The organism is Streptomyces sp. NPDC048389, assembly GCF_040706335.1.
Lineage (GTDB): Bacteria > Actinomycetota > Actinomycetes > Streptomycetales > Streptomycetaceae > Streptomyces.
In genome coordinates, this window is sequence record NZ_JBEZKP010000024.1 from 57,672 (window position 1) to 98,096 (window position 40,425).

The following is a 40,425-nucleotide window of genomic DNA, read 5'->3' on the forward strand; positions in this document are numbered from 1 at the left end:
TTGCTCGAGCCCGCCGAATGGGCGGCAGCGGGCATCCCGCTGCTGCGCAACCCCCGCGAGGTGGTCGGCGGGCTGCATGCCCGGCACCGCCCCGCACCCGCGACGGCGGTCGTCGCCGTGCTCGATCACGAGGAACGGCTCGCGGCCAGCGCGTCGTTCTCCCGGCGCGCCGTACCGGCGGACGGCTGGGAGTTCCGCAACGCGCTGCTGGCCCACCTGCGCCGGGTGATCCCGCACGACCTCCGCCGGCGGACGCCCGTGCGCACCGCCGTGCTGCTCTACTGCCGTGAGGGCGACGAGCGGTGGACGGAGGAGGACGGAGCCTGGATGTGGGGCCTGCGGGACGCGTGCACCCTGCACGGGCTGCGCTGCGGTGCGTACATCACGCTGACGCGCGGCGGTTGGCAAGTGCTGGGCGAGGGGCGCGGCGGCCGTCACCCCAACTTGTCGTCGTCGCCCGGTCGTTTGGAGGACGCGGGGACCGACGCCGAGCCGGTGCCCCTGCGTACGGCGGGCGGCACCGTGGACGCGCTCCGGCGCACGGCAGCCCGCTGAACGGCCGACGGCAGCCCGCTGGACCGTCCGCCGGCAGCCTGTCGACCCGTCCACCGGCTGCCCTGACCGGGCAGCCGGAGCACGACGGGACGTACGGCCCGTTCAGGCGGTCCGGTTCAGACGCCTGCGCCGAGCACGGCGTTGATGCGCTGCGGGTCGCCGCAGACGATGAGCAGCGCCGAAGCCTTCTTCAAAGCGGCCGGCAGCGCACGTGCGGCGGTGCTGTCCGTGCCGCCGTTGACGGCGACCACCACCACCGGCCGGGGCGCAGCCCGGTCCACCGATGCGGCGTCGGCGTAGAAGACGTCGTCACGGGCGTCGTGTTGAGCCCAGTAGGCGCTGTCGCCGAACGACTGCTCGTGTGCTGCCCACGGGTGCTGGTCACCCATGGTGAACACCAGCACATCGCCCGGGGCGCGGCCGGAGTCGAGCAGCAGGTCGACCGCTTCGTCGGCGGCGTCCAACGCGCCGTCGGCCGGTACGGGGACCACCTGGATCTGCGGCACGGAACGGTTCTCCGGCCGGGGCGGCTTCGGTTTCCCGGCCGCACCGGACGCGCGCTGCGCGGGCGGGGCGGGCTTGGACGGGCCGGGTCCCGGGTGACCGGGACGCGGCGAGGCCGCGGAACGCGGACCGGGGACGGGACGGGGGGTCGGCGCGGTGCGGCCGGTGGCCGGAGTGACGCGGGGACCCTGGGCGCTCTCGTGAATCTGAGGCTCCTCGGGAATGAGAGGCATGGGTGGTTGTCTATCAAACGCCGGTGCGGATGGCATCGGCGGGTGGGCACAGAACAGTGCGACCGGGCTGACGGCAGGGGCGAGTTCAGAAGTCGAAGCCGAGCTGGCCCCCGCTTTCCAGTTCGGCCGCCTCCGGGGAGATGCGGACCTTCTTGAGGTGCCGCCACCGGGGCAGGGCATCGAGAAAGGCCCAGGAAAGCCGGTGGTACGGCGTGGGCCCCAGTTCCCGGAGGGCGGCCTTGTGCACGGGCGAGGGGTAGCCGGCGTTCTCTGCGAAGCCGAAGGCAGCGAAGTCTTCCGGCAGTTGGGCCATCATCGCGTCCCTGCGCACCTTGGCGATCACCGACGCGGCGGCGACGGCCACGCACGACTGGTCCCCCTTGATCACCGTACGCACCTGCCAGGGCACTCCCAGGTAGTCGTGCTTGCCGTCGAGGATGACGGCATCAGGACGGACCGGCAGAGCTTCGAGAGCCCGTCCGGCAGCCAGCCTGAGGGCCGCCGTCATCCCGAGATCGTCGATCTCCTCGGGCGAGGCATGGCCGAGGGCGTGAGCCGTGACCCACCCCTCCAGCAGACCTGCCAGTTCCTCGCGACGCCTGGGGGTGATCAGCTTGGAGTCGGTCAGGCCGGCGGGCGGCCTGCGCAGGCCGGTGACCGCAGCACACACCGTCACCGGGCCGGCCCACGCCCCACGCCCGACTTCGTCGATACCTGCGACGATCTTGGCGCCGGTGGTGGCCCGGATCGAGCGCTCGACTGCGTGGGTGGGTGGTTCGTAGGGCATGGCGCCAGCAAGGGTACGCCGCCCGGGTGGCCCGATGACAACCGGATACGGGTCACGATCCGCTAGCGGTCGGACAGACAGCTGTCCGGTCGGAGCAGCGGGACCACGACCTGATCGATCACCTTGGCGGTGTTCTGGTCGGGCAATTCACTCCCGCACACCTTCGAGCGGTACATCAGCAGACCGGCGACCACGTCGAGGACCGGCTCACGGACCGCGTCCGACCGGACGTCACCACGGGCCGCACCGGCCTGCACCACCGTACGGAAGCGCTCGACAGCCGGCTCGACGACCTCGGCGGACGGCTCGACGGCCCGGCTCGCCATCGCGCTTCGGAAGCGTTCGGCCGCCGCGGCATCGCATGTGTGAAGCACCCATCGCAGCGCGATCCCCGTGCGGGACGGAGCGGCGGAGCCCGGCGGCCACGCCGCCTGACGTGCCACGCCCATTGAGCCGCCGGGCAGGCCGGCACGAGACGGACGGCCTGTGCCCACCCGCCGCAACGGGCCCGTCTGCGGCTGCCCCGCACGCCGTCCGGTGCCGGACCGTCACCTGGGCAACCGACGCCGCCACCCGCACGCTGCCGGCATCCGGGCCGAAACCACCGCGCGCGTCCGGCTGCCCGGGCCGGTGTCACCCCGCGCACTTCCGGCGTCCCGGCCGACGCCCCCCGCCCGCGCCCGGTCTCAGCTCTCCCGGCCCGCGCCGGGTGTCACGGGCAGCCAGTCGGGAAGCGCCTCGGTCCGCCCCAGCCAGTGGGCCGGTGGCTGTCCGGCCTTGGTCGCGGCGACGACACCGCAGGCGATGGCGCAGGTGGTGTCGACATCACCGCCGACCTGGGCGGTCGTCCAGAACGCCTGCTCGAAGTCCCCGAGCGACCGGGCCGCGGACCACAGTGCGAACGGCACCGTGTCATGGGCGCTGGTACGCCGGCCGCTTCCCAGTACGGCGGCGACGGTTCCGGCGTCGTTGTAGTCGAGCATGTCCCGGGCCCTGCGCAGACCGGCGCCCACCGCGCTGCGGGGCACCAGGGCGATGACGCCGTCCAGCAGCTCCGCCGGTGCGGGCGGGCCCGCGGGGTCCGCGGCCAGCGCGGCCGCCGCGGCCACGGCCATGGCACCGACCACGGCCTCCCGGTGCTGGTGTGTGGGGTACGAGGAGATCTCGGCCTGGTGCGTGGCCTGTTCCGGGTCGTCCGCGTACCAGGCGCCGAGGGGCGCGATCCGCATGGAGGAGCCGTTGCCCCAGGAGCCCTGCCCCTGGAACAGCTCCGCCGACAGCTCCCGCCAGTCACCGCCCTCCCTGACCAGCCTGAGGAGCCGGTTGACCGCGGGGCCGTAGCCACGGTCGAAGTCGTGATGCTCGGCGAAGGACCGGGCGAGGGCGTCCTGGTCCACGCGGTGGTGGTCGGCGAGCACGGCGAGGACCGAGCAGGCCATCTCGGTGTCGTCGGTCCACTGCCAGACGGAGGGCGGCAGCTCGCGCCGTTTCAGCAGCGGGTAGTTGGAGGGAACGAAGAACTGGGAGCCCAGGGCGTCTCCCACGGACAGGCCGCGCAGGCTGTCCAGAGCGCGTGCGAAGCGCCGGTCGGATGCGGAATCAGCGGTCATCTTCCTGCCACTCTAACCGGTGGTGCCATACGGTTCCGGGGTGCGCCAGCGCTCGAAGGGCCGGTCGAGGCGGTAGCGCCCGTCCTCGCAGAGCCGCAGTGTGCGGGTCTCGCCGTTGCCCGGATTGGACAGCGACTCGAACTCCGCCACCGACCAGTGGAACCAGCGCATGCAGAACAGCCTCATGGTCAGCCCGTGGGTGACCAGCAGCACGTTCGGCGGATGGTCGGGGGCCTCGAAGCTCCGGTGAAGGCTCTCCAGGAACGCGCCGACCCGGTCGTACACGTCGGCGCCGGACTCTCCTTGGGCGAAGCGGTAGAAGAAGTGGCCGTACGCGTCGCGGTACGACTTCTGAAGCCGTACGTCGTCCCCGTCCTGCCAGTTCCCCCAGTCCTGCTCCCGCAGCCTCGGCTCCTCGCGGACCCGTACGAGCGCCGGGTCCAGCCGGAACGCCCTGAGCGTCTCATGGGTGCGGCGGTAGGGGCTGACGTAGACGCTCACCCGTTCGCCTCCGAAGAGCTCCCGCAGCCGTGTCCCCGTCTCCGCGGCCTGCGCCAGCCCGGCGGCGGTCAGCCCGAGGGCGTGGTCGGGCTCGCGTTCGTACACCGTGTCGTCGGCATTGCCCACCGACTCTCCGTGCCGGACGAGGACGATACGTCGCGGTCGTGCCATACGACGACCCTAGGTCCATTCCGTCGAGGAGCGGCAATCGAGGTCCGCGGAGTCCCCGCCGGGGACGCTCCAGCCCGGCGGACGCGCCGCCCGCGCCGCGGTTCTCACGGGACTGGGCGAGCACGGACACCCCGGCCTCACCATGGAATACGTCGCGATCACTCCGGCGTGCACAAGACGGCCCGCTACCGGTGCCGGGGCGGTACCGAGGGCTCGTCGCCGACGCGCCGGGGCGATATCGAGCGCTCTCCGCCGACGTGCTCGAGCTTGCCGGTGGGAACGACCGGAGCCCCGGTCAGCGGCGCAGCCCGGAAGGGGCTCTGCGGGCGCTCGCACGCGAGGCGACCGATTCGCCCGCCGGCCAGGGCCCAGGCCGCCGCGCCCACCGCGATCACCACCGCGGTCCTCCTCTCGCAGCACGCGGCCGAGGCGCTGCGCGCCTTCCCCTGCGAGCGGTCCTCCCGCCGCGAGACCATCGTGCGCCGTGCGGTCGAGCGCGGACAGGCCCCTCCCGGGACGGACGCGGACGCCGTGGTCGGAGCCGTCTCGGCGCCGCTTCACGTCAGGCTGTTCGTCACCCGGGAGCCGGCAGGCCACGCGCCGGCGGACGAAGCGGCCGCGACCGCCGTCGCGGGAGCACGGGCCGGCGCCCCCACCGCGCCGGAGGACCGGTCACACCGACCAGGACGGCTCCAGGGCCACGACGTCACCGGCCAGGGCGGCGACGTCCGCCTCGGTCTGCGCGCGCAGCAGCAACCGCTCGACGCGCTCGGCTCGGTACTTCCCGTGCTCCGCCGCCGACAGCCACATGGACATCACCAGGAACTCGTTGCCCGGCGCCTCCCCGAACACACCTCGCACCATGCCCGGCGAGCCCGCCATGGCCGGGTTCCACACCTTCTCCTGCATCAGGCAGAAGTGCTCGACCCTGTCCTCACGGACCCGGCAGTGTGCCACCCTGACCACGTCGGATTCCGTGAATCGCGGCTGGAAACCGGTCTTGACGTCGAACCGGTGGTCGAACAGCTTCGCCTGCATGTCCTTGTACGTGCCCGCCTGCCCGGACGCGAGCCGGTCGTGGGAGCGCGCCATGAACGAGTCGTAGAAGGCCCGGGTCTCCCAGAAGGCGAAGACATGAGCCACGTTCGGTCGTAGCCTGCTCCATCCTCCGCCCTGCCCCCGGAATCCCGGCTCACCCGGCAGCCCCGCCCATTTCCGCTGCCCGCGCTCGAACCCTCGGCGGTCCACGACCGTGCAGCGAATCCACTTGACAAGCACCGCGCCATCGTACGGCCCGGAATGTGGCCCGGGTCGCTCCCGGCGTCACAACGCCCGCCCGCGACACGCAGACCCGTGTGCAGGACGCGCACGGGACGGGCGCCTTCGAGCACAGTCGGCCGATCTGCCAGGTCAGCGGTGGGGTCGGCCCGTTCCGCGACGAGGCGGTACGCCGGCTGCCTGTTCCCCGCATCCCGCACGGAACGGATACGGTCAACGCACGAAGCGTTTCCGGCAGTTACGGGGAAGGATGTGCTGTGAGCAGCCTCAACAAGGGCGTCCGGAGGGCAGAGGTGGCCCTCAAGTGGGATCCCAGCCCCCTCGGCGAGTCGCCCCACGACCTCGACCTGGTGGCCGCGACGTATACGACGGAGGCTCCTTTCGGCGAGCCGGCGTACGTCGTCCACTTCGACAGCCGTTCGCCCGACGGCACGATCATCCTGGCCAGGCAGAGTGGGACGGGGCAGGGTTTCGGGGCGGACGAGGTCATGACCCTCGAGTTCGACCGGCTGGCCCCGGCCTACGGCCGGGTCGTGGTCGGTGTCGTGATTCAGCAGAGCAACGGCCGCACGGTGTTCGGTGATGTCGCGAACGCCTCTGTGCGGTTCCTCGAAGGACACACGGAGATCGGGGGGAACGACTTCGCCGCCGTCCCGGACGCCACGGCCGCGACGGTCGGCGAGTTCGTCCGCGGCGAGACGGGGGGGTGGACGTTCAGCGCCTCGCTCAACGGCTTCGACTCGGACCCGCAGACGTTTCTCACGGTGATGGGCCGCCCCACCGCCTGAACACTCGGTGACCGCGGAGAGACCGGCACCGCAGGGAGAGACCCCTGCGGAGAGAAGACGAAGGGGCGGGGAGAGACCGGCACCGGGGAGAGAAACCAAAGGGCGGGAGAGCCTCATCGGCTCCCCCGCCCTCACCGGTTCACCCCGTGGTGTCGGTCATCAGCTGCAACCGCTGGTCGAGCCGCAGCCCTCGCAGATGTAGCAGGAACCGGCACGCTGCATCTTGGTCCCGCAGGAGAAGCACAGCGGGGCGTCGGCGCTGATGCCCAGCTGCATCTCCACCAGCTCGGCGGAGGTGTGCGCCTGCTTCGGTGCCGGGATCTCCGACTGCGGGGCGGTGACGGCCTGCAGTTCCTGCCGCACCGGAGCCGACTGGGCCAGGCTCTCGACGTCCAGCTCGTCGTCCGCCGGCTCGTAGGAACCTGTCTCCAGGTGCCGCTGGCGCTCCTCGGCGGAGTGGATGCCGAGCGCGGAACGGGTCTCGAAGGGCAGGAAGTCCAGCGCCAGACGGCGGAAGATGTAGTCGACGATCGACTGTGCCATCCGCACGTCGGGGTCGTCCGTCATACCGGCCGGCTCGAAGCGCATGTTGGTGAACTTCGAGACGTACGTCTCCAGCGGAACGCCGTACTGCAGGCCGACCGAGACGGCGATGGAGAAGGCGTCCATCATGCCCGCGAGCGTGGAGCCCTGCTTCGACATCTTCAGGAAGACCTCGCCGAGCCCGTCGTCCGGGTAGGAGTTGGCGGTCATGTAGCCCTCGGCACCGCCGACCGTGAAGGAGGTGGTGATCCCCGGGCGGCCCTTGGGGAGCCGCTTGCGAACCGGGCGGTACTCGACGACCTTCTCGACCGCGGCCCGGATCGTCTCCTCGGCCTTCTCGGTGACCTCGGCCTTCTCCTGCTCCTTCTTCTTCGCGGAGAGGGGCTGGCCGACCTTGCAGTTGTCGCGGTAGATCGCGAGCGCCTTGACGCCCATCTTCCACGCCTTGAAGTAGACCTCTTCGACGTCCTCGACCGTCGCCGTCTCCGGCAGGTTGACCGTCTTGGACAGCGCACCGGAGATCCACGGCTGGATCGCGGCCATCATGCGGACGTGGCCCATCGCGGAGATGGAGCGCTCGCCCATGGCGCAGTCGAAGACCTCGTAGTGCTCGGGCTTCAGGCCGGGCGCGTCGATCACGTTGCCGTGGTCGGCGATGTGGGCGACGATCGCCTCGATCTGCTCCGGCTGGTAGCCGAGACGGCGCAGCGCCTGCGGGACCGTGCCGTTGACGATCTGCATCGAGCCGCCGCCGACCAGCTTCTTGAACTTGACCAGGGCCAGGTCGGGCTCGAGGCCGGTGGTGTCGCAGGACATCGCGAGACCGATGGTGCCGGTCGGGGCGATGACCGACGCCTGGGCGTTGCGGAAACCGTTCTTCTCCCCGAGGCGGATCACGTCCTGCCAGGCTTCGGTGGCGGCGGCCCAGACCGGGCTGTCCAGGTCGTCCGTCCGGACGGCCACGGTGTTGGCGTCGGCATGCTGCTTCATGACGCGCTTGTGGGGCTCGGCGTTGCGGGCGTAGCCGTCGTACGGGCCGACGATGGCGGCGAGCTCGGCGGAGCGCTTGTACGAGGTGCCGGTCATCAGGGAGGTGATGGCGCCGGCGAGCGCGCGTCCGCCGTCGGAGTCGTACGCGTGCCCGGTCGCCATCAGGAGCGCGCCGAGGTTGGCGTAGCCGATGCCGAGCTGGCGGTAGGCGCGGGTGTTCTCGCCGATCTTCCGGGTCGGGAAGTCCGCGAAGCAGATGGAGATGTCCATCGCCGTGATGACCAGCTCGACGACCTTCGAGAAGCGCTCGATGTCGAACGACTGGTTGCCCTTGCCGTCGTCCTTGAGGAACTTCATCAGGTTCAACGAGGCGAGGTTGCACGAGGTGTTGTCCAGGTGCATGTACTCGCTGCACGGGTTCGAGCCGTTGATCCGGCCGGACTCCGGGCAGGTGTGCCAGTGGTTGATGGTGTCGTCGTACTGGATGCCCGGGTCGGCACAGGCCCAGGCCGCCTCGGCCATCTTGCGGAAGAGCGTCTTGGCGTCGACCTCCTCGATGACGTCACCGGTCATCCGGGCACGCAGCCCGAACTTGTCGCCGGCCTCGACCGCCTTCATGAACTCGTCGTTGACGCGCACCGAGTTGTTGGCGTTCTGGTACTGGACGGACGTGATGTCGTCGCCGCCCAGGTCCATGTCGAAGCCCGCGTCCCGCAGCGCGCGGATCTTCTCCTCTTCCTTCACCTTGGTCTCGATGAAGTTCTCGATGTCGGGGTGGTCGACGTCGAGGATGACCATCTTGGCCGCGCGGCGGGTGGCGCCGCCGGACTTGATCGTTCCTGCGGAGGCGTCGGCGCCGCGCATGAAGGAGACCGGGCCGGAGGCGTTGCCGCCAGAGGACAGCAGTTCCTTGGAGGAGCGGATACGGGAGAGGTTCAGGCCGGCCCCGGAGCCGCCCTTGAAGATCATGCCCTCTTCCTTGTACCAGTCGAGGATCGACTCCATCGAGTCGTCGACGGCCAGGATGAAGCAGGCCGAGACCTGCTGCGGCTGGGGCGTGCCGACGTTGAACCAGACCGGGGAGTTGAAGCTGAAGATCTGGTGCAGCAGGGCGTACGCGAGCTCGTGCTCGAAGATCTCCGCGTCGGCGGGCGAGGCGAAGTAGCCGTTGTCCTCGCCGGCCTTGCGGTACGTCTTCACGATCCGGTCGATGAGCTGCTTGAGACCGGTCTCGCGCTGCGGGGTGCCGACCGCCCCGCGGAAGTACTTGCTGGTGACGATGTTGACCGCGTTCACCGACCAGAAGTCGGGGAACTCGACGCCACGCTGCTCGAAGTTGACCGAGCCGTCACGCCAGTTGGTCATGACGACGTCACGGCGCTCCCAGACCACCTCGTCGTACGGATGCACGCCGGGGGTGGTGTGGACGCGCTCGATACGCAGGCCCCTGCTCGCCTTGGATCCCTTGGCTCGGGACCCTCGTGCCGGGCCGCTCGTCGTCTCGGTCATGCCGCCTCCCATATACGGGCAAAAACGCCCTGAAGTGCCCAGATCTTCCCGGGGCACGGTTTCTGTCTGTCGCTCCGGCCGCCACGCACGACGTCCGCGAGCAGGTTCTTTGCCGCCCTGAGCCGGCCGGCGGGCCCTTCACCGGGCGCCGGCTGCCCGGCCGCTCCGCTCAGTCGGCGGCGGTGGCGGGCACGGGGACCTCGACGGTCCCGCCGCCCCCGTCTCCCTCGGCAGGAGGCCGTCCGGCGCGGAGTTCCGCGATGGCGGCCTCGAAGTCTTCGAGCGAGTCGAACGCCCGGTACACGGACGCGAAGCGCAGGTACGCGACGAGGTCGAGTTCCCGCAATGGGCCGAGTATGGCGAGTCCCACGTCGTGAGTGGTCAGCTCGGCGCTGCCGGTGGCGCGCACCGCCTCCTCGACCCGCTGACCGAGCTGCGCGAGAGCGTCCTCGGTGACCGGTCGCCCCTGGCACGCCTTCCGTACACCGGAAATGACCTTGGTACGACTGAAGGGCTCGGTCACTCCGCTGCGCTTGATCACCATCAGAGAGGCGGTCTCGACCGTCGTGAAGCGTCGGGCGCAGTCCGGGCACTGCCGGCGGCGGCGGATCGCCGTCCCGTCGTCGGTGGTGCGGCTGTCGACGACACGACTGTCGGGATGCCTGCAGAAGGGACAGTGCATGGCTCCCAACCCCTCCTTCGTGAGCACGACCGATGAGCTTCTGCGGGCCGGAACCGACCCCCGAAGCAGCCACAAGCATAGGCGATCCCTTCGACCGCGAAGCACCAGGGACACAACTTCTGGGTGGCGAACCCAATCCAACCACTAGATCTGGGGGTTTGGCGCACTCCAGCTCGCCACGCGTGTCGTCCCGCGCGGCAGCACAGAGGGGTCCGCGGGGCGCCCGGACACACCCCGTTCCGGGCGGCTGCGCTCCGCACCCGGACAGGATGCCCGTAACGACACAGGGGCCCGCGTCCCCACTCCGGAAGGGCCCTGGTGCGAGACTGAGGGACGGCACGAAGAGGCGGTCCCGGAAGACGCCGGAACGCCCCCGCTCCGTCGGCGCCGCCGGCGAAGGCTACCGTAGCCGGTACGCGGCCCGGATCGATCGTTCGCACATACACCCAGCAGAATGCCCACGTCAGGCAATCTGGAATTTTTCACTCGAACGTGTGTTTGGCGCAACCTTTCGAAACCAACTACCGTTGTCCAGTTAGGGAGACCATTCGAGAGGGGCCGACGTGACCACCACCGCAGACAGTGCCACCATCACTGCCCAGGACCGCTCACAGAGCCGATTCGAGCCGGTGCATGCCATGAATGACGCAGCCACGAACCCGGAGGGGCCGAAGCCCGGCCGCTCGTTGCCCGGTCGACCTCCCGGCATCCGGGCGGACAGTTCCGGCCTCACGGACCGGCAGCGGCGCGTCATCGAGGTCATCCGCGACTCCGTGCAGCGAAGGGGATACCCGCCGTCGATGCGCGAGATCGGCCAGGCGGTCGGCCTGTCGAGTACGTCGTCCGTTGCCCACCAGCTCATGGCCCTGGAGCGCAAGGGATTCCTGCGCAGGGACCCGCACCGTCCCCGGGCGTACGAGGTCCGCGGCTCCGACCAGCCCAGCACCCAGCCCACGGACACCACCGGCAAGCCCGCCGCCTCGTACGTTCCCCTCGTCGGCCGGATCGCGGCCGGTGGCCCCATCCTCGCCGAGGAGTCCGTCGAGGACGTCTTCCCCCTCCCCCGCCAGCTGGTCGGCGACGGTGAGCTTTTCGTGCTGAAGGTCGTCGGAGACTCGATGATCGAGGCCGCGATCTGCGACGGCGACTGGGTGACCGTCCGCCGTCAGCCCGTCGCCGAGAACGGGGACATCGTGGCGGCCATGCTCGACGGCGAGGCCACGGTGAAGCGCTTCAAGCGGGAGGACGGCCATGTCTGGCTGCTCCCGCACAATGCCGCGTACCAGCCCATCCCCGGCGACGAGGCGACCATCCTCGGCAAGGTGGTGGCGGTGTTGCGGCGGGTGTGAACCACCCGCCGGCCCAGACCGGACCCCGGGATCCACTGCGCCGGTCCCGGGGTCCTGCCCTGCCCGCACCTCGCGAGCAGGGACGCTTCCAGCGGGAGTGCTACTTGCCCTCGGCCTTGGCCACCGCGTCGATGGCCGCCAGGGACCGGCGCACCTGATTGCGGTCCGTCGTGTACCAGAAGTCGGGCAGCGAGGCGCGCAGATAGCTGCCGTAGCGGGCGTTGGCGAGCCTCGGATCAAGCACCGCAACCACACCGCGGTCGCCGGTCGCGCGCACCAGCCGCCCCGCTCCCTGCGCCATCAACAACGCCGCGTGCGTCGCCGCCACGGCCATGAACCCATTGCCGCCCGCCTCCTCGACGGCCTTCTGTCGTGCGCTCATCAGCGGGTCGTCGGGGCGCGGGAACGGAATCCGGTCCATCACGACCAGCTGGCAGCCGGGACCGGGCACATCGACGCCCTGCCAGAGCGACAGGGTGCCGAACAGACACGTCTGCGGATCCGCGGCGAACGACTTGATCAATTCGCCCAGGGTCTCCTCGCCCTGCAGCAGAATCGGATTGCCGATGCGGCCGCGCAGTTCCTCCGCCGCCGCCTTCGCGGCCCGCATCGAGGAGAAGAGCCCGAGCGTACGCCCGCCGGCGGCCTCCACCAGTTCGGCCAGCTCGTCCATCATGTCGCCCCGGGAACCCTCGCGCCCGGGCGTGGCCAGATGCCGGGCGACATAGAGGATGCCCTGCTTGGGATAGTCGAAGGGCGAGCCGACGTCGAGGCCCTTCCACCGCGGTACGTCCTCGCCCCCGCTGCCTTCCGGCGCGAGACCCAGCGAGGCGCCCACACCGTTGAAGTCACCGCCGAGTTTGAGCGTGGCCGAGGTGAGGACCACCGACCGCTCGGCGAAGAGCTTCTCGCGCAGCAGCCCCGAGACGGAGAGCGGCGCCACCCGCAGCGACGCCCCGAACCGGTCGTGACGCTCGAACCAGACCACGTCGTACTCGGAGCCCTGGGTGATCCGCTCGGCGACGGAGTGCACGTTCTCGACGGCGGCGAGCGCCTGCTTGCGGACGGCGTCCTCGTCCTGGACGGACTTGTCCCTGGTGGAACCGATCGCGCCGATCACCGTACGGGCCGCGTCCCGCAGCGCCATCAAGGCGTACCCGAGCTCCTCGGGGATTTCCTCGAGACGGCCGGGGAGGGCCAGCTCCATGAGCCGCTCGAAGGACTCGGCGGCCGTCTGGAGAGCGTCGGCCGCCTTCTCGTTCACGAGCTTGGCGGCGCGGCGGACGGCCCGGTTGACCTGCCCTGGAGTGAGCTCGCCCGTGGCGACGCCGGTCACCCGGGAGACCAGCTCATGCGCCTCGTCGACGATCAGCACCTCGTGCTGCGGGAGCACCGGGGCGCCCTCGATGGCGTCGATCGCGAGCAGGGCGTGATTGGTGACGACGACATCGGCGAGCTTCGCCCGCTCACGCGCCATCTCGGCGAAGCACTCCGCTCCATAGGCGCACTTGGAAGCACCCAGGCATTCACGGGAGGAGACGGAGACCTGGTGCCAGGCGCGGTCGGAGACGCCCGGCGTGAGATCGTCCCGGTCACCGGTCTCGGTCTCGTCCGCCCAGTCCCGCATGCGCAGCAGGTCCTTGCCGAGCTTGCTCGTCGGCGCCGCGGCCTCGAACTGGTCGAAGAGGCCGTCCTCGTCGTCCTGCGGCACACCCTCGTGGAGGCGGTGGAGGCACAGGTAGTTCGACCGGCCCTTGAGCATCGCGAAGTCGGGCCGGCGCCGCAGCAGCGGATGCAGGGCCTCGACCGTACGCGGCAGATCCCGCTCCACGAGCTGGCGCTGCAGCGCCAGGGTCGCCGTGGCCACCACCACGCGTTCGCCGTGGGCGAGGGCCGGGACGAGGTAGCCGAGCGACTTGCCCGTACCGGTCCCCGCCTGGACCAGCAGGTGGGAATCGTCGTCGATGGCCTCGGCAACGGCCTCGGCCATGGTGACCTGACCTGGCCGCTCCACACCGCCGACGGCGGTCACGGCGGAGTGGAGGAGCTCGGGGAGGGATGGCTTCGTCATAGCCCGACCACCCTACGGGGCGCCACCGACAACAGGCTCACGCAGCGGGCCGTCAGGCCGGTGCCAGAGGGTTCGGAACGGTGCCGTGTACGGCCGCGTGAGGGCGCTCCGGCCGGTCGCGGTAGCCGTCGAGATGGAGCCGGTTCCGGTTGAGGCACAGTCGCGCGATACGGGGAGTGAGCAGGTCGAACGTCTCGTAGCGCTCTTTGAGCTCCGGGAAGCGGGCCTGGTGGCGCAGGATCTCCGCCCGTACGAGCGAGTAGAACTGCTCCTCGGGGATGTCCAGTTGCTCCTCGCAGAGCGGGGCGAGATAGCGGAACACCCCCACGAAGAGACCTGCGTGGATGAACTGGGTGAGGAAGCCGGGGTCCTCCGTCAGGAGGATCCGCCGCACCTCGTCCGGCATCGACGCGTGCTCGGGAAGTGGCTGTGCGCTCACGTTCACGTCGTCGACGAAGTCCTTGATCGCGAGACGGACCGGGACGTCGTGGTCGTCGTACACCACGATGGCGTTCTCGCCGTGCGGAGAGAAGACCGTGCCGTAGCGGTAGAGGAAATGCAGCAGGGGCGGCAGCAGGGCCGCGAAGAGCCGCTGGAGCCAGACGGCCGGGGCGAGGCCGGAGCGGCTGACGAGTTCGGCGGTGAACGCCCGGCCGTGCGGATCGGTGTGGAGGAGCGAAGCGAGAGTGCGGGCCCGCTCCCCGGCGTCCAGCCGCGGCTGGAGCGGCTCGCGCCAGATCGCGCCGAGCAGCTCCTTGTACTGGTAGGGCACCTCGGGGAGATGGTCGTACAGCGGATGCTCGACCGTCACGGACGCGACCTCGCCGAGCAGGACGACCCGGCACTCGTCGCGCAGGAACGGGTCCGCTTCGCGCAGACCCTGTACCCACGAGGTGACGGCGGGCGCCGCGAGGGTCCGCTCGGTGGGCAGTCCCCGCCACACCAGCGTGTTCAGGATGGACAGCGGCAGCTTGACGGTGTGGCGGTCGGGCCGGTCGGTGTTCGTGAAGGTCCTGATGGACTGCTGGGGCAGCCGCCGGTCGCCGTCACTGGGCAGCGGAACGATCTCACCGCGCGCCACCGAGGGCGCGTAGAGGGGTAGCAGCACTTCCTCCCACTGCCAGGGGTGCACCGGGAGGAACAGGTACGCGGAGGGATCGAGGCCCTGGTCGCGCAGCGCGGCGGCGAACGACTCACGGGTCGGTGCGTCGAGCTCGCGGGCGTACAGGTCCTCGGCGCGGTCGAGCCCCGGGACCCCTCGGTAGGCCGCGAGCCCGGCTTTGACCGCTATCCAGGGAAGGCGTGCGGAGCAGCGCGCTTCGGGTGCCCATTGGGCGGCGTCGGTGGCGGAGAAGCCGATGCGCCCCTTGTTGAGGACCAGCCAGGGGTGGCCGGTCTGGTGGCCTTCGAGTTCCGCGTAGCCGAGGTCCGCGAGTTCGGCGGCGCTCAGCGCGGTGCCGTCGAGCCGGGTGTCACCGGTCAGGGTGATCGACATTTCGCGCAGCAGATGGCCGAGGGTGGCTCCGTCGAGGCCGAGCAGGACCCGCGCCCGTGCGAGGAAGGCCAGCGGATCGGAGAAGAGGCGGCCGTCGCATTCCACGGAGCCGGGGGCGACGCGCCAGCTTCCGTAGGCCCCGCGCCGGGCCCGGAACGTCAGCACGCCGGTCCCTTCTACGGGGAGGGCGTAGAGGTCGCCGCCCGCCGTCGGTCCGGCGTCGTCCGGCCGGGCCGGGACCGTGACCGAGTCGTCCGTCGGGGCCCGGAGCGCGGCCGGGAGCAGGGCGTCGGGCTGGGCCGGGAAAGAGGACGGGAGCGGGGCGTCGGGCTGGACCCGGACCGGCTCGATGATCTCTTCGTACGCGAATTCACCGAGCATCTTGGCGAGCAGGCGGGCGGCCGCCCGGTCCCAGTTCCGGCGGGTCAGGCCCGGCGGGACGAAGGGGACGTGGCCGTGGCTGGCAGCGGACTTCGGCACGGGAACTCCTCAGATGGAACCGATGCGGATGGAACCGATGCGGATCGAGCGGTGTGGATCAGTCGGCGGGTGGTTCACAGCAGGTCCCGCAGCGCACGGTCGCGGACCATGAGGGCGGCTCGTTTGTCCGGCAGGTCGATTTCCGCGGAGAGACGGAAGCCGGAGCTGAGAAAGGCCGACACGGAGGGGGTGTTGCGCAGGTCCGGTTCAGCGATGACGCGCGTGCACAGGGGCCGGTTGTCGAGCACGAGATCGGACACGGCTCGAAGAAGGGCGGACCCGACGCCGCGGCCGCGGTCGGCCACGCCACCGATGAGCAGGTGGACACCGGTGTCGTGGGGACGCGCGGCATAGTGGCGGGCGAGCGGGTCGAGGTCGGCGCGGTAGATCTCGAAGTAGGCCATGGGTGTGCCGTCGAGGACGCCGAGGCAGGGGACACTGCGGCCGTCGCCCTCGAGTTGCGTGTGCAGATGCGTGGCGGTGATCGAGCCGGGTCCCGCCAGGTCCCAGTACGCGGCGACGGCGGGATCGTTCATCCATCGGACGATGAGCACGAGATCACGATCGAGCACCACCGGAACGAGCCGAAAGGCGCCGGCGGGTGTGGCGACCGGGCGCCACCCGCCGGGGTCTCCGAGCAGGTCCCCGGCCGGCGGCCAGGGGACGGCGCGCTCCCCTGCCGGCGAGATGGCGCGGGCGTCTTCGCCGGGCAGGGCGGGGAACGAGTCCGGCACCCCGAGGCCGGGGGTGGCCTCGGCGCCTCCCCCCGGCCGCGAGGGGAGCGCGTCCTCGGCGGTTCCTCCCGACGTGGAGGCGAGACCCGACCGGAGAGCGGGCCCGGGCCCGGGCCCGCCGGCAGTGTGCGCATCGGTGTGAGTCAATGCGGCGTGCTCCTCTCCCGGTTCGGTGCCGGGGTGTCGTGCCTCAGGAGGATCGGAGAGGGTTGGCGATGGTGACGTAGACGGACTGGGTGTCCACGGGGCCGACGAGTTCGTCGAGTCCGTGGAGGCGGGTGAGCAGATTGGCCTTGCAGCGGAGCGTGGGGTTTTCGAGCAACTGACCGGGCAGGGGCGAGCCCATACCGGCCGTGGAGGCGAGGAACTGCCGGAAGGCGGCGAGCAGGACGCGCTCGTCGGCGAGGCGCTGCGCCCCGAAGGCGCCGATCAGGCCCAGCACGTTGTTGATGCCGAGGTAGTAGGCGAAGCGCTCGTCGGTGACGTCGTCGGCGACGAAGGTGTCGCTGTCCACGCCGATGCCCGGGAGGAGGGCGTCGAGCCGCTCGCGGCGGGACTCGCGGAAGTAGTAGCCCTGGTTGTCCCGGTAGCGGCCGCCGGTCGGCCAGCCGTCGGGGTCCAGCAGCACGATCGTGTTCTGCTGGTGCGCCTCGAGGGCGATGCCCGCTGCGGCGTCCAGCCACAGCACGGGGCGTACGACATGGTCGAGGTAGCGCAGGAACCACTCGGCCGCGACCGCGGCGACGGGCCGGCCGGTGCGGGCGGCGAGCCGTTCCACGGTGACGGCGAGGCGTGAGCGCATGCCCGCCCGTCCCGGCCATGGCCGGGGAGTGGTCAGGGCCGCGATGCAGACCGCGTCGTCGCCGGGGCCGAAGGGGTTGTGCCGGATCATGACGTCGAGTCCGTGCAGGGGTTCGCCGTCAGGGGTGTCGACGGCGAGCCAGGCCGGGTCGCGCACGATGTCGAAGCGGGGGTGGGCGGCCCGCCACTGCTCGGCCAGGCCGGCGCGGAGCAGTCGGTGGACCTCGACCCCGCGGTGCAGTTCCTTGCGGAGGTTCTCCCGGCGGGAGTTGGTGATGCGCAGTCCGAGGGAGAGTTTGAGCATGGCCGGGGCGCCGGGCCGGTGCACCGTGCGGACGGAGGAGGTGGGGTACCAGAGGTCGCCCCGGGGGCCGAGGTCGTGCAGGAGCCCCGCGTCCAGCAGCGCGGACACGGCCGCGCGCTGCCTGATGTCCTGCGCCTGCCAGGGGTGCAGGGGAAGGGCGGCGCTGTTGTCGGGAAGCCGGAGGTCCCCCGCGAGACGGGACGTGAGCTGTTCGGCCGCGACGGCGCGGCCCTGTTCGGTCCAGGCCGACTCGGCGGCCAGGACCGATGTGTCGACAGCCATCCAGTGCAGCGGGAAGGAGCCGTACAACTCGGGCGAGTAGCTCCGTGCTTCGGCCTCGGAGATCCCTTCTCGGCTCTTGGGCGTCGGATGGAGCGGGTGGCCGAGCAGCAGCGACTGCTCGGCCGTGAGGAACAGGTCCGCCTCGGGAGGGGCGGTGGGACGTTCGCGCCGGTCCGCGATGAAGTCGGCCGTGCGCCGTGCCGAGTCGGCGACCCGAACCACGAGATCCGTTCCCTCGCCGTGCCCGGCCTCGCGGCCGAGGAGCGCGGCGACGGTCACGGCGTCCGCCCGGGCGGCCCCGGGCGGGCTTCCCTCCAACGCGGGAGGTCCGAAGCGGTGCCATCCGGTGGCCGACCAGTAGTGGACGGGGACCAGCAGGGCGGTGCCGCTGGCGCCGAGGGGAATGCGCAGGGTGGGGCCGTCGGGGCGGGCCAGGTCGTTCTCCCGTACCCAGCAGCGCAGCAGATTCTCCACGGTGGCCGTGTCCCCGGCGCGGCGTTCGTCGGGGTCGTCGAGAGGATCGGGGCGCACGCCGTGGCCGGGGTCGTCGAGGGCGTCCGGGCCCTCCGGCCGGCCGAGGCCGTCGAGACGGTCCGCGGCAGCGCCGGGGCGGTCCGCGGCAGCGCCGGGACGGCCGGGGTCGTCGGGGTGCCGGGAGGCAGCGGTGCAGGCCGGCGCGCCCACGGCGGCGCCGCGCTGTTCGTCGAGGCGTCCGCCCTGACGTGGCACCGTCGCGGGCTCCATCGTGAGCGGGCCGCTCGCGCCGCCCTGGTCGCGGGGGTGGCAGGCGGTGCCGTCGTAGGACTCGGGCGCATCGGGTGCGGGAGTGGGGTTCACGGAGGGCTTCCTTGTGACGTGGTCCGGGGTCGGTGCGACTGCCTGTGGCCGGTGCGGCCCTGCGTGGAACGCTCTGCGGCGGCCAGGGCGTCGGCGAACCGTTCGAGGACGGCCGCCGCTTGTTCGTCGGTCAGGGTGAGCGGAGGGAGCAGACGCACGACACCGGCCCGGCGTCCGCCCAGTTCGACGATGAGACCGCGGCGCAGACACTCCTGCTGGACGGCCGCCGCGAGCCGGGGTGCCGGAGGCGGGACGGCCGCGTCCGGTGCCATGGCGTCGGGGTCGACCAGTTCGACGCCGATCATCAGGCCCCGGCCGCGTACGTCTCCGACGCAGGGGTGGCCGGCGGCAAGCCCTTGGAGACTGGCCAGCATGCGGGCGCCGAGGGTCGCGGCGCGCTCGGCGAGGCGGTTCTCCCGGACGTGGGCGAGGGTGGCGGCACCCGCCGCCATGGCGAGCTGGTTGCCCCTGAAGGTGCCCGCGTGCGCTCCGGGCTGCCAGACGTCGAGTGCCGAGCGGTAGACGACGACGGCGAGCGGCAGGGATCCGCCGATGGCCTTGGACATCACCATGACGTCCGGTACGACTCCGCTGTGCTCGACGCCCCAGAAGGTCCCGGTGCGCCCCACTCCGGTCTGGACCTCGTCGGCGATCAGCGGGATGGAGCGGGAGGCGGTGACGTCGCGCATCCGGCGCAGCCAGTCGTCGGGTGCGGGAATCACACCGCCTTCGCCCTGCACGGGTTCGAGGATCATGCCGGCCGGCTTGGGAACCCCGCTCTTGCCGTCGTCGAGGAGGCTCTCGGTCCAGCGGGCGGCGATCTCCGCGCCCCGCTCGCCGCCGATTCCGAAGGGGCAGCGGTAGTCGTGCGGGAACGGCAGGCGGGTGACGCGTACGTCAGTGGCACCGCCGGAGGCTTCGAGGGCCCCGGCCGTCATGCCGTGATAGGCGCCCGTGAAGGCGAACAGGCCGCTGCGGCCGGTGGCGGTCCTGACGAGTTTGAGAGCCGCCTCCACGGCGTCCGTGCCCGCGGGGCCGCAGAACTGGATGCGCGCGTCCTCTGCCAGTGGCCGCGGGAGCGTGGCGAACAGCTCGGTGACGAAGGCGTCCTTGACGGGTGTGGCGAGGTCGAGAACGTGCAGCGGGGCGCCCGAGTCGAGCACCTTCTTGATCGCTTCGAGGACCACCGGGTGGTTGTGCCCGAGCGCCAGCGTGCCCGCACCGGAAAGGCAGTCGAGATACCGGCGGCCGTCGGCGCCTTCGATCGTCAGCCCCCTGGCCCGCACCGGCACGATGGGCAGTGAGCGCGCATAGGTCCGGGCGGCCGATTCGCGAAGCGACTGTCTCCGCAGAATCCCCTCGTGTGCTGCGGTCGGCGCCACCGGAGCAGGTTCGGTCACGGCCACGGCTGTTCGTCCTCCGGCTGTCACAGTTGTGTTGCACATCGGTACGGCACCCCTGCGGGGCGCACCGGCGCTGAAGGCTGTTCCTGCGTTCCCCGCACATACCAACGACGCGGGGAGCCTGGGATCACGGCCGATCGGAAGATCCTTACGGCTCCGGAACCATGGACCTGCCGCACACCGTCCCCACCGGCACCGGCATAGTGGGGGCCGCACTCCGCTCGACGAGCTCTGCCGGAGCGGCCGGGAACGCCCGCCTTTCGGAAGCTCCCGGGCAAATGCCGACAACTCAACAGTTCAACTCAACTGCCCAACTCAACAGCTCAGCCCAACCGCGCAGTTCACCGGCTGGGTTCAAACCGCTGAGTCCGACGACTCAGTTCCGTGGATCAGCAGCACCGAAGTCCCAGGGGGATCAAGAGATGCGACGCATTCGCCCGACGCTGGCAGTGGCCTCGATAGCCGCCGTGCTGGCGCTTGCCGCCACCGGGTGCGGCCCGAGCGAGGACAACGCCGGCGGCGAGCCGAGCGCGCCGGCCAGTCTGCCCGCCGACGGCAAGATCACGATTCCGGACGATCTCAAGGACCGCCTCAAAGAGCGCGGGATCGACCTGGACAATTGGAAGAACGGCGAGTGGAAGAACTGGGACAGGGACAAGTGGCTGCGTGAGGCGCAGGACTTCGTCAACCCGATCATCGAGGACCTCTGGGACCCGGACCGGATGCGGGACGCCGAGAAGCCCCCGGAGCAGCCCGTCGACAACGACATCTCGGGCGACGAAGGCGTCACCGACCCCGCTCCGGCCCCGGTCGACGCCCAGGCAGTGGCGGCCCCGTACCGCACGAGCACCGCGGAGGCCGGCAAGGTCTTCTTCGACGGCCCGCAGGGGTCGATGGTCTGTTCCGCGACCGTGGTGAAGGACCCGGCCCGCCCCGGCAAGTCCAACATGGTGTGGACCGCCGGCCACTGCGTGCACGCCGGTAAGAGCGGCGGCTGGTACCGCAACATCGCCTTCGTCCCGTCCTACAACGACGGGGCCAAGGAGACCGCGGAGCTGGAGAAGGCGCCCAAGGAGGAGATCGCTCCCTACGGTGTCTGGTGGGGCGACTGGGCCCAGACCTCCGACCAGTGGATCTCCCAGGGTGCCGCGACCGGCGGCCAGGGCGCGGCGTACGACTACGCCGTCATCCATGTGACCCCGGAGAAGGGCAGCACCGGCAAGTCCCTTGAGGAGACGGTCGGTTCGGCCCTGCCGGTCGACTTCGGCGCCCCCGCGGTGCCGAAGATCCAGAGCATGACCGCCACCGGCTACCCGGCGGCTCCGCCGTACGACGGCCAGAAGATGTTCCAGTGCGCCGACAAGCCCGGCAGGCTGTCGCTGAAGGCCGAGGAGCCGACGATGTACCGCATCGGCTGCACCATGACCGGTGGTTCCTCCGGCGGTGGCTGGGTCGCGCAGGGCCGGGACGGCAAGCCGGCCCTGGTCTCCAACACCTCCATCGGCCCGGTGACGGCCGGCTGGCTGGCCGGTCCGCGCCTCGGCAAGGAGGCCGAGGGCATCTACAAGGCGGTCAGCGACAAGTTCGCGGGCCAGTAGGGACGTTCGCGCGCGAGGGTGTCTCGTGAACCGATCCGGACAGGGGTCCCGACCGTACGGCCGGGGCCCCTGTTCCTCGCCCTCCCGCCCGCACACCCGGCGTCGGCCTTTCCCAGCTTCCGGCCTTTGCACATCCGGCCGGCCGGCGGGGCCGCGACTGGACGCGGATGCCCGGCGGATCTGCACGATGACGAGCGACAAGTTCGCCGGACGGTAGTCCCGACGACGACACAGCCGAAAGGCCCGCCGAGGCGGGCCTTTCGTCATGCCAGGAAGCCGGTGGCCGCCGTCAGTGCGCCGCGGGCACGTACGGAGACAGGGCCGCGGCCAGTTCCTCGTGCACCCGTGCCTTCAGCAACGTGCCCTCCGTGGTGTGCTCCTCGGAGATCACCTCGCCGTCGGCGTGCACCCGCGAGACCAGTCCGCCCTCGGTGTAGGGCACGACCGCCTCGATCTGGATCTTCGGCCTGGGCAGCTCGGCGTCGATCAGCCGCATCAGCTCACCGATGCCCGCACCGGTCCGCGCGGACACCGCGATCGCATGCCGCTCGATACGCAGCAGGCGCTGCAGCACCAGCGGATCGGCCGCGTCCGCCTTGTTGATCACGACGATCTCGGGCACGTCCGCCGCGCCCACATCGCGGATCACCTCGCGCACGGCCGCCAGCTGCTCCTCCGGTGCCGGGTGCGCTCCGTCGACCACGTGCAGGATCAGGTCGGCGTCCCCGACCTCCTCCATGGTGGAACGGAACGCCTCGACCAGGTGGTGCGGCAGATGCCGTACGAAGCCGACGGTGTCGGCCAGGGTGTACCCGCGGCCGCTCGGGGTCTCGGCCCGCCGGACGGTCGGGTCCAAGGTGGCGAACAGCGCGTTCTCCACCAGGACACCCGCGCCGGTGAGGCGGTTGAGCAAGGAGGACTTGCCCGCGTTGGTGTAACCGGCGATGGCGACGGAGGGCACCTTGTTGCGGCGGCGCTCCTGGCGCTTGATGTCGCGCCCGGTCTTCATCTCCGCGATCTCACGGCGCATCTTCGCCATCTTCTCGCGGATCCGCCGACGGTCCGTCTCGATCTTGGTCTCACCGGGACCGCGCGTGGCCATGCCGCCGCTGCCGCCGCCACCCATCTGACGGGACAGCGACTGACCCCAGCCTCGGAGCCTGGGCAGCATGTACTGCATCTGTGCCAGTGCCACCTGCGCCTTGCCCTCTCGGGACTTGGCGTGCTGGGCGAAGATGTCGAGGATCAGGGCGGTCCGGTCGACCACCTTGACCTTGACGACGTCCTCGAGCTGGATGAGCTGGCCGGGGCTGAGTTCACCGTCGCAGACGACGGTGTCGGCACCGGTCTCGAGCACGATGTCGCGCAGTTCCTGTGCCTTGCCGGAGCCGATGTACGTGGCCGGGTCCGGCTTGTCGCGGCGCTGGATGACGCCGTCGAGCACCAGCGCACCGGCCGTCTCGGCCAGTGCCGCCAGCTCCGCGAGGGAGTTCTCAGCGTCCTGCACGGTCCCCGAGGTCCATACGCCGACGAGCACGACACGCTCGAGGCGCAGCTGCCGGTACTCGACCTCGGTGACGTCCTCGAGTTCGGTGGAGAGGCCCACCACCCGCCGCAGCGCGGCACGCTCGGAGCGGTCGAGCTGGTCGCCGTCCCGTTCGGTGTCGATCTCGTGGCTCCAGGCGACGTCCTCTTCCATCAGGGCATCGGCCCGAAGGCTCTCGGCGCGCGTCTCCGCGAAGCTCTGCTGTTCCTGGGAAGGGGATGAAGAGGAGGTCATTGGGTCCTTACGTCGATATGGAGAGCGGATGTGCCGACGGAGTGCCGGACTGCTCCGGTACCGATGACAACGCGTGAGGGCCCCGGAAGATTCCCCCCTGGGGTCCGGTCCCGGCAGCGGCGCCGCCCTGCCGAATGGTCGCACGGGCCTGCCGCTGCCGTCACCCCGATTTCGGCGCCTCTCAGCGGCGGGTGTCCTTCGCGGCGCCGCCCTTGCCGTCCTCGACGGCCTGACTGCGCCAGTCGGGATGTCCCGGCATCGGAGGCGTCTGATTGCCGTACAGCCACGCCTGGAAGAACATCGAGAGGTCACGCTCCGCGATGCTCGATGCCAGCTGCGTGAAGTCCTCCGTGGTGGCCGTGGCGTCCTGGTGCTCCTGGACCCAGGTGCGCTGCAGGCGCTCGAAGGCGCTCTCGCCGATCTCCTGACGCAGGGCGTACAGGACCAGCGCGCTGCCGTCGTAGACGACCGGACGGAAGATGCTGAGCTTCTTGCCGGGCGCGGCCGCGGCGGGAGCCGCCGGCGGTCCGCCCGCGGCCCGCCACGCGTCGGAGTACTCGTATGCCCGGCGCATCCGGGTCTCGAGCGGCTGGTTCGCCTTCTCCTCGGCGTACAGCGCCTCGTACCAGGTGGCGTGGCCCTCGTTCAGCCACAGGTCGGACCAGGTGCGCGGCGAGACGCTGTTGCCGAACCACTGGTGGGCCAGCTCGTGCACCATGATCGAGTCGACGTACCACTCGGGGAAGGCACCCGAGGTGAACAGGGCGCGCTCGAAGAGCGACAGCGTCTGCGTCTCCAGCTCGAAGCCGGTCTCCGCGTCGGCGATCAGTACACCGTAGGTCTCGAAGGGATAGCGGCCGACCTTCTCCTCCATCCAGATCAGCTGGCCGGGCGTCTTCTTCAGCCAGGGCTCCAGCAGCTCGCGGTCTGCGGCGGGGACGACGTCGCGCAGGGGCAGCCCGTGCGGGCCCTGCCGCTCGATGACCGCCGATCGGCCGATGGAGACCTGGGCCAGCTCGGTGGCCATGGGGTGGCCGGTGCGGTAGACCCAGGACGCCTGCTTGTCGGTCCAGGCCCGGGCGACCCGTCGCCCGTTGGCGACCACGGTGATGTCCGGCGGCGCGGTGACGCGGAAGGTGAAGTACGCCTTGTCGGACGGATGGTCGTTGGAGGGGAAGACCCGGTGCGCGGCGTCCGCCTGGTTGGCCATCACCAGACCGTCGCCGGTGCGTACCCAGCCGCCGGCGTCCTTGGATCCGCGCGGGTCGCTCGTGTGCGCGACGGTGATCTGCATCCGCGAGCCGGCGGGGATGTTCGCGGGCGGGTCGATGACGAGGTCCTCACCGGCGGTGGCGAAGTCGGCCGGGGTGTCGTTCACCGTGACCGAGCGGACCGTGCCGTGGGTGAAGTCGAGGTTGACGCGGTCGAGCCCTCGTGTCGACCAGGCGTCGATCTTCGTGACGGCTTCGAGGGGCCGGTCGTTGCGGCCTTCGTAGGCGAGGGAGATGTCGTACTCGAGAACGTCGTAGCCGGGGTTGCCCAGTTGGGGGAAGAGCCGGTCGCCGATACCGAGCGGCTCCGGCGAGGGCAGCGTCGCGGCGATGAGGGCGGCCGACGCGGCGGCCAGCAGGGCGGCACGCATACGGCGCCGGGAGGTGTGCAGCATGGACTACCGCTACCAGCGCCCGGCCGTACGGCCCGCGACGGCGCGCGACGGGCGCCTCAGCGCCCACCCGAACGAGGTCAGGCGGTGGCCGCCGGATGCTGGGTCCGGCTCACGTCGTACACCCCGGGCACGTCGCGCATGGCTCTCATGAGAGCCGGGAGCCCGGCCGCGTCGGGCAGTTGGAGGGTGTACGTGTGCCGGACCCGCTGCTGGGTCGGGGGCTCCACGGTGGCCGAGACGACCGCGGCTCCCCGCCCGGCGATCGCTTCCGTGAGATCGGCCAGCAGACGGGGACGGCCGAACGACTCGGCGACCAGTGTGACCCGGCATTCGGCCGCGTCACCCCAGCGGACGGGCACCGGCTCGCGGCCCACGCCGGTCATCCGCGCCACCGCGGGGCACTCCTGTCGGTGAACGGTCACGGCCCCGCCTCGTACGGGGAAGCCGGTGACCGCGTCCGGCGGTACGGGGGTGCAGCAGCCGGCGAGCCGTACCGTCGCCTTCGGGATGTCCACCACGGCGTTCGCCGAGATTGGCCGGCCGGCGGGAAGCGGGGCGGGCCGGCGGGGAGCGGCGGAGGGGACCGCGGCACCCTGGGGGTGCGTGTCGAGCCAGCTGGTGATGGCGATCCGGGCAGCCGGGGTACGGGCGTGGTCGAGCCACTGGGGGGACGGCCCGGAGGCGCTGTCCTGGGCCAGCAGGACATGCACGGTGTCCCCGTCGCCGAGGACCGTGCTGAGGGTGGCGAGGCGGCCGTTGACGCGTGCGCCGATGCAGGTGTGCGCCGCTTCGCCGTACTGCGCGTAGGCGGCGTCCACGCAGGTCGCTCCGGCCGGCAGGCCGAGTGCGCGGCCGTCGGCGCGGAAGACGGTGATCTCCCTGTCCTGCGCCAGGTCCGCCCGCAGGGACGTCCAGAAGGTGTCGGGGTCCGGCGTGGACTCCTGCCACTCCAGCAGGCGCGACAGCCAGCCGGGCCTGGTCGGGTCGGCCCGCTCGCCGTCCGCCGGCTCCGCGCCGTCCACGGGCACGTACGGATTGCCCAGCGCGATCACCCCGGCCTCCGCCACCTTGTGCATCTGGTGCGTACGGATGAGGACTTCGGCGACGGCGCCGTCAGGGCCGGCGACCGCGGTGTGCAGAGACTGGTACAGGTTGAACTTCGGTGCCGCGATGAAGTCCTTGAACTCGGAGATCACCGGCGTGAAGCAGGTGTGCAGTTCACCGAGGACGGCGTAGCAGTCGGCGTCCTCGGAGACGAGGATCAGCAGCCGGCCGAAGTCCGTGCTGCGCAGCCGGGCTCGCCGGAGGCAGACCCGGTGCACGGATACGAAGTGTCGCGGTCTGATGAGCACGTCGGCGCTGATGCCCGCCTCGCGCAGGGCGGTCCGGAAGTCGTCCGCGAAGCCGGCGAGCGCGGTGCACGAGGTGGCGTTCTCGGCGATGAGCGCACGGGTCCGCTCGTACTCCTCGGGATGCAGGATCGCGAAGACCAGGTCCTCCAGCTCGCTCTTGAGCGCCTGGACACCGAGCCGTTCGGCGAGCGGGATCAGCACGTCGCGGGTGACCTTGGCGATACGTGCCTGCTTCTCGGGGCGCATCACGGTCAGGGTGCGCATGTTGTGCAGCCGATCGGCGAGTTTGATCGACATCACACGGACGTCGTTGCCCGTGGCGACGAGCATCTTGCGGAAGGTCTCCTGTTCGGCGGCGGCGCCGTAGTCCACCTTCTCCAGCTTGGTGACGCCGTCGACCAGATAGCCCACCTCGGCACCGAACTCGTCCTTCACCTGATCGAGCGTCACTTCGGTGTCCTCGACGGTGTCGTGGAGCAGCGACGCGGTCAGCGTGGTGGTCTCCGCGCCCAGTTCGGCCAGGATCAGCGTCACCGCGAGCGGGTGGGTGATGTACGGCTCGCCGCTCTTGCGGAACTGACCGCGGTGGGATGCCTCCGCCAGCAGGTACGCCTTGCGCAGGGGGGTGAGGTCGGCGTCGGGGTGGTGCGCCCGATGCGCCTCCACGACATGACCGATCGCGTCGGGGAGCCGGTCACGCCCCGTGGGGCCCAGCAGCGCGGCGGCGCGGCCCAGCCTGCGGAGGTCGATCCTCGGACGGCCGCGCCTGCGGCTGTGGGCACCTGGGTTGGTGGCCTCTGCGCTCATGGGGCACCTCCGGCAGCTTCGACCGGCGGTACGGAGAACTGGCGTGCCTCCGGGCCGGTCCTTGATGCTACCGAGCCCACCACGTGGCGCAGTCCGCCTCTCGCTCAGCGTGAAACGGATCACCCATTCGAGCGAAGCGCTATGCGGTCACGGTTTCGAGGAGGACGGGATCGATCAGCCCTTCGGCGACGATCACGGCGGCGCCGGTCATCTCGATCTCGCCGTCGGGCCGCTCCGTGATCACCAGACGGCCGCCGGGCAGGTCGACCCGGTACGTGACGGGCACTCCCGTGACGGCCGGGTCGAGGTGGTCCCGGCGCGCGGCGGCCACGGCGACGGCGCAGGCGCCGGTCCCGCAGGAGCGGGTCTCGCCGGAGCCGCGCTCATGGACGCGCATCGCGACGTGCCGTTCGCCGCGGTCGACGACGAACTCCACGTTGACGCCGTCCGGGTAGACCGACGCCGGAGTGCACTGCGGCGCGATGAGCAGGTCCCCGGCGTGGGCGAGGTCCTCGACGAAGGCGACCGCGTGCGGGTTGCCCATGTTCACGTTCCTCGCCGGCCAACTGCGGCCGCCGACCGAGACGGTGGCGCCGTCCTCGGGCAGCACCGCCCGCCCCATGAAGACCGTGATGTCGCCCATGGCGGAGCCGCTGCCGGAGGCAGCTTTGGCGAGGTGCACCTTCTTGATCCCGCCGCGTGTCGCGACGGACAGCTCGCCCGCCTCGACGTGGCCGGCGCGCTGGAGGTACCCGGCGAAGACCCGGACGCCGTTGCCGCACATCTCGGCGACGGAACCGTCCGCGTTGCGGTAGTCCATGAACCACTCGGCCTCGCCGGCCATGTGCCGCGCCTCCGGGTGGGCCGCGGACCGCACCACGTGCAGCAGGCCGTCGCCGCCGATACCGGCCCGGCGGTCGCACAGCCGGGCGACAACCGCGACGGGAAGATCCACCGCGTTGTCCGGGTCGGGGACGATCACGAAGTCGTTCTCGGTCCCGTGGCCCTTGAGGAAGGGCAGGGGCGACGTCTGCGAGGTGCTCACGTCCCCCATCCTACGAGGGCGGTCCGACAGCGGCGGAGACGGTCCGCCTCACGTGGGACGGTCCCGCTCACATGGGACGGTCCCGCTTCTTTCGCAGACTCGGCCGGGGCGGAGGCGATCACCCCGGTGGGAGCCGGACACCCGGGGGAGGCCATCACGCCGACCGGAAGCGGTCACCCCGACCGGAGGCGGTCACCTCAGTCGGGCCACGCGCCACACGGCGAGGGCCACGAGCACCGCGGCGACGCCCACGTACAGCGCGATCACACGCCAGTCGGGGCGCTCACCGGAGCCGCGGGACGGCAGACCGGGCCAGGTGTGGCCGACGCGGCGCGCCGCCATCATGCCCCAGCCCGCGGCGCAGCAGCTGATCAGCAGGCCCAGCATGGCGACGACCGCTCCCCCGTCGCCCGTACCGAACGCGAGCGGGAAGGCGAACATCAGCGAGCCGGTCGCAGCGAGGCCGACGATGGGGGCGAGCTGCCAGATCCGCAAGCGCCGCGGCGGGCGCAGCTCGACCTCGACCTCGTCCGCGAGCATCTCCCGCTCGTCGGGCCCGTCGGGGCTGAGGCCGGACGGGCCGTCGGCCGCGTCCTGCCGTTGCTGCTGTTCCGTGTCGCGAGGGCCGGCCTCCATCGCCACGCGCCCTCCCAACTCGGACTCAACTGTCGATCGATGCTCGATGATGGCACGCTCCCGGGGGCCGGAATGCCGGGCGGAGCGTCCCGATGCCATCACGTGATCAGGCTGTGACCGCTCGTTCGATCAACGTCAGCGCACGGCGCGGAAGTTCCTTCCGGTCATCGGCGGCGCCGCTCAGCCAGTGCACCCTCGGATCACGCCGGAACCACGAATCCTGGCGGCGGGCGAAGCGTTTGGTGGCGCGCACGGTCTCGTCGCGCGCCTCCTGCTCGGTGTACTCCCCGGCGAGCGCCGCGAGCACCTGCTGATACCCGAGGGCGCGCGAGGCGGTGAGCCCTTCACGGAGCCCCTGCCCCTCGAGCGCGCGCACCTCGCCGACGAGTCCCGCCTCCCACATCCGGTCCACGCGGACCGCGATGCGTTCGTCGAGCTCGGGGCGCGCGACGTCGACACCGATCTGGACGGTGTCGTAGACGGCGTCGTGGCCGGGGAGGTTGGCGGTGAACGGCTTGCCGGTGATCTCGATGACCTCGAGGGCCCTGACGATCCGCCGACCGTTGCTGGGCAGGATGGCACGGCCCGCCCCGGGGTCGGCCGTGGCCAGCCGGGTGTGCAGGGCGCCGGGGCCGCGCTCGGCCAGCTCCTTCTCCAGACGGGCCCGCACCTGCGGGTCGGTGCCGGGGAACTCGAGGGCGTCGATCGCCGCGCGTACGTAGAGGCCGGAGCCGCCGACGAGGACCGGGGTACGGCCCTCGGCGAGCAGCCGGTCGATCTCGGCCCGGGCCAGTCGCTGGTACTCGGCCACGCTCGCGGCCTCGGTGACGTCCCAGATGTCGAGAAGCCGGTGCGGCACCCCGCCGCGCTCCTGCGGCGTCAGCTTGGCGGTGCCGATGTCCATCCCGCGATAGAGCTGCATGGAGTCGGCGTTGACGACTTCGCCGTTCAACCGCCGGGCAAGGAATACCCCCAGATCCGACTTTCCGGCTGCGGTGGGACCGACGACGGCGATGACCCGCGGTGCGGGAGCTGGACTTCTCACCGGCCCAGTCTCCCAAACGTGAGCGCATGTCCCCGAACGAGCGAGGTGACGGCGGACGGGCGGCGTCGTTGCCTGTTGCGAGTCCGCATGCCGGTTTTCGCGCCGGTGCCCGTGCGCGACGCAAGAGGGCGCTCCGAACGGCGCGGATCTTCGCCCACACGAGTAGGGTATGGAGTAGATATGGGTGTTTTCTCATGGTTTCGCAGTAAGTCCGCAGTAGCGGAGGAGGTTCCGGTGTCCGACGGCTCGTCCGCCGGGGCGCCGGCAGAAGAGCCGTCGGAGGCGACCGGCGGCTCGGCCCCCGCCGAGGCAGCGGTCGACGGGAGCGGTCCGGCCGAGGCGGTGGAGATTCCCAAGCAGCAGTCGGCCGAGGACGCGGCGGACAGCGAGGCCGGCGAAGGCGCCCGCACGTAGTTCGGGCGACGCGGGTCGCCGGGGCGACAGCGGTTCCGGCGACAGTGGTTCCAGCAACAGTGGTTCCAGCGACGAGGGAAGGTGCTCCATGGGGATCCTGGACAACCTGAAGGCCAAGATCGGCCCCGCGAAGGACAAGGTCTCCGACCTCGCCCAGCAGCATGAGGGCCGGATCGGCCAGGGCCTGGAGAGAGCGGCCCGGACGGTCGACGCCAAGACCAAGGGCAAGTACCGCAACAAGATCGAAGCCGGTACCGGCAAGGCCAAGGACGCCCTGGGCCGCATCGCGCACAAGGACGGCGACGGGACGACACCGCCGGCTGCCTGACGGACACCGGGCCGGTTCAGCGCGGCGGGTACCGGGCCGGTTCAGCGCGGCGGGGTACCGGGCCGGTTCAGCGCGGCGGGGTACCGGGCCGGTTCAGCGCGGCGGGGCGGGCGGGGGGGGGGGGGGGGCCGGCCGGCGGGCGGGAGCGGCGGAGGGGCGCCCGGGGGGGTCGGGGGGCGGGGGGGCCGGGGGGGTCCCGGCGGGCGGGGGGCGGGGCGTGGGGCGCCCCCCCCGCCCCCCCCCCCCGCTCCTGCCCGTCCGTCTGCTCGCGCCGTGATCTCTACGACCAGGCCGCGACGAAATAGCCCACACCGTACGGGGCGTCCTCGTGGAGCAGCCGACCCCCCAGGCCGGCGCCCTCCGCGGCCCCGGCGAGGACCTGCCAGGGAGCGCGGCCCGAAACCTTGAGTTCGCGCGCCTGCAGTTCGTCCAGCACCCTGAGCCCCTCAAGGTCCGCCGCGCCGAGGGCGTCGGCGGCGCGCCGGTCGAAGTCCACCGCCCGTTCGTCCAGGTAGCCGGGGGCCTTGAGCGTGCGGCAGGCGCTGCCGTCGCCCATCACCATCAGCGCGACCCGTTCGGCGCGGGCGGCGAGTTCCCGGCCCGTCGCCACGCAGCGTTCGGTGTCGAGCGGCTCGCCGACCCCCAGCCCCTCGACGGGAGCGGCGGACCAGCGGCTGCGGTCGAGCAGCCAGGCGCCGACGGCGAGCGAGGGGGCCAGCGCCCGTTCCTGCCCGGGCCCCTCCCCCAGCCGTACCCCCAGTTCCACGCCGAACCCGCGGAAGGAACCGGTCGTTCCGGAGGCATGCGGCCCGCGGTGAGCCTGTTCGGCGGGTCCGACCACGAGGAGCAGGTCCGGCCTGGAGGCCGCCAGCACGGCCACGGCGTCGGCGCACGCGGCGCGGACCGCGTCCAGTTCTGACGCGGCTCCGGAGGCGACCTCCGGTACAAGGAGCGGCGGGCACGGACACACGGCGGCGGCTACGAGCATGATCCGCAGCCTAGTCCGCGCCCTCGTCTCCGCGGGACAGCCACCGGGGTCCGCGGAGCGGGCAGGTCGCCGACGGCCAAACGCCCCGGGAGCCGGGCCCCGAGGGTGGTGCTCAGACCGTGGCGCAGCCGCCCGTGACCGGCGGCAGCGGCGCGGGCACGCCCACCGCGGGGAGGCCCAGCATCACGCCGACCGGCTTCGCGGGCTCCGTGGTGTTGCGCTTCTCCCACGCGTCACCGGCTCGGGTCCGGCGCACTGAGGTCACGGCGCCTTCGGCCAGCAGATGGTGGGGTGCGGCATAGGTGGTCTCAACGGTGACGACGTCGCCGGGGCGCACCTCGGTGTCCGGCTTCGTGAAGTGGACGAGACGGTTGTCCGGGGCCCGGCCGGAGAGCCTGTGGGTGGCTCCGTCCTTGCGGCCCTCGCCCTCGGCGACCATGACCTCGAGAGTGCGTCCGACCTGCTTCTTGTTCTCCTCCCAGGAGATCTCCTCCTGCAGGGCGACCAGGCGCATGTAGCGCTCCTGGACGACCTCCTTGGGGATCTGCCCGTCCATCGTCGCCGCGGGCGTGCCGGGGCGCTTCGAGTACTGGAAGGTGAAGGCGTTCGCGAAACGGGCCTCACGCACCGTGTGCATGGTCTGCTCGAAGTCCTCCTCGGTCTCACCCGGGAAGCCCACGATGATGTCGGTGGAGATGGCGGCGTGCGGGATGGCCGCGCGCACCTTCTCGATGATCCCCAGGAAGCGCTCCTGCCGGTAGGAGCGGCGCATCGCCTTGAGGACGGTGTCGGAGCCGGACTGCAGCGGCATGTGCAGCTGCGGCATGACGTTCGGCGTCTCGGCCATGGCGGCGATCACGTCGTCCGTGAAGTCGCGCGGGTGCGGCGAGGTGAAACGGACCCGCTCGAGGCCGTCGATGGTGCCGCAGGCACGCAGCAGTTTGCTGAACGCCTCGCGGTCGCCGATGTCGGAGCCGTAGGCGTTGACGTTCTGTCCGAGCAGGGTGATCTCACTGACGCCTTCGGCGACGAGTGCCTCGATCTCCGCGAGGATGTCGCCGGGCCTGCGGTCCTTCTCCTTGCCGCGCAGTGCGGGCACGATGCAGAACGTGCAGGTGTTGTTGCAGCCCACGGAGATCGAGACCCATGCCGCGTACGCCGACTCGCGTCGCGTCGGCAGAGTGGAGGGAAACGCCTCGAGCGATTCCGCGATCTCGACCTGCGCCTCCTCCTGGACCCGGGCCCGCTCCAGCAGCACCGGGAGCTTCCCGATGTTGTGGGTGCCGAAGACGACGTCGACCCAGGGCGCCTTGGTGACGATGGTCTCGCGGTCCTTCTGCGCCAGGCAGCCGCCCACGGCGATCTGCATGCCGGGGCGCCTGGTCTTCATCGGGGCGAGCCGGCCGAGGTTGCCGTACAGCTTGTTGTCGGCGTTCTCGCGGACCGCGCAGGTGTTGAAGACGACGACGTCGGCGTCGCCGTTGGCGCCTTCGGGTGCGCGTACGTACCCGGCGTCCTCGAGCAGGCCGGACAGGCGCTCGGAGTCGTGGACGTTCATCTGGCACCCGTAGGTGCGGATCTCGTAGCTGCGGTGGCGGGTGTCCTGCGCGGTCATGCGACAAGGGTAGGCGGTGCGCGGGTCACTCCCGAACGCGGAGCCGGACGCGGACCCGGAGCCGGACCGGAGCCGGACCCCGACCCGGGCCCGGACTACGGACTACGGACCCGGACGCGGAGGCCGCCGGGGAAGCAGAGCGGACGGTGCCCACGTGTGGCACCCACGTGTGGCACCGACGGGTGCACCGACCGCCGCCACGGGCGGCCCCGCGGCCCTGCCTGGCCATCGCGGTCAGGAAGCTGGCAGGATCGCGCCATGCTCCCGGCACCCCCGGTCCTCTCCCGCCTCGGCCGCCGCCGCGCCCTGCAGGGTGCCGCGGCCGCCCTGGTGGTTCTCGGGCTGCTGCTCTGGTGGCTGCTGCCGTTCGGGCAGTCGTCACCGAGCGGGAAGCTGACGCTCAGCACCGGATCGCACAGCGGCGTCTACCAGCGTTACGGAGTGCTCCTGAAGGAGGCCCTGGCCCGGGACATGCCGGACCTGGAGATAGACCTGCGCACCAGCGAGGGCTCCCAGCAGAACCTGGAGCGGTTGGCGTCCGGCGAGGCCGACTTCACCATCGCCACCGCCGACGCGGTCGCCACGTACAAGCGGCAGCGGCTCCCGGGAGCCGACCAGCTGCGCGGCTGCGCCCGGCTGTACGACGACTACGTCCAGCTCGTCGTGCCGAAGAACTCTCCGGTGCGCTCGGTGGGCGACCTGCGGGGCAAGGCGGTGGGCGTCGGACAGGACGGTTCCGGCATCCGGCTGGTGGCCGACCGGCTGATGACGGCCGCCGGCCTCGATCCCCGGCGGGACGTCACTCCGTTCCCGTCCGGCATAAACGCGGCACCGGGACAACTGGAGAAGGGTTCCATCGACGCGTTCTTCTGGTCCGGCGGGCTGCCCACCAACACCGTGCAGAGGCTGTCCGAGCGCTTCCCCGTCCGGCTGGTCGCACTGGGGCCCGAGCTGGTCGCCAAGCTCCACGCTTCGGGCGACCCGACCAGCTACTACCGTTCCGCCGTGATGCCGGCCGACGCGTACCCGCAGGCGCAGGGCGGAGAGCCCGTAGAGACGGTGGCGGTGGCGAACCTGCTGGTCACCATGGACCACATGAGTCCGGCGCGGACCGAAGGCTTCACCCGGACGGTGATCAGGAGCCGGGACCGCATCGGCAACACGGTGCACCCGGCGCAGCTGGTGGACCTGCGGACAGCCGTCTATACGGCCCCGCTGCCGCTGCACGAGGGCGCGCGGCGCTACTACCGCTCGGTCAAGCCGTGACCCCGTGATCGTCGTCGCGTTGATCGTCGTCGGGACGGCGCGTGACCGCTCGGGCGCCCTCGGAGCGCCTGCCCACGCGGATGCCCTCGGACGGGACGGGGTCAGGCGTCCTCGGGCCGCGTACGCGGAACGGTGAGCGTCACCTTCAGACCGTGCGGCTCGTGGTGCGCGTACGTGATGGACCCGCCACCCGCCGCCAGCAACGCCCTCGAGATCGACAGTCCCAGACCCGAGCCCTTCACGTTCTGGTGATGGCCGCTGCGCCAGAAGCGGTCACCGACCCGGGACAGCTCCTCGTCGGTCAGACCCGGCCCGCGGTCGGCGACGACGACGGTGGACGTGTTGCCCTGCGACGCGGTACCGACCGTCACCTCCTCACCCTGCGGGGTGAACTTCAGCGCGTTGTCGATCACCGCGTCGAGTGCGCTGGACAGCGCCACGGGATCGGCCCAGGCGGTGACGGCTGTGGTCTCCGAGGACAGCAGGACGCCCTTCTCGTCGGCGAGCGGCCGCCACGCGGTGACCCGCTCTGCGGCCAGCTCCCCGATGTCGGTGAGCCGCAGCTCCGCGGAGGCGTGCTCGGCCAGGGCCAGGTCCAGCAGATCGTCGAGGACCTGGGCGAGGCGCTTGCCCTCCGTACGCACGGAGGCGATCTCCGCGTTCCCCTCGGGAAGCTCGAGGGCCAGCAGCTCGATACGCAGCAGCAGCGCGGCGAGCGGGTTGCGCAGCTGGTGCGAGGCGTCGGCGACGAAGGCCCGCTGCTGTTCGAGGACTTCCTCGACGTTGTCGGCCATCTCGTTGAACGAGCGGGCCAGGCGCCGCAGTTCGGGCGGCCCGCTCGCGGCCGCGACACGCGAGTTCATACGTCCGGTCGCGATGTCGTGGGTGGCCGCGTCCAGGATGCGTACGGGCCTGAGCACCCAGCCGGTGAGGCGGAAGGCCGCGCCGACCGCGACGAGCATCGCGGCGCACTCACCGGCGACGATCAGCAGCCAGCCCCGCAGGACGCGTGAGCGCAGTTGGTCGGTCGGCGAGTCGGTGAACACCACGGCGACGACATCTCCGTCCTGCACGACCGGCGAGGCGACGACGAGCCGCTCGCCGCGCTGCCACGGCCACACCTGCGGCGGGTCCTGGCTGCGCCGACCGGTGAGCGCCTCCTGGAAGGCCGCGCGGCCCTCCCCGTCGGACGGCAGGTACCAGTCGCTCGGCGCACGGGCCATCGAGTCGCCGCTGCGGTGGAAGACGCCCGCCCTGATCCCGTACACGTCCTGGTAGCGGTCGAGCTGCTCCTGAAGGGTCGAGCGCCGCTCGTCCGGTGCGGGCCCCTGGTCGGTGACGAACTGGGCGAGCGCGGCGAACCGCACGGTGTCGTCGATGCGGTCGACGACGACCCGCTGTTGCTCCGCCGCCGCGAGGCTCACGGCCAGCGGAAAGCCGAGCGCCAGCAGCACACCGGCCATGAGCACGATGAGCAGCGGAAGGAGTCGGGTACGCACCGGGGGCGGAGGGCCTTACACGCCGGCCGGCGTGACGAGCCGGTACCCGACGCCCCGCACGGTCTCGATCAGGGCCGGCATCCGGAGCTTGGAGCGCAGGGACGCCACGTGCACCTCGAGGGTGCGGCCGGTGCCTTCCCAGCTGGTGCGCCACACCTCGCTGATGATCTGCTCGCGCCGGAAGACCACACCGGGGCGCTGGGCGAGCAGCGCCAGCAGGTCGAACTCCTTGCGGGTGAGCTGTACGGCCGTGCCGTCCACACTGACCCTGCGGGTGGGCAGCTCGATGGTGACCGGTCCCAGCCGCAGGGCGTCGTCGGCGGCGGGCACGGCGGCGTCGTCGCTCGTGGTGCGCCGGCTGACGGCATGGATGCGGGCCAGCAGCTCGCCGGTGTCGTACGGCTTGACGACGTAGTCGTCGGCGCCCAGGTTGAGACCGTGGATGCGGGAGCGGACGTCGGAACGGGCCGTGACCATGATCACCGGCGTGGAGGTCAGCTTCCTTATCTTGCCGCAGACCTGGTAACCGTCCTGGTCGGGCAGGCCGAGGTCCAGGAGGACGACGCCGAAGGGCGGCTTGGCCGGTTCCGTGGTGGGCAGGACGGCCCGCAGGGCCTCTTCGCCGTTGCGGGCGTGCACCACCTCGAAGCCGTGCCGGGCGAGCACCGCCGACAGGGCGGCGGCGACATGGTCGTCGTCCTCGACGAGCAGCAGCCTCATGGCCCCCCTTCCAGTCGCCTGGTCTTCGTAGTGCGGTCGCGTGGTGTTGCCCGGCCGTTCCACGACACACCACAGGGCATCAAGTCGGATTTCCCGGCGCACAGTCAAGAGGGACCAGGGCCTCGGACGGTTCCGTTATCCACCCGGTATCGCAGTGCACCACCCCGTTCACGCATAGTGTCCGGTTGAGGCCGGATCGTTATGCTCAATTTCCCCTCAGATGTAATGACGCTGATCGCAGCGCGTGACTAAGGTCCCTCCCAACCGAGGAGGACGGAGCAAGAAGCCGATGAGCGGAGTGTCAGTGACCAAGGACGCCGAGGACGCGGTACCCACGGCCGATCTGGTCGTGCTGAGCAACGTGAACAAGCACTTCGGCGCGCTGCATGTGCTCCAGGACATCGACCTGACCATCGCCCGGGGCGAGGTCGTGGTCGTCATCGGGCCTTCCGGGTCCGGAAAGTCCACGCTGTGCCGCACCATCAACCGCCTGGAGACGGTCGACTCCGGCTCGATCACGATCGACGGCAAGCCGCTGCCGCACGAGGGCAAGGAACTCGCCCGGCTGCGCGCGGACGTCGGCATGGTCTTCCAGTCGTTCAACCTCTTCGCGCACAAGACCGTGCTGGAGAACGTGACCCTGGGGCAGATCAAGGTCCGCAAGACCGACAAGAAGGCGGCGGAGACCAAAGCCCGGTCGCTGCTCGACCGGGTGGGCGTCGCCGCGCAGGCAGACAAGTACCCCGCACAACTCTCCGGCGGCCAGCAGCAGCGCGTGGCGATCGCGCGGGCGCTGGCCATGGACCCGAAGGTCATGCTCTTCGACGAGCCGACGTCGGCACTCGACCCCGAGATGATCAACGAGGTCCTCGAGGTCATGCAGCAGCTCGCGCGTGACGGGATGACAATGGTGGTCGTCACACACGAGATGGGCTTCGCCCGATCCGCCGCGAACCGCGTCGTGTTCATGGCGGACGGCAAGATCGTCGAAGAGGCGACGCCCGACGAGTTCTTCAACAACCCGCGCAGCGACCGGGCCAAGGACTTCCTGTCGAAGATCCTTCACCACTGAGTCCTGGATCAGCCGGTTCCATAGTTCGCGTCTGATCCGACACTTCGCGTCAAAATTTAGGGAAGTCATCATGAAGCTTCGTAAGGTCACCGCCGCTTCGGCCACCGTGTTCGCACTCGCCCTGACCGCCACCGCCTGTGGCTCCGACGGCGGGGACAGCGGCTCCGACGGCGGCAACAAGAAGATCACGGTCGGTATCAAGTACGACCAGCCCGGCCTCGGCCTGAAGACCCCGGACGGCTCGTTCACCGGCTTCGACGTCGACGTCGCCAAGTACGTCGCCAAGGAGCTCGGTTACGAAGAGGGCGACATCGAGTTCAAGGAGACGAAGAGCGCCGACCGCGAGACCGCGCTGGCCCGCGGCGACGTGGACTTCATCGCCGCCACGTACTCGATCACCGACGAGCGCGCGAAGAAGGTCGACTTCGCCGGCCCGTACCTGCTCGCCCACCAGGACCTGCTGATTCGCGCCGACGACAACGTCACCAAGGGCGACGACCTCAACGGCAAGAAGCTCTGCTCGGTCACCGGCTCCACGTCCGCGCAGAACGTGAAGAACGACTTCGCGAAGGACGCCCAGCTGAAGGAGTACGGTACCTACTCCCAGTGCCTCGGCGCCCTGCAGAGCGGCCAGGTGGACGCACTCACCACCGACGACTCGATCCTCGCCGGTTACGCCGCCCAGGAGCAGTACAAGGGCAAGTTCAAGCTCGCCGGCCTCGAGCTGAGCAACGAGAACTACGGCATCGGTGTCAAGAAGGGCGAGAAGGAGATGGTCGACAAGATCAACGCCGCCCTCGAGAAGATGGTCCAGGACAAGTCCTGGGACAAGGCCGTGCAGGACAACTTCGGTCCGGCCAACTACGAGAACGAGCGCGCCCCGGAAATCGGCAACATCGTCAAGTGAAGCAGGGCTGAGACGGCGCGCCGCCCCTGAGGGCGGCGCGCCGGGCCCTCCCACACGCGGAAGCGCGGGAGATCGTGTTCGACTTTCTTGAAGGTTACGACTTGCTCGGGGCGTTCTGGATGACGGTGAAACTCACCGTCCTCTCCGGAATCGGCTCCCTGGTGCTCGGCACCGCCCTCGCCGCGATGCGGGTGAGCCCGGTGCCACTGATGCGCGGATTCGCCACGGTCTACGTGAACGTGGTCCGGAACATCCCGTTGACCGTGATCATCGTCTTCTCCGCGATCGGTCTCGCCGACACCCTCGGCATGACCATGGGGGTACCCGACGATTTCGAGGCATTGCCGTTCCGGCTGGCAATCCTCGGACTCTCGGCCTACACCGCGGCTTTCGTCTGCGAAGCCGTTCGGTCCGGCATCAACACGGTGCCGGTCGGCCAGGCGGAGGCGGCACGCGCCATCGGACTGAGTTTCACTCAGGTCCTGACGAGCATCGTGCTTCCGCAAGCCTTCCGGTCGGTCATCGGTCCGCTGACCAACGTGCTGATCGCTCTTACCAAGAACACGACCGTGGCGGCCGCCATCGGTGTGGCGGAGGCGGCTCTGCTGATGAAGGAGATGATCGAGAACGAGGCACAGCTGGTGCTCATCTCGGTGGTCTTCGCCTTCGGCTTCGTGGTCCTGACCCTTCCTACGGGACTCGTCCTCGGCTGGGTCGGCAAGCGTGTGGCGGTGAAGCGATGACGTCCGTTCTCTACGACGCCCCGGGCCCCCGGGCCAAGCGGCGCAACATCGTCTACACGATCGTCTTCCTCACCGCGCTGGTGCTCGGCCTCTGGTGGGTGCTGAGCGTCCTGGCCGAAAACGGGCAGCTCGAGTGGTCCCTGTGGAGGCCCTTCACCGAGGCCCAGGCATGGACGACCTATCTGCTGCCCGGCCTCGGCAACACGATGAAGGCCGCGGCGCTGGCCATGGTCATCGCGCTGCCGCTGGGCGCCGCCTTCGGCATCGCCCGACTGTCCGACCACCGCTGGGTCAGGGTGCCGGCCGGAGTCGTCGTGGAGTTCTTCCGCGCCATCCCGGTCCTGCTCCTGATGCTCTTCGCGAACGAGCTCTACGCGAACTCCGACGCCATCAGCAGCGACATGCGACCGCTGTACGCCGTGGTCACCGGCCTGGTGCTGTACAACGCGTCGGTCCTCGCCGAGGTCGTACGGGCCGGCATCCTGTCGCTGCCCAAGGGACAGTCCGAGGCCGCCAAGGCGATCGGTCTGCGCAAGGGCCAGACGATGACGAGCGTGCTGCTCCCGCAGTCCGTCACCGCGATGCTGCCGGCGCTGGTCAGCCAGCTCGTCGTGATCGTCAAGGACACCGCACTCGGCGGCGCGCTGCTGGCCTTCGCCGAGCTGCTCAGCGCGCAGGGCACGCTGTCCGCGAACTACGCGAACACCATCCCCAGCTTCATCGTTGTCGCGCTGATCTTCATCGTCCTGAACCTGATCCTCACCACGTTCGCCTCGTGGCTGGAGCGCAGGCTGCGGCGGGGCAAGAGGAGCACGGGCGCGGTGCTGACCGCGCCCGGCGGCGCGGAGGAGCCCGTCGGGGAGCCAGGAGTCACCAAGACCGACGAAGGGCCGCATACCTGACGGTTCATCCGATGTTCGACCGCTGAGGGGCGGGGGGGCGGAGGCCCCCCCCCCCCCCCCCCACCCCCCGGGCCGTGGATTCGGGGGCCCCGCCTAGGGTTATTAAAAGAATGTATTAGACGACGCGCGGCCACA

The 40,425-nt window shown here is 70.8% G+C and carries 35 protein-coding genes and 1 pseudogene (1 of these 36 cut by a window edge); 12 read left to right on the forward strand and 24 right to left on the reverse strand.

From position 1 onward, the window contains the following. A protein-coding gene (locus tag AB0903_RS18445) for a hypothetical protein (protein ID WP_366703973.1) crosses the window boundary here: on the forward strand, positions 1-555 show its 3' portion. 75 nt of this gene lie to the left of the window's left edge; 555 of the gene's 630 nt are visible here — the last part of the coding sequence; its start codon lies beyond the left edge, outside the window; it ends in the stop codon at positions 553-555. Positions 556-671: 116 nt separating this feature from the next. Here the strand turns inward: AB0903_RS18445 and AB0903_RS18450 are convergent, their stop codons facing one another. The 6 genes from AB0903_RS18450 to AB0903_RS18475 form a co-directional block, all read right to left on the reverse strand. Further along, complete coding sequence (locus tag AB0903_RS18450; protein WP_366703975.1) at positions 672-1,292, reverse strand: hypothetical protein; 621 nt, start codon at positions 1,290-1,292, stop codon at positions 672-674. Positions 1,293-1,377: 85 nt separating this feature from the next. Continuing rightward, a complete protein-coding gene (locus AB0903_RS18455; RefSeq protein WP_366703977.1) occupies positions 1,378-2,079 on the reverse strand; it encodes a ribonuclease HII in 702 nt (233 codons plus the stop codon). A gap of 62 nt (positions 2,080-2,141) precedes the next feature. Further along, positions 2,142-2,453, reverse strand: a complete 312-nt coding sequence (locus AB0903_RS18460) for a TetR-like C-terminal domain-containing protein (protein WP_366703979.1) — start codon at positions 2,451-2,453, stop codon at positions 2,142-2,144. Positions 2,454-2,765: 312 nt separating this feature from the next. After that, entirely contained in the window at positions 2,766-3,689 is a 924-nt protein-coding gene (locus AB0903_RS18465; protein WP_366703981.1) for an ADP-ribosylglycohydrolase family protein, read from the reverse strand. A gap of 12 nt (positions 3,690-3,701) precedes the next feature. Further along, positions 3,702-4,361, reverse strand: a complete 660-nt coding sequence (locus AB0903_RS18470) for a histidine phosphatase family protein (RefSeq protein ID WP_366703983.1) — start codon at positions 4,359-4,361, stop codon at positions 3,702-3,704. A 185-nt stretch (positions 4,362-4,546) separates the two neighbouring features. Continuing rightward, positions 4,547-4,759, reverse strand: coding sequence for a hypothetical protein (locus AB0903_RS18475; protein WP_366703985.1), 213 nt, complete (start codon positions 4,757-4,759; stop codon positions 4,547-4,549). Here AB0903_RS18475 and AB0903_RS18480 point away from each other — a divergent pair. Then, positions 4,752-4,925 (forward strand): annotated as a pseudogene (locus tag AB0903_RS18480) (TetR/AcrR family transcriptional regulator C-terminal ligand-binding domain-containing protein); the annotation flags it as partial. The gene AB0903_RS18475 and the pseudogene AB0903_RS18480 sit on opposite strands and share 8 nt — an antisense overlap. Before the next feature lie 108 nt (positions 4,926-5,033). Here AB0903_RS18480 and AB0903_RS18485 read toward each other — a convergent pair. Beyond that, positions 5,034-5,639 carry a YdbC family protein gene (locus tag AB0903_RS18485; RefSeq protein WP_366703987.1) on the reverse strand — a complete coding sequence of 202 codons (606 nt, stop codon included), beginning with the start codon at positions 5,637-5,639 and terminating at the stop codon, positions 5,034-5,036. Between the two features lie 257 nt (positions 5,640-5,896). On the opposite strand from AB0903_RS18485, the gene AB0903_RS18490 reads away from it, so the two are divergent. Continuing rightward, on the forward strand, positions 5,897-6,427 hold the full coding sequence (locus tag AB0903_RS18490) for a TerD family protein (protein ID WP_366703989.1): 531 nt from the start codon (positions 5,897-5,899) through the stop codon (positions 6,425-6,427). A 159-nt stretch (positions 6,428-6,586) separates the two neighbouring features. Here AB0903_RS18490 and AB0903_RS18495 read toward each other — a convergent pair whose 3' ends face one another. Together AB0903_RS18495 and nrdR are read right to left on the reverse strand one after the other, a co-directional pair. Continuing rightward, positions 6,587-9,469 carry a vitamin B12-dependent ribonucleotide reductase gene (locus AB0903_RS18495; RefSeq protein ID WP_366703991.1) on the reverse strand — a complete coding sequence of 961 codons (2,883 nt, stop codon included), beginning with the start codon at positions 9,467-9,469 and terminating at the stop codon, positions 6,587-6,589. Positions 9,470-9,638: 169 nt separating this feature from the next. Beyond that, on the reverse strand, positions 9,639-10,151 hold the full coding sequence (nrdR, locus tag AB0903_RS18500) for a transcriptional regulator NrdR (protein WP_366703993.1): 513 nt from the start codon (positions 10,149-10,151) through the stop codon (positions 9,639-9,641). Positions 10,152-10,714: 563 nt separating this feature from the next. On the opposite strand from nrdR, the gene lexA reads away from it, so the two are divergent. Beyond that, positions 10,715-11,500, forward strand: a complete 786-nt coding sequence (gene lexA / locus AB0903_RS18505; RefSeq protein WP_366703995.1) for a transcriptional repressor LexA — start codon at positions 10,715-10,717, stop codon at positions 11,498-11,500. Between the two features lie 100 nt (positions 11,501-11,600). Here lexA and AB0903_RS18510 read toward each other — a convergent pair whose 3' ends face one another. The 5 genes from AB0903_RS18510 to AB0903_RS18530 form a co-directional block, all read right to left on the reverse strand. Then, positions 11,601-13,571, reverse strand: a complete 1,971-nt coding sequence (locus tag AB0903_RS18510; RefSeq protein ID WP_366703997.1) for an ATP-dependent DNA helicase — start codon at positions 13,569-13,571, stop codon at positions 11,601-11,603. 52 nt (positions 13,572-13,623) lie between these two features. Continuing rightward, a complete protein-coding gene (locus AB0903_RS18515) occupies positions 13,624-15,447 on the reverse strand; it encodes an IucA/IucC family protein (protein WP_366704042.1) in 1,824 nt (607 codons plus the stop codon). Between the two features lie 173 nt (positions 15,448-15,620). Then, a complete protein-coding gene (locus AB0903_RS18520) occupies positions 15,621-16,280 on the reverse strand; it encodes a GNAT family N-acetyltransferase (protein ID WP_366704044.1) in 660 nt (219 codons plus the stop codon). A 190-nt stretch (positions 16,281-16,470) separates the two neighbouring features. Next, on the reverse strand, positions 16,471-18,504 hold the full coding sequence (locus tag AB0903_RS18525; protein WP_366703999.1) for an IucA/IucC family protein: 2,034 nt from the start codon (positions 18,502-18,504) through the stop codon (positions 16,471-16,473). Further along, entirely contained in the window at positions 18,501-19,910 is a 1,410-nt protein-coding gene (locus tag AB0903_RS18530; RefSeq protein ID WP_366704001.1) for a diaminobutyrate--2-oxoglutarate transaminase family protein, read from the reverse strand. Before AB0903_RS18530 ends, AB0903_RS18525 begins: the two co-directional genes overlap by 4 nt. 419 nt (positions 19,911-20,329) lie before the next feature. On the opposite strand from AB0903_RS18530, the gene AB0903_RS18535 reads away from it, so the two are divergent. Beyond that, on the forward strand, positions 20,330-21,505 hold the full coding sequence (locus AB0903_RS18535) for a hypothetical protein (RefSeq protein ID WP_366704003.1): 1,176 nt from the start codon (positions 20,330-20,332) through the stop codon (positions 21,503-21,505). A gap of 289 nt (positions 21,506-21,794) precedes the next feature. Here AB0903_RS18535 and hflX read toward each other — a convergent pair whose 3' ends face one another. From hflX to miaA, 6 genes are all read right to left on the reverse strand, one after another. Beyond that, positions 21,795-23,285 carry a GTPase HflX gene (hflX, locus tag AB0903_RS18540; RefSeq protein WP_366704005.1) on the reverse strand — a complete coding sequence of 497 codons (1,491 nt, stop codon included), beginning with the start codon at positions 23,283-23,285 and terminating at the stop codon, positions 21,795-21,797. A gap of 181 nt (positions 23,286-23,466) precedes the next feature. Then, positions 23,467-24,951, reverse strand: a complete 1,485-nt coding sequence (locus AB0903_RS18545) for a M1 family metallopeptidase (RefSeq protein ID WP_366704007.1) — start codon at positions 24,949-24,951, stop codon at positions 23,467-23,469. 77 nt (positions 24,952-25,028) lie between these two features. Beyond that, positions 25,029-27,110, reverse strand: a complete 2,082-nt coding sequence (locus AB0903_RS18550; protein WP_366704009.1) for an HD domain-containing protein — start codon at positions 27,108-27,110, stop codon at positions 25,029-25,031. A gap of 139 nt (positions 27,111-27,249) precedes the next feature. Next, positions 27,250-28,164 (reverse strand): diaminopimelate epimerase, encoded by a 915-nt coding sequence (gene dapF / locus AB0903_RS18555; RefSeq protein WP_366704011.1) that lies wholly within the window; start codon positions 28,162-28,164, stop codon positions 27,250-27,252. Between the two features lie 183 nt (positions 28,165-28,347). After that, positions 28,348-28,791: a hypothetical protein gene (locus tag AB0903_RS18560; RefSeq protein ID WP_366704046.1), complete on the reverse strand. Its 444-nt coding sequence runs from the start codon at positions 28,789-28,791 to the stop codon at positions 28,348-28,350. A gap of 106 nt (positions 28,792-28,897) precedes the next feature. Then, complete coding sequence (miaA, locus tag AB0903_RS18565; RefSeq protein ID WP_366704013.1) at positions 28,898-29,836, reverse strand: tRNA (adenosine(37)-N6)-dimethylallyltransferase MiaA; 939 nt, start codon at positions 29,834-29,836, stop codon at positions 28,898-28,900. 234 nt (positions 29,837-30,070) lie between these two features. On the opposite strand from miaA, the gene AB0903_RS18570 reads away from it, so the two are divergent. Next, positions 30,071-30,250: a gliding motility protein gene (locus AB0903_RS18570; protein WP_366704015.1), complete on the forward strand. Its 180-nt coding sequence runs from the start codon at positions 30,071-30,073 to the stop codon at positions 30,248-30,250. An 88-nt stretch (positions 30,251-30,338) separates the two neighbouring features. Further along, on the forward strand, positions 30,339-30,578 hold the full coding sequence (locus AB0903_RS18575; RefSeq protein ID WP_366704017.1) for an antitoxin: 240 nt from the start codon (positions 30,339-30,341) through the stop codon (positions 30,576-30,578). 280 nt (positions 30,579-30,858) lie between these two features. Here the strand turns inward: AB0903_RS18575 and AB0903_RS18580 are convergent, their stop codons facing one another. Both AB0903_RS18580 and miaB read right to left on the reverse strand, forming a co-directional pair. Continuing rightward, positions 30,859-31,566, reverse strand: a complete 708-nt coding sequence (locus AB0903_RS18580) for a class III extradiol dioxygenase subunit B-like domain-containing protein (protein ID WP_366704018.1) — start codon at positions 31,564-31,566, stop codon at positions 30,859-30,861. A gap of 112 nt (positions 31,567-31,678) precedes the next feature. Beyond that, positions 31,679-33,181, reverse strand: a complete 1,503-nt coding sequence (gene miaB / locus AB0903_RS18585; RefSeq protein ID WP_366704020.1) for a tRNA (N6-isopentenyl adenosine(37)-C2)-methylthiotransferase MiaB — start codon at positions 33,179-33,181, stop codon at positions 31,679-31,681. Positions 33,182-33,439: 258 nt separating this feature from the next. Here miaB and AB0903_RS18590 point away from each other — a divergent pair, with 258 nt between their 5' ends. After that, entirely contained in the window at positions 33,440-34,447 is a 1,008-nt protein-coding gene (locus AB0903_RS18590) for a TAXI family TRAP transporter solute-binding subunit (protein WP_366704022.1), read from the forward strand. A gap of 101 nt (positions 34,448-34,548) precedes the next feature. On the opposite strand, the gene AB0903_RS18595 is transcribed toward AB0903_RS18590, so the two are convergent. Both AB0903_RS18595 and AB0903_RS18600 read right to left on the reverse strand, forming a co-directional pair. Further along, entirely contained in the window at positions 34,549-35,946 is a 1,398-nt protein-coding gene (locus AB0903_RS18595; RefSeq protein ID WP_366704024.1) for a HAMP domain-containing sensor histidine kinase, read from the reverse strand. Between the two features lie 15 nt (positions 35,947-35,961). Next, the gene (locus AB0903_RS18600; RefSeq protein WP_366704026.1) at positions 35,962-36,666 is read right to left on the reverse strand and encodes a response regulator transcription factor; all 705 of its coding nucleotides are present in this window, start codon (positions 36,664-36,666) and stop codon (positions 35,962-35,964) included. Positions 36,667-36,955: 289 nt separating this feature from the next. Between AB0903_RS18600 and AB0903_RS18605 the strand changes: the two genes are divergently transcribed. The 4 genes from AB0903_RS18605 (at position 36,956) to AB0903_RS18620 (ending at position 40,290) form a co-directional block, all read left to right on the forward strand. After that, positions 36,956-37,738, forward strand: coding sequence for an amino acid ABC transporter ATP-binding protein (locus AB0903_RS18605; RefSeq protein ID WP_366704028.1), 783 nt, complete (start codon positions 36,956-36,958; stop codon positions 37,736-37,738). Between the two features lie 70 nt (positions 37,739-37,808). Further along, a complete protein-coding gene (locus AB0903_RS18610) occupies positions 37,809-38,645 on the forward strand; it encodes a glutamate ABC transporter substrate-binding protein (protein WP_366704030.1) in 837 nt (278 codons plus the stop codon). A gap of 74 nt (positions 38,646-38,719) precedes the next feature. Beyond that, positions 38,720-39,388: an amino acid ABC transporter permease gene (locus AB0903_RS18615; RefSeq protein ID WP_366704032.1), complete on the forward strand. Its 669-nt coding sequence runs from the start codon at positions 38,720-38,722 to the stop codon at positions 39,386-39,388. Then, positions 39,385-40,290, forward strand: coding sequence for an amino acid ABC transporter permease (locus AB0903_RS18620; protein ID WP_366704034.1), 906 nt, complete (start codon positions 39,385-39,387; stop codon positions 40,288-40,290). The genes AB0903_RS18615 and AB0903_RS18620 overlap by 4 nt, the downstream gene beginning before the upstream one ends. The last annotated feature ends 135 nt before the right edge of the window (positions 40,291-40,425 follow it).

What these genes read in the sequence shown, in the direction of transcription:
- AB0903_RS18450 (WP_366703975.1), bottom strand. Translation starts at nt 1,292, where the DNA reads ATGCCTCTCATTCCCGAGGAGCCTCAGATTCACGAGAGCGCCCAGGGT.
- AB0903_RS18455 (WP_366703977.1), bottom strand. Translation starts at nt 2,079, where the DNA reads ATGCCCTACGAACCACCCACCCACGCAGTCGAGCGCTCGATCCGGGCC.
- AB0903_RS18465 (WP_366703981.1), bottom strand. Translation starts at nt 3,689, where the DNA reads ATGACCGCTGATTCCGCATCCGACCGGCGCTTCGCACGCGCTCTGGAC.
- AB0903_RS18470 (WP_366703983.1), bottom strand. Translation starts at nt 4,361, where the DNA reads ATGGCACGACCGCGACGTATCGTCCTCGTCCGGCACGGAGAGTCGGTG.
- AB0903_RS18495 (WP_366703991.1), bottom strand. Translation starts at nt 9,469, where the DNA reads ATGACCGAGACGACGAGCGGCCCGGCACGAGGGTCCCGAGCCAAGGGA.
- nrdR (WP_366703993.1), bottom strand. Translation starts at nt 10,151, where the DNA reads ATGCACTGTCCCTTCTGCAGGCATCCCGACAGTCGTGTCGTCGACAGC.
- AB0903_RS18510 (WP_366703997.1), bottom strand. Translation starts at nt 13,571, where the DNA reads ATGACGAAGCCATCCCTCCCCGAGCTCCTCCACTCCGCCGTGACCGCC.
- AB0903_RS18515 (WP_366704042.1), bottom strand. Translation starts at nt 15,447, where the DNA reads ATGCTCGGTGAATTCGCGTACGAAGAGATCATCGAGCCGGTCCGGGTC.
- AB0903_RS18535 (WP_366704003.1), top strand. Translation starts at nt 20,330, where the DNA reads ATGCGACGCATTCGCCCGACGCTGGCAGTGGCCTCGATAGCCGCCGTG.
- hflX (WP_366704005.1), bottom strand. Translation starts at nt 23,285, where the DNA reads ATGACCTCCTCTTCATCCCCTTCCCAGGAACAGCAGAGCTTCGCGGAG.
- AB0903_RS18545 (WP_366704007.1), bottom strand. Translation starts at nt 24,951, where the DNA reads ATGCTGCACACCTCCCGGCGCCGTATGCGTGCCGCCCTGCTGGCCGCC.
- AB0903_RS18550 (WP_366704009.1), bottom strand. Translation starts at nt 27,110, where the DNA reads ATGAGCGCAGAGGCCACCAACCCAGGTGCCCACAGCCGCAGGCGCGGC.
- dapF (WP_366704011.1), bottom strand. Translation starts at nt 28,164, where the DNA reads ATGGGGGACGTGAGCACCTCGCAGACGTCGCCCCTGCCCTTCCTCAAG.
- AB0903_RS18560 (WP_366704046.1), bottom strand. Translation starts at nt 28,791, where the DNA reads ATGGAGGCCGGCCCTCGCGACACGGAACAGCAGCAACGGCAGGACGCG.
- AB0903_RS18575 (WP_366704017.1), top strand. Translation starts at nt 30,339, where the DNA reads ATGGGGATCCTGGACAACCTGAAGGCCAAGATCGGCCCCGCGAAGGAC.
- AB0903_RS18580 (WP_366704018.1), bottom strand. Translation starts at nt 31,566, where the DNA reads ATGCTCGTAGCCGCCGCCGTGTGTCCGTGCCCGCCGCTCCTTGTACCG.
- miaB (WP_366704020.1), bottom strand. Translation starts at nt 33,181, where the DNA reads ATGACCGCGCAGGACACCCGCCACCGCAGCTACGAGATCCGCACCTAC.
- AB0903_RS18590 (WP_366704022.1), top strand. Translation starts at nt 33,440, where the DNA reads ATGCTCCCGGCACCCCCGGTCCTCTCCCGCCTCGGCCGCCGCCGCGCC.
- AB0903_RS18600 (WP_366704026.1), bottom strand. Translation starts at nt 36,666, where the DNA reads ATGAGGCTGCTGCTCGTCGAGGACGACGACCATGTCGCCGCCGCCCTG.
- AB0903_RS18605 (WP_366704028.1), top strand. Translation starts at nt 36,956, where the DNA reads ATGAGCGGAGTGTCAGTGACCAAGGACGCCGAGGACGCGGTACCCACG.
- AB0903_RS18610 (WP_366704030.1), top strand. Translation starts at nt 37,809, where the DNA reads ATGAAGCTTCGTAAGGTCACCGCCGCTTCGGCCACCGTGTTCGCACTC.
- AB0903_RS18620 (WP_366704034.1), top strand. Translation starts at nt 39,385, where the DNA reads ATGACGTCCGTTCTCTACGACGCCCCGGGCCCCCGGGCCAAGCGGCGC.